This window comes from Hyphomicrobium sulfonivorans (genome assembly GCF_013306565.1).
In the GTDB taxonomy this organism is placed as follows: Bacteria; Pseudomonadota; Alphaproteobacteria; order Rhizobiales; family Hyphomicrobiaceae; genus Hyphomicrobium_A; species Hyphomicrobium_A sulfonivorans.
In genome coordinates this window covers 796,308-852,787 of record NZ_PZPO01000001.1, presented here as the reverse complement: position 1 = coordinate 852,787, position 56,480 = coordinate 796,308, and the positions used below count along the sequence as shown (strand labels likewise).

At 61.9% G+C, this 56,480-nt stretch carries 52 protein-coding genes (1 of these 52 only partly in view); 28 read left to right on the top strand and 24 right to left on the bottom strand.

What is annotated here, in order from left to right; translation table 11 throughout:
• Positions 1-63: 63 nt before the first annotated feature.
• Positions 64-564 (bottom strand): invasion associated locus B family protein, encoded by a 501-nt coding sequence (locus tag C6Y62_RS03960; RefSeq protein ID WP_068463010.1) that lies wholly within the window; start codon positions 562-564, stop codon positions 64-66.
• 130 nt (positions 565-694) lie between these two features.
• On the bottom strand, positions 695-1,234 hold the full coding sequence (locus C6Y62_RS03955; protein WP_068463008.1) for an RNA methyltransferase: 540 nt from the start codon (positions 1,232-1,234) through the stop codon (positions 695-697).
• A gap of 112 nt (positions 1,235-1,346) precedes the next feature.
• Between C6Y62_RS03955 and C6Y62_RS03950 the strand changes: the two genes are divergently transcribed.
• Together C6Y62_RS03950 and C6Y62_RS03945 are read left to right on the top strand one after the other, a co-directional pair.
• Positions 1,347-2,321: an NADPH:quinone oxidoreductase family protein gene (locus C6Y62_RS03950; protein WP_173952847.1), complete on the top strand. Its 975-nt coding sequence runs from the start codon at positions 1,347-1,349 to the stop codon at positions 2,319-2,321.
• A gap of 381 nt (positions 2,322-2,702) precedes the next feature.
• Positions 2,703-3,407, top strand: coding sequence for a DUF2865 domain-containing protein (locus tag C6Y62_RS03945; protein WP_083509749.1), 705 nt, complete (start codon positions 2,703-2,705; stop codon positions 3,405-3,407).
• A 365-nt stretch (positions 3,408-3,772) separates the two neighbouring features.
• Here the strand turns inward: C6Y62_RS03945 and C6Y62_RS03940 are convergent, their stop codons facing one another.
• Positions 3,773-4,741 (bottom strand): sterol desaturase family protein, encoded by a 969-nt coding sequence (locus C6Y62_RS03940; protein WP_068463098.1) that lies wholly within the window; start codon positions 4,739-4,741, stop codon positions 3,773-3,775.
• A gap of 120 nt (positions 4,742-4,861) precedes the next feature.
• Entirely contained in the window at positions 4,862-6,889 is a 2,028-nt protein-coding gene (locus C6Y62_RS03935; RefSeq protein ID WP_173952846.1) for a thioredoxin domain-containing protein, read from the bottom strand.
• Between the two features lie 117 nt (positions 6,890-7,006).
• Here C6Y62_RS03935 and mnmE point away from each other — a divergent pair, with 117 nt between their 5' ends.
• From mnmE to coaA, 7 genes are all read left to right on the top strand, one after another.
• Positions 7,007-8,362: a tRNA uridine-5-carboxymethylaminomethyl(34) synthesis GTPase MnmE gene (mnmE, locus tag C6Y62_RS03930; protein WP_173952845.1), complete on the top strand. Its 1,356-nt coding sequence runs from the start codon at positions 7,007-7,009 to the stop codon at positions 8,360-8,362.
• A 173-nt stretch (positions 8,363-8,535) separates the two neighbouring features.
• Positions 8,536-10,413, top strand: a complete 1,878-nt coding sequence (gene mnmG / locus C6Y62_RS03925) for a tRNA uridine-5-carboxymethylaminomethyl(34) synthesis enzyme MnmG (protein WP_173952844.1) — start codon at positions 8,536-8,538, stop codon at positions 10,411-10,413.
• The gene (rsmG, locus tag C6Y62_RS03920) at positions 10,413-11,081 is read left to right on the top strand and encodes a 16S rRNA (guanine(527)-N(7))-methyltransferase RsmG (RefSeq protein ID WP_173952843.1); all 669 of its coding nucleotides are present in this window, start codon (positions 10,413-10,415) and stop codon (positions 11,079-11,081) included. The genes mnmG and rsmG overlap by 1 nt, the downstream gene beginning before the upstream one ends.
• A gap of 5 nt (positions 11,082-11,086) precedes the next feature.
• On the top strand, positions 11,087-11,911 hold the full coding sequence (locus tag C6Y62_RS03915; RefSeq protein WP_068462993.1) for a ParA family protein: 825 nt from the start codon (positions 11,087-11,089) through the stop codon (positions 11,909-11,911).
• Positions 11,912-11,932: 21 nt separating this feature from the next.
• Complete coding sequence (locus C6Y62_RS03910) at positions 11,933-12,805, top strand: ParB/RepB/Spo0J family partition protein (protein ID WP_068462991.1); 873 nt, start codon at positions 11,933-11,935, stop codon at positions 12,803-12,805.
• Between the two features lie 127 nt (positions 12,806-12,932).
• Positions 12,933-13,253, top strand: coding sequence for a phosphoribosyl-ATP diphosphatase (locus C6Y62_RS03905; RefSeq protein WP_157066782.1), 321 nt, complete (start codon positions 12,933-12,935; stop codon positions 13,251-13,253).
• Positions 13,254-13,294: 41 nt separating this feature from the next.
• Positions 13,295-14,251, top strand: coding sequence for a type I pantothenate kinase (gene coaA, locus C6Y62_RS03900; protein WP_068462987.1), 957 nt, complete (start codon positions 13,295-13,297; stop codon positions 14,249-14,251).
• A gap of 541 nt (positions 14,252-14,792) precedes the next feature.
• Here the strand turns inward: coaA and C6Y62_RS03895 are convergent.
• From C6Y62_RS03895 to leuS, 5 genes are all read right to left on the bottom strand, one after another.
• Positions 14,793-15,215 (bottom strand): hypothetical protein, encoded by a 423-nt coding sequence (locus C6Y62_RS03895; protein WP_173952842.1) that lies wholly within the window; start codon positions 15,213-15,215, stop codon positions 14,793-14,795.
• Between the two features lie 194 nt (positions 15,216-15,409).
• Positions 15,410-16,411 carry an adenosine kinase gene (locus tag C6Y62_RS03890; RefSeq protein ID WP_173952841.1) on the bottom strand — a complete coding sequence of 334 codons (1,002 nt, stop codon included), beginning with the start codon at positions 16,409-16,411 and terminating at the stop codon, positions 15,410-15,412.
• Positions 16,412-16,495: 84 nt separating this feature from the next.
• Complete coding sequence (holA, locus tag C6Y62_RS03885) at positions 16,496-17,563, bottom strand: DNA polymerase III subunit delta (protein WP_338074470.1); 1,068 nt, start codon at positions 17,561-17,563, stop codon at positions 16,496-16,498.
• Between the two features lie 333 nt (positions 17,564-17,896).
• Positions 17,897-18,376, bottom strand: a complete 480-nt coding sequence (locus C6Y62_RS03880; RefSeq protein WP_173952840.1) for a hypothetical protein — start codon at positions 18,374-18,376, stop codon at positions 17,897-17,899.
• A gap of 103 nt (positions 18,377-18,479) precedes the next feature.
• Complete coding sequence (gene leuS, locus C6Y62_RS03875) at positions 18,480-21,104, bottom strand: leucine--tRNA ligase (RefSeq protein WP_173952839.1); 2,625 nt, start codon at positions 21,102-21,104, stop codon at positions 18,480-18,482.
• Positions 21,105-21,183: 79 nt separating this feature from the next.
• Here leuS and C6Y62_RS03870 point away from each other — a divergent pair, with 79 nt between their 5' ends.
• Positions 21,184-21,870 carry a YggS family pyridoxal phosphate-dependent enzyme gene (locus C6Y62_RS03870; RefSeq protein ID WP_173952838.1) on the top strand — a complete coding sequence of 229 codons (687 nt, stop codon included), beginning with the start codon at positions 21,184-21,186 and terminating at the stop codon, positions 21,868-21,870.
• 158 nt (positions 21,871-22,028) lie between these two features.
• On the top strand, positions 22,029-22,934 hold the full coding sequence (locus tag C6Y62_RS03865) for an LURP-one-related/scramblase family protein (protein ID WP_173952837.1): 906 nt from the start codon (positions 22,029-22,031) through the stop codon (positions 22,932-22,934).
• A gap of 243 nt (positions 22,935-23,177) precedes the next feature.
• Here the strand turns inward: C6Y62_RS03865 and C6Y62_RS03860 are convergent, their stop codons facing one another.
• The 6 genes from C6Y62_RS03860 to C6Y62_RS03835 form a co-directional block, all read right to left on the bottom strand.
• Positions 23,178-24,578, bottom strand: a complete 1,401-nt coding sequence (locus C6Y62_RS03860; protein WP_173952836.1) for a type II toxin-antitoxin system HipA family toxin — start codon at positions 24,576-24,578, stop codon at positions 23,178-23,180.
• A gap of 2 nt (positions 24,579-24,580) precedes the next feature.
• Positions 24,581-25,027 carry a helix-turn-helix domain-containing protein gene (locus C6Y62_RS03855; protein ID WP_173952835.1) on the bottom strand — a complete coding sequence of 149 codons (447 nt, stop codon included), beginning with the start codon at positions 25,025-25,027 and terminating at the stop codon, positions 24,581-24,583.
• 309 nt (positions 25,028-25,336) lie between these two features.
• Positions 25,337-25,858: a hypothetical protein gene (locus C6Y62_RS03850; protein ID WP_068462974.1), complete on the bottom strand. Its 522-nt coding sequence runs from the start codon at positions 25,856-25,858 to the stop codon at positions 25,337-25,339.
• 212 nt (positions 25,859-26,070) lie between these two features.
• Positions 26,071-26,490, bottom strand: a complete 420-nt coding sequence (locus C6Y62_RS03845; protein WP_198491310.1) for a metallopeptidase family protein — start codon at positions 26,488-26,490, stop codon at positions 26,071-26,073.
• Positions 26,487-27,287, bottom strand: a complete 801-nt coding sequence (locus C6Y62_RS03840) for a class I SAM-dependent methyltransferase (protein ID WP_173952834.1) — start codon at positions 27,285-27,287, stop codon at positions 26,487-26,489. Before C6Y62_RS03840 ends, C6Y62_RS03845 begins: the two co-directional genes overlap by 4 nt.
• A 39-nt stretch (positions 27,288-27,326) precedes the next feature.
• Complete coding sequence (locus C6Y62_RS03835) at positions 27,327-28,253, bottom strand: LysR family transcriptional regulator (protein ID WP_068462967.1); 927 nt, start codon at positions 28,251-28,253, stop codon at positions 27,327-27,329.
• 119 nt (positions 28,254-28,372) lie between these two features.
• Between C6Y62_RS03835 and C6Y62_RS03830 the strand changes: the two genes are divergently transcribed.
• Complete coding sequence (locus C6Y62_RS03830; protein WP_068462965.1) at positions 28,373-28,642, top strand: DUF1127 domain-containing protein; 270 nt, start codon at positions 28,373-28,375, stop codon at positions 28,640-28,642.
• 138 nt (positions 28,643-28,780) lie between these two features.
• On the opposite strand, the gene leuC is transcribed toward C6Y62_RS03830, so the two are convergent.
• Together leuC and C6Y62_RS03820 are read right to left on the bottom strand one after the other, a co-directional pair.
• Complete coding sequence (leuC, locus tag C6Y62_RS03825) at positions 28,781-30,187, bottom strand: 3-isopropylmalate dehydratase large subunit (RefSeq protein ID WP_173952833.1); 1,407 nt, start codon at positions 30,185-30,187, stop codon at positions 28,781-28,783.
• A gap of 249 nt (positions 30,188-30,436) precedes the next feature.
• Positions 30,437-31,327, bottom strand: coding sequence for a LysR family transcriptional regulator (locus tag C6Y62_RS03820; RefSeq protein ID WP_173952832.1), 891 nt, complete (start codon positions 31,325-31,327; stop codon positions 30,437-30,439).
• 195 nt (positions 31,328-31,522) lie between these two features.
• Between C6Y62_RS03820 and C6Y62_RS03815 the strand changes: the two genes are divergently transcribed.
• Entirely contained in the window at positions 31,523-32,389 is an 867-nt protein-coding gene (locus C6Y62_RS03815; RefSeq protein WP_173952831.1) for an SMP-30/gluconolactonase/LRE family protein, read from the top strand.
• Positions 32,390-32,550: 161 nt separating this feature from the next.
• Here the strand turns inward: C6Y62_RS03815 and trxB are convergent, their stop codons facing one another.
• Positions 32,551-33,525, bottom strand: a complete 975-nt coding sequence (trxB, locus tag C6Y62_RS03810; RefSeq protein ID WP_420844138.1) for a thioredoxin-disulfide reductase — start codon at positions 33,523-33,525, stop codon at positions 32,551-32,553.
• 229 nt (positions 33,526-33,754) lie between these two features.
• On the opposite strand from trxB, the gene C6Y62_RS03805 reads away from it, so the two are divergent.
• The 11 genes from C6Y62_RS03805 to C6Y62_RS03755 all read left to right on the top strand — a co-directional run bounded on the left by C6Y62_RS03805 (position 33,755) and on the right by C6Y62_RS03755 (position 46,080).
• On the top strand, positions 33,755-34,852 hold the full coding sequence (locus C6Y62_RS03805; protein WP_173952829.1) for a hypothetical protein: 1,098 nt from the start codon (positions 33,755-33,757) through the stop codon (positions 34,850-34,852).
• Between the two features lie 68 nt (positions 34,853-34,920).
• Positions 34,921-36,315 carry an MFS transporter gene (locus C6Y62_RS03800; protein ID WP_173952828.1) on the top strand — a complete coding sequence of 465 codons (1,395 nt, stop codon included), beginning with the start codon at positions 34,921-34,923 and terminating at the stop codon, positions 36,313-36,315.
• A 200-nt stretch (positions 36,316-36,515) separates the two neighbouring features.
• The gene (gene typA, locus C6Y62_RS03795; protein WP_068462951.1) at positions 36,516-38,342 is read left to right on the top strand and encodes a translational GTPase TypA; all 1,827 of its coding nucleotides are present in this window, start codon (positions 36,516-36,518) and stop codon (positions 38,340-38,342) included.
• A gap of 288 nt (positions 38,343-38,630) precedes the next feature.
• Positions 38,631-39,971, top strand: a complete 1,341-nt coding sequence (locus C6Y62_RS03790; protein WP_338074305.1) for an ATP-dependent DNA helicase — start codon at positions 38,631-38,633, stop codon at positions 39,969-39,971.
• A gap of 223 nt (positions 39,972-40,194) precedes the next feature.
• On the top strand, positions 40,195-40,650 hold the full coding sequence (locus C6Y62_RS03785; protein WP_068462950.1) for a phasin family protein: 456 nt from the start codon (positions 40,195-40,197) through the stop codon (positions 40,648-40,650).
• 235 nt (positions 40,651-40,885) lie between these two features.
• A complete protein-coding gene (locus C6Y62_RS03780; protein WP_338074469.1) occupies positions 40,886-41,326 on the top strand; it encodes a GNAT family N-acetyltransferase in 441 nt (146 codons plus the stop codon).
• Positions 41,327-41,495: 169 nt separating this feature from the next.
• On the top strand, positions 41,496-42,290 hold the full coding sequence (dapB, locus tag C6Y62_RS03775) for a 4-hydroxy-tetrahydrodipicolinate reductase (RefSeq protein WP_068462948.1): 795 nt from the start codon (positions 41,496-41,498) through the stop codon (positions 42,288-42,290).
• Positions 42,291-42,337: 47 nt separating this feature from the next.
• Positions 42,338-42,985 (top strand): 2,3-bisphosphoglycerate-dependent phosphoglycerate mutase, encoded by a 648-nt coding sequence (locus C6Y62_RS03770; RefSeq protein ID WP_173953072.1) that lies wholly within the window; start codon positions 42,338-42,340, stop codon positions 42,983-42,985.
• 9 nt (positions 42,986-42,994) lie between these two features.
• Positions 42,995-43,588: a DUF4337 domain-containing protein gene (locus C6Y62_RS03765; RefSeq protein ID WP_173952826.1), complete on the top strand. Its 594-nt coding sequence runs from the start codon at positions 42,995-42,997 to the stop codon at positions 43,586-43,588.
• A gap of 101 nt (positions 43,589-43,689) precedes the next feature.
• On the top strand, positions 43,690-44,802 hold the full coding sequence (gene leuB / locus C6Y62_RS03760) for a 3-isopropylmalate dehydrogenase (RefSeq protein WP_173952825.1): 1,113 nt from the start codon (positions 43,690-43,692) through the stop codon (positions 44,800-44,802).
• Positions 44,803-45,051: 249 nt separating this feature from the next.
• Entirely contained in the window at positions 45,052-46,080 is a 1,029-nt protein-coding gene (locus C6Y62_RS03755; RefSeq protein WP_173952824.1) for an aspartate-semialdehyde dehydrogenase, read from the top strand.
• Positions 46,081-46,312: 232 nt separating this feature from the next.
• On the opposite strand, the gene C6Y62_RS03750 is transcribed toward C6Y62_RS03755, so the two are convergent.
• The 6 genes from C6Y62_RS03750 to dapF all read right to left on the bottom strand — a co-directional run bounded on the left by C6Y62_RS03750 (position 46,313) and on the right by dapF (position 51,981).
• On the bottom strand, positions 46,313-46,810 hold the full coding sequence (locus C6Y62_RS03750) for a MarR family winged helix-turn-helix transcriptional regulator (RefSeq protein WP_173952823.1): 498 nt from the start codon (positions 46,808-46,810) through the stop codon (positions 46,313-46,315).
• A 244-nt stretch (positions 46,811-47,054) separates the two neighbouring features.
• On the bottom strand, positions 47,055-47,651 hold the full coding sequence (locus tag C6Y62_RS03745; protein WP_173952822.1) for a septation protein A: 597 nt from the start codon (positions 47,649-47,651) through the stop codon (positions 47,055-47,057).
• Between the two features lie 97 nt (positions 47,652-47,748).
• Entirely contained in the window at positions 47,749-48,432 is a 684-nt protein-coding gene (locus tag C6Y62_RS03740) for an inner membrane-spanning protein YciB (RefSeq protein ID WP_173952821.1), read from the bottom strand.
• 102 nt (positions 48,433-48,534) lie between these two features.
• Entirely contained in the window at positions 48,535-49,758 is a 1,224-nt protein-coding gene (gene ftsY, locus C6Y62_RS03735) for a signal recognition particle-docking protein FtsY (protein WP_173952820.1), read from the bottom strand.
• A complete protein-coding gene (gene mtaB, locus C6Y62_RS03730; RefSeq protein ID WP_173952819.1) occupies positions 49,755-51,011 on the bottom strand; it encodes a tRNA (N(6)-L-threonylcarbamoyladenosine(37)-C(2))-methylthiotransferase MtaB in 1,257 nt (418 codons plus the stop codon). The genes ftsY and mtaB overlap by 4 nt, the downstream gene beginning before the upstream one ends.
• Before the next feature lie 136 nt (positions 51,012-51,147).
• Complete coding sequence (gene dapF, locus C6Y62_RS03725; protein WP_246274269.1) at positions 51,148-51,981, bottom strand: diaminopimelate epimerase; 834 nt, start codon at positions 51,979-51,981, stop codon at positions 51,148-51,150.
• Positions 51,982-52,111: 130 nt separating this feature from the next.
• Between dapF and C6Y62_RS03720 the strand changes: the two genes are divergently transcribed.
• From C6Y62_RS03720 to rpsP, 4 genes are all read left to right on the top strand, one after another.
• Positions 52,112-53,239, top strand: coding sequence for a PQQ-dependent sugar dehydrogenase (locus C6Y62_RS03720; RefSeq protein WP_246274267.1), 1,128 nt, complete (start codon positions 52,112-52,114; stop codon positions 53,237-53,239).
• 81 nt (positions 53,240-53,320) lie between these two features.
• On the top strand, positions 53,321-53,833 hold the full coding sequence (locus tag C6Y62_RS03715) for a hypothetical protein (protein WP_173952816.1): 513 nt from the start codon (positions 53,321-53,323) through the stop codon (positions 53,831-53,833).
• A gap of 610 nt (positions 53,834-54,443) precedes the next feature.
• Positions 54,444-56,027 (top strand): signal recognition particle protein, encoded by a 1,584-nt coding sequence (gene ffh, locus C6Y62_RS03710; protein ID WP_173952815.1) that lies wholly within the window; start codon positions 54,444-54,446, stop codon positions 56,025-56,027.
• A 60-nt stretch (positions 56,028-56,087) separates the two neighbouring features.
• Positions 56,088-56,480 carry the 5' portion of a 30S ribosomal protein S16 gene (gene rpsP / locus C6Y62_RS03705; protein ID WP_068462919.1) on the top strand. It continues 3 nt past the right edge of the window, so the window shows 393 of its 396 coding nt (coding positions 1-393); it begins with the start codon at positions 56,088-56,090; its stop codon lies beyond the right edge, outside the window.

Here is a 56,480-nt window from a genome sequence, read left to right as displayed (position 1 = left end):
TTCAGATCTGGCACCGCGCTCTAAGAAGCCAATCGCCGAACACACTCAGCCGGCGCGCCAAGCTTAGCTGCTGGGGCAGGTTGCCGCCAGCTTGTCCAGCGCCGCCGTGATACCCATCAGCGAATAGGTGTCGGTGGTGTTGGTGCCGCGCGCCGAGGTCGCCTTCACCAGCGCGTTCGATCCCTTCTTCATGGTGTCCACCAGTCGCTGTTCTTCGGCAGCGTCGGAAACGAACCCGCGCTCACCTTTGACGAACAGCTTGAAGGTGTCGGACCCAACCGTCACCGACATGTCCTTGTCGGTGTTGACCGGGTAGCCGACTTTCACACTCGGTTCGGTTTTGACGCCGTCCTTGGGCCAGGCCGAGATGTAGAAAAATATCGGACCTCGATTGGCACCCAGCGGCTCAACTGCCTGCGGCTGCGATGCGATGAAGCAAACTTCTTTCGCTGCGTCGGCATAAACGCTCCACGCGCCGTGCTTTTCGACGAGGTCGACATTTTGTGCTGCGGCGGTGCCGACAAACGCAAAAATTGCGATGGCCGATGCGATAGTTGTGCGCATTGGGTCCCTTCCTCAAAAGTCGAAGCGCTTATTATAACGTCAGCATATGCATCCCGCGGTCCGGCGTCATCCGGCTGTCCCCATCTTCCCCCCGCTTCTCGACGTGAAGATGGCCTCATTGCGCGATGTTTTATTGTGATGTTTCTCTTGGGCCACCCTCACGCACCGGTCGGTCGGCAAATTTCGCCAGCGTACGCACACGGTCGTACATGACGATCGCACCTGCCATCGCGACGTTGACGCAAAAACTGGTCGGTATGCGGATCACGTAATCACATCGCTCCAGCAACGGTTCCGACAGCGAACCCTGCTCCGGCCCCAGCACGTAGGCTGCTTTCATAGGATGGCGGAAGCTGGGTAAATCAATCGCTTTATCAAGAAGTTCAATGCCGACGAGTTTGCAGCCCTGCGGCAGCACCATTTCATCCAGACCCGTCCAGTTGTAGTGCGGAAGATGCAGCTGGCTCTTGGAGGTGTCGGCAAATGCTTCCAGCGCCTTGTAGGTCGCTCCAACCGTGAACGTGAAGCTGGCGCCAAACCCGTGCGCCGAGCGCATCAGGTTGCCCAGATTGCGCGATTTCGACATCCGTTCCGCGCCGATAGCGAAATAGCCCCGCGCCTTCGGTGGCCAGTTGGTATGCGACCAGCTTGGGGCCGGCTGATTGGTCATTGGTGATTTTCCCTTGTCGCCCGCTTGCGGTGCACCGCGGGGCGTGGTCGAAAAGGCGCGCAGGGTGCACGCGCCCGAGCATTGAAATTTCTGTTTCGCCAAGAGGTTTTACATGAAAGCGGCCCTTTGTAAGAGCCTCGATGGCCCTGCTGGCGTCTCGGTGGAAGAAATTCCGACGCCGCAGCCCGCTGCGGGCGAGGTGCTGGTTCGCGTCAAAGCCGCCGCACTCAATTTCTTCGACACGCTCATCACGCGCGGCAAATACCAGTTCAAGCCCGAGCTGCCGTTCTCTCCCGCCGGCGAAATTGCAGGCGTGGTCGAGGCGCTGGGCGAAGGCGTCAGCGGCGTCGCTGTTGGTGATCGCGTCGCTGCCTATGTCGGTTGGGGCGGCGCGCGCGAGCAGGTCATCGTGCAGGCCGATCAGCTTGTTGCCATCCCTGAAGGCGTTTCCGATGAGGTCGCCGCTGGCATCGCCGTCACCTATGGCACCGCGATGCACGGCCTCAAGGATCGCGGCGACCTGCGGGCAGGCGAAACCGTCGCCGTGCTTGGCGCTGCGGGCGGCGCTGGTCTCGCAGCGGTCGAAATCGCCAAACTGATAGGGGCGCGCGTCATTGCCGTTGCGTCGTCGGAAGAAAAGCTCGCCGTAGCCCGCGCGCACGGCGCCGACGATGCGGTCGACTATGCCGGCCGTGACCTGAAAGATGGTCTCAAGGCTCTGACCGGCGGCCGTGGCGTCGACGTCGTCTATGACTGCGTGGGCGGCGACAGCGCCGAAGCTTCATTGCGCGCGATGGCCTGGCAGGGACGCTTCCTCGTCATCGGCTTTGCGTCGGGCGACATCCCCAAGATCCCGCTCAATCTGCTGCTGCTGAAGGGTTGCGATGCCATCGGCGTATTCTGGAGCGAGGCGGTGAAGCGCGATCCCGCCGGTCACCGCGAGAACATGCGTCAGGTGCTGCAATGGGTGGCTGAGGGCAGCCTGGCGCCGCGCATCCACGGCACATTCCCGCTGGCGAGCATTCGCGATGCGCTGGGCGTCATCGATCGTCGTGAGGCCGTGGGCAAGGTCGTGCTGAAAATCTGAGAAACTAGATTATCAAAACATAATATAGCATTGATTTATCGATAAAATATCGAGTCCAACCATATTGGATGTTTTCCAGCTACCGTTCCAGCTACCGTTCCAGCTACCGTTCCAGCTACCGTTCCAGCTACCGGTCGGGATTGAACCCATCAGCGGCGCGAAGCAGTTTTTGCCTGCCCCTGCCCCTGCCCCTGCCCCTGCCCCCCGGGAGGATTCCTACGCGCTCGGCGGCCGGCGCCCCACAGGGGGTGTCGCCGAGCGCAAAAAGAAGCCCCCTCCAAATTAACCTCATGCAGCAGATCGGCACCGCCATTCAGAATTTATTTGCCATATGGGGGCGATGCTGACCGCTGAGTGTTTTTGGGTGGGGCGTTGCGTTCAATGTGGGCTTTTCGTTTTGGGTTGATGGTGCTCATCGCGCTGACGGGCGCGGCTGCACTCGGTGTGCCCGCACAAGCCGAAGGCTTCTTCTCCAAGCTCCTCGGCTGGGGGCAGCGCCAGGTAGAGCGCAACATCGATCCACCCACCTATAACTTCGGCTACAGCGGCCAGGACGATCGCTATGATCGCCGCTACGACCGCTATGGCTACGGTGGCGGCAACTGGCCCACCGATAACGGGCGTTATCGCACCCTGTGCGTCCGCACCTGTGACGGCTTCTATTTCCCCATCGGCGACAGCGTCGGCCGCGAGCGGCTACATCAGGATGCACGCACGTGCGAATCCCGCTGCACCAGCGAAGCGCGCCTCTACTATTACCCTGTGCAGGGCGGCAGCCCCGAAACGATGGTTGACCTTGGCGGCCGCCCTTACGTGCAGGAGCGCACCGCGTTTCTCTATCGCAAGCAACTCGTCTCCGGCTGCACGTGCAAAGCTGCGCCCTGGTCGGCTGAATCGGCAGCGCGCCACCGCGCCTATAAGGACGACGACCGCATGATGGCGGATATGCGCCGCAGTGAGCAGCGTTATGCCGGGCCGCCCGCGGGCGCTGGCGGTGGCGGTGAAATCGAAGCCTATCTCATGCGACAGGGGCCAGACCCGCACTCGCAGCAGTCGCCGTGGGATGGTGGGGTCAGCCGCTACTGAGCGGGCGTTCTCCATTCAGACCGGCTCCGCGCCTACACGCCTCATATTGTGCTTGAACACAGCCCACTATTTCCGGAGCTGCGCGAACAATGCACCGGCGGCAAAGGCCACCCCGCTCCGCCATGGCTTCATTTTATGGTTGAACACGAAGCTCCACCGGCATGAATCATATGATGTTTCACGTGTAACAGTTTCTTCAGTTCTGCCGTTCTCGTGCCGGCGCCTTCCCCACCGCCGCTGCACTCGGCCCAACCCATCGACGAAGAGCCCAAAACAAAAAGCCCCCGCCGTTGGGCAGGGGCTTTGAGTTGTAACGACTGCGTCGGCGGATCGGTCTCACCGGAGCGATCCGCTCGCGCCATTCCTTATTCTGCGGGGTTCACCAACCGGCGTGCTTCCTGCGCCGGTGTCTCCTGAGCCGCCTTCTTGTAGCGCTCCGGTTCACCCTGCCCCGGCTTGTACACCAGCGGCAGCAGGAACTGCTCGATGTAGCTCTTCGGGAAATTCGGAATCTCGTCGACACCAAGATCGCTGGCCTTGATCTCACGCGGCGGTTTCTCGTGGAACGTGCCCAGCATCCGGTCCCAGCACGTCAGCAGCAGGCCGAAGTTGCAGTCGCCCTCGGTGCCCCAGTTCACGTGATGCAGGTGATGAATGCGGCCGATCGAGAAGTGCTTCTGAAGCGGGCCAAGTCGCGCGTCCACGTTTGAATGCTGCACGATCAGCGTGATCGAGATCGCGAAGCCAAGCAGCACGGCAACCGGAATAGGCATGCCCATGATCACCAGCGGCATGCTGCCAACGATCATATCAAGCGCCTGGTGAGCGGGATGACGCATCACACCGTTGAAGCCGTAGAGCCGCCCGACTCCGTGATGCACCGCATGCAGGCGCCACAGCACCGAAAAACGGTGGCTCAGGTAGTGCATGAACATGAACACGAAATCGGAGACCAGATAGGCCATCAGAAGCTGGGCCCACAGCGGCCACTGCGTCGGCCAGATCTCAGCATTGAATGGAAACAGCCAGACGATCAGCGGGATCAGCAGAACGCCGTTGATGCTCTGCATCTCGTAGACGATGAGATGGATGAAGTTGGTCGGAGCGTCGCCATGCGCCTCGTGATCGTTCCACTCATCGAAGAACGGCGCGGTCTTTTCCGACGCAAATGCTACGGCATAGGCAAGGCCGAGCAGCGGTGCGAGCCACAGATAAGCCCAGACGTTATCGCGGGCGATCACAAGTTCAGTAACGACCCAGTACGCAGCACCGATAAGGCCCAGCATCATGAAGGGCGCATAGCCGTATCGGACGATAGCGCGGAGTGCTGACATCATTGTCTCCGGTCAACAGGGCGAGGCAGGGCCTCTGACATAACGGAGGTAACGGACACTGGACTAGCCGGGCCTCCTTCGGTTTGCCGCCGATCAGGCAGCATCCGGGCGGATTGTTCTTTACAGACTTCGCTGCTGTTTCAGCATCGTTGCAACTTCCATAGGCTCGGTCAGCGCAGGTGAACACTGCGGGCCAAGGCACACATAAGCCGTTGCTCTTGAGTTATTGGCACTCTTGTCGCGAAGGCCGGGTAAATCCGAGCCGTCTGCGTCGCCACAAAAAGCGTACTGCATTGCGCCGGGCAAAGAAATACTTCTGATGACGTCCATCAGTTCCACGCCACCTTGGAGATGCTGGCCTGCGACAACGACTTGCTGCGGGCTGATAAGATCAAATGTGCTCGCCAGCAGCCCTGTGTGTGCAACCACGCTGCGCCCGATATCTCCTGCATATGTGGCCAGCAACGCCTCGGCGCGCTCGAAGTAGCGCTGTTCGCCGCTTATGGTTGCCAAAGCAATAAGATTGGCCAGCATGATTGCGTTGGCATTCGGTGTCGCATCATCGGTGCCGGGCTTCAGCCGCAGGATCACATCGCGCGTATCGTCGGCTGAGGTTGCATAGCCGCCCGTTTCACTGAGCCAGTAATGGCGGTCAAGCACATCGGACCATGCAGCGGCCTGATCGAAATAGCGCTTCTCGCCGGTCACCTCGAACAGGCGCAGCGCTCCCCAGATCATGTTGGCATAATCCGACGCTGTCGCCGGGGCCTTGGCGATGCCTGCGCGCCATGAGTGTTGCAACCGGCCATCGCGTTGCATGTGCGTCACGATGAAATCGAACGCCTTCTTGGCCATATCCAGCCAGAGTGGTTGATCGAACACGAACGACGCGCGGGCCAGCGCCGCGATCATCAGACCGTTCCAATCCGCCAGAACCTTGTCGTCCCAGCCGGGGCGCACGCGGCCATCGCGCGCCGCCATCAGCTTCGCGCGCAGATCCGCCAGCCGCTGCTCGTCGGCGTCGCTGCGCAGCGCCATGCTGCCAAGCCGGTTGAGGATGTTGTGGCCTTCGAAATTTCCGTCGGCCGTCACGTCGTAGGCTTCGGCAAAGAAGCGGCCGTCCTCATCGCCCAGCACGCTCAGCACTTCATCCAGCGACCAGACGTAGAATTTGCCTTCCTCGCCTTCCGAATCCGCATCGAGCGAAGCCGCGAACCCGCCGCCCTCGGCGATCATCTCGCGCTCAAGCCAGGCCACCGTTTCCGCCACCCGGGCGCGATACAGCGGCGATCCCGTCTCCCGATAGACTTCCGTCATCAGGTCGATCAGCAGCGCGTTGTCGTACAGCATCTTCTCGAAATGCGGCACCAGCCAGCGCTCATCGACCGAATAGCGCGAGAAGCCACCGCCCAGGTGATCGTAGATGCCACCCTGACAGATGTTGTCGAGCGTCAGCACCACCGCGTTGCGCGCCGGCGCGTGGTCGTAGCGAATGCCACCACGCCACAGCAGCCAGAAGATGCTCCATTGCGGAAACTTGGGCGCGCCCTGCAGGCCGCCGCGCACAGAATCGACGGCGGGCACGAGGCGCTGGGTCAGATCCCGCAGCAGGCGATCATCGATTACGGGCGCAGCGCTCGCCGGCTTCGGCTGGCCGACGGCGGCGGTCAGCGCGCGCGCGTTCTCGGCCACCTTCTCCGGCTCGTTGCGGAATACGTTGGCCACCTGACGCAGCACATCCACGAACGCCGGTCGCCCGAAACGGGCCGTGTTGGGAAAATACGTGCCGCCCCACACCGGTCGCGCGTCGCTGTCCAGAAACATCGTCAGCGGCCAGCCGCCCTGCTCGCCCAGGGCATGCAGCGCGCCCATATAGATCGCGTCGATGTCGGGGCGCTCTTCGCGGTCCACCTTGATGTTGACGAACAGCTCGTTCATCACCGCCGCCGTCGCTTCATCCTCGAAGCTCTCGTGCGCCATCACGTGGCACCAGTGGCAGGCGGCATAGCCCACCGACAGCAGGATCGGCTTGCCGGTGCGCCGCGATTCCTCCAGCGCTTCCGGGCCCCACGCCCACCAGTGGACGGGGTTGTCCTTATGCTGCAGGAGATAGGGGCTTGTCTCTTTGTTCAGGCGGTTTTCGCTCATGCGGCCCTCTTTAACCTTCAAGGGGTAGATGGGCGCTTAATCCGCCGATGCCATTCAACTCTAGGCCGGAACGGCCGCAGCCGCTGATCACAATACCGCCAGCACCACGGGTTTTGTATGCCGAAGGCCGATACCATTTTTGCACTCTCCAGCGCGCCCGGACGGGCTGGCGTGGCGGTGGTGCGCATCAGCGGTCCGGCCGCTGGTGAGGTTGTCGATCGGATGGCACCACCGCGTGGTGACACTCGTCGCGCAGTACTGCGCCACATACGTCACCATCAGAGTGGCGATGTCCTGGATGATGCCTTGGTGCTCTGGCTCCAGGGCCCGCGCACCGAGACCGGCGAAGACATGGCTGAGCTGCATTTGCACGGTAGTCCGGCCATCGTCAGCGCGGTTCTAGAGGCGCTGGGCCGCTTTCCTGGCTGCCGCATGGCCGAGGCTGGCGAGTTCACCATCCGCTCCTTCCGCAACGGCAAGATAGATCTCGCGCAGGTGGAGGGTCTGGCCGATCTCATTGCCGCCGACACTGAAGCACAGCGCAAACAGGCGCTCGCACAGGCGCAGGGCGCGCTTTCGAAGCTCTGCGAGGGCTGGCGCGGCTCACTCATCGAGGCCAGCGCGCTGGCTGAAGCCGCTATCGATTTCTCCGACGAAGCCGATGTTGCCGACGATGCCTTCGCCCGCGCCCGTGCGATTGTCGCCGAAGTTCTGCCCACCATTCTCGCCCATCTCGACGATGGCCATCGCGGTGAAATCCTGCGCGATGGCTTCCGCGTGGTGCTGGCGGGGGCGCCCAATGCGGGCAAATCCAGCCTTCTGAACGCCCTGGCGCGCCGGGATGCTGCCATCGTATCCGACGAAGCAGGCACCACCCGCGACGCCATCGAGGTGCGGCTTGATCTTAGCGGCCTGCCCGTCATCGTCACCGACACGGCGGGCATCCGGGAGGCTACCGGTGCGATTGAGCGCGAAGGCATCCGCCGCTCGCTGGAGCATGTCCGCGAGGCCGATCTCGTGCTCTGGCTTTGCGATGCCCGTGAGGCCCTGCCCCCCATGCCTGCTGAGGTTGCCAGCCGCGATCAGGCGCAAAGCCTCACCGTGGCGACCAAGATCGATCTGCTGCCCGCCGCTTCTCCCGATGCGCCGCCGCCGTTGCCTTTCGCCGCCGATCTGGCGATTTCGGTCCGCACTGGCGAAGCCCTCAACGCCCTGGTTCAGCGTATTGCCGCTATCGCCGGGCAGCGCATCGGCGATCAGTCCAGCCCGGCCCTGACCCGCGAGCGCCATCGCGAAAGCCTGAATCAATGCGCCGAGGCCCTCGCCCGCTTCCTCGCGGGCGATGCCGACCAGCACGAATTGCGCGCGGAAGACCTGCGAATGGCGGTTCAGGCGCTGGGCCGGATCACCGGCCGCGTCGATGTCGAGGACATTCTCGGCCAGATTTTTTCGCGATTCTGCATTGGCAAGTAGTTGCGTTGTTTCACGTGAAACGATTCGTTTACCATTCCGGTGCCAGCTCGGCGGGCGTTCCGCCCCTTTGACGATTCGCGCCGTCTGTGGCTTTTTCCGCTGTGCCGCCTGATCCAGAGCTGCGAATAGGTCGCCAGCCTCCGATCATCGGCCGAATATCAGGTTCAAAAGCGATGACTGACGCCAGATTCGACGTAATCGTGGTGGGCGGAGGCCATGCCGGTTGCGAAGCCGCGGCCGCCGCAGCGCGCATGGGCGCCCGCACGGCGCTGGTGACCCACCGGTTCGAGACCATCGGCGAGATGTCCTGCAATCCGGCCATCGGTGGGCTCGGCAAAGGCCATCTGGTGCGTGAGATCGATGCGCTGGACGGGCTGATGGGCCGCGTCGCGGATCAGGCTGGCATCCAGTTCCGGCTGCTGAACCGCTCCAAAGGCCCCGCAGTTCAGGGCCCGCGCACGCAGGCTGACCGCAAAATCTACCGCCAGGCCATGCAGACGGCCATCCGCGATACCGCAAACCTTGAGGTGATCGAGGGCGGCGTCGAGGATCTGATCGTCACCAATGGCCGTGTTTGCGGTGTCATCACCGGCGATGGCCGGTCGCTGGCCGCTGGCGCCGTGGTGCTTACCACCGGCACGTTCCTCAACGGCCTCATCCACCTTGGCGAGGAGCAATATCCTGCTGGGCGCGCCGGCGAAGCCCCCGCGCTCAAGCTTTCCGAGCGTCTCTATGGCTTGGGTCTGCAACTCGGACGCCTCAAAACCGGCACTCCGGCCCGTCTTTCCAAGGCTTCCATCGATTGGGATAGCCTGGAACAGCAGGCCGCCGATGATCCGCCGGTGCCGTTTTCCTTCCTGACGGAACGCATCACCACCCCGCAGGTGACGTGCGCGATTACCCGCACCACCGAGGCCACCCACGCCATTATCCGGGCCAATCTTGAGCGTTCGGCGATGTATGGCGGGCGGATTTCGTCCACGGGCCCGCGTTATTGCCCGTCGATTGAAGACAAGGTCGTCCGCTTCGCAAGCCGCGATAACCATCAGATTTTCCTGGAACCGGAGGGGCTGGACGACGACACCGTCTATCCCAACGGCATTTCCTCCTCGCTGCCGGCCGATGTGCAGGATGCCTTTATCCGCACCATGCCGGGGCTGGCCAACGTCGTTATCAAGCGCCCCGGCTACGCGATCGAATACGATTACGTCGATCCCCGCGAATTAAGCCCGGCGCTTCACGTGAAACGGCTTCCGGGCCTGTTTCTGGCGGGCCAGATCAACGGCACCACCGGATACGAGGAAGCCGGCGCGCAAGGCCTGCTGGCGGGCATAAACGCTGCACTGCTGGCTGGTGGCGGCGAGGCCGACTTCGCCATTTCCCGCGCCGACGGCTATCTCGGCGTCATGGTCGATGACCTCGTCACCCGTGGCGTCAGCGAGCCCTACCGCATGTTCACCTCCCGCGCCGAATACCGGCTGCGCCTGCGCGCCGACAACGCCGATCAGCGTCTGACACCCCTTGGCAGCGCAATCGGTTGTGTTGGTGAACCAAGACGAATCGCCTTCGAGGCCAAGTCCGCCGCTTTGGTTGAAGCAACGCAGCTTTTGCGGGAGTTGTCGCTCACGCCCAACGAGGCTGGACGCCACGGCCTCGATGTTAACCGTGATGGCCGCCGCCGCTCAGCCTTCGATCTGCTGGCCCTGCCGGATGTCGATATTCAGCGCCTTGCCGTCATCTGGCCCCAGATCGGCGAGATCGAGCCGGCCATCGCCGAGCAGGTCTACGTCGATGCCCGCTATGCATCCTATGTGAACCGCCAGGAGCAGGATGTAGCCGCCCTGCGCCGCGACGAGGCGCTCGCCATCCCTGAAGGCTTCGATTTTGCCGCCCTGCCCGGCCTTTCTGCCGAGGTGCGCCAGAAGCTGGAGCGCAATCGCCCGGCCACCATTGCTCAGGCGGCCCGCATCGACGGCATAACCCCCGCCGCGCTTCTGCTGCTGCTGGCCCAGATCAAGGCTCAGGCCGCCAAAACCCGGAAATCTGCCTGATGGGCCAGCACGCGCGAACAGAATCAGTGGCCGGGCCGCAGGATTTCGCCCGCCTTTTCGACGTTTCACGTGAAACGATTGATAAACTTTTGACCTACGAAGCCCTGCTCCGGCAGTGGCAACGGACCATCAACCTTGTCGCCCCCAGCACGCTGGATCAGGTCTGGTCGCGCCATTTCGCCGATTCCGCCCAGCTTTTCCGCTTCGCGCCTGAAAACGCCACCAAATGGCTGGATCTGGGCTCTGGAGCGGGCTTTCCGGGCATGGTTCTGGCCATCATGCTGGCCGAACGCGCCGATGCGCGGGTCACAATGGTCGAAAGTGATACCCGAAAGGCAGCATTCCTCCGCGAAGTGGGCCGTCGCTGCAGCGCACCTGTGGACATCCGCGCGGAGCGAATCGAGAAAGCCGCGACTCAATCTAAGCTTGGAGGCGTCGACGTTATCACTGCGCGCGCGCTGGCACCCTTGCCGCGCTTGCTGGAACTTGCCGCACCTGCATTCTCAGCCCACACCGTGGCGCTGTTTTTGAAGGGTCGCGAAGCTGAGGCCGAAGTAGCGGCAGCAAGAGAGCGGTGGACGTTTGACGCGACGCTGGAGCCCAGCTTGACCGATGCTGGCGGGAGAATAGTCGCAATACGGGCGTTGGAGGTCGATAGAGAGGAGTAGTGGCGATGGGCGCGACGCGACCAGGTGAGCCCCGCACATTGGCGGTAGCCAATCAGAAGGGCGGCGTCGGCAAGACGACCACGGCAATCAATCTCGGCACGGCGCTGGCCTCAATCGGCGAGCGCGTTCTCATTATAGATCTTGATCCGCAGGGCAACGCTTCCACCGGGCTTGGCATTGATGTCGATAGCCGGCCTCGGACGGCGTTCGATGTGCTTACCGGCGGTTTGGGGCTGGTCGAATGCGCGCTGGCGACAGCGGTACCCGGCCTTTATGTGGTTCCCGCAAACTCTGATCTCGTCGGCGTTGAAAGCACGCTGACCGACGCCAACCGGCCCTACAAATTGCGTGACGCTGTGGCGGCGCTTGGTGCTCGCCAGCGCAATCTGCCGCCGGATCAGCAGTTCAAATACATCCTCATCGACTGTCCGCCGTCACTTAACTTGTTGACGCTTAACGCGCTTTCAGCAGCAAATGCGGTTCTGGTGCCAGTACAATGCGAGTTCTTCGCGCTGGAAGGTATCTCCCAGCTCAAGGAATCCATCGATCAGATCCGCGCCACGCTCAATCCGTCGCTCGAAATCCAGGGAGTGGTGCTGACGATGCACGATGCGCGTACTACGCTGTCCCGGGAAGTGGCGGACAACGTCCGGGCGTTCTTCGGTCCCAAGGTCTACGAGACCATCATTCCGCGCAACACGCGGGTGGCCGAGGCGCCGTCGCACGGCAAGCCGATCCTGCTTTACGACTTCGATTGCGCGGGCAGCCAGGCTTACATCCGCCTTGCCACCGAGATCATCGAGCGCGAAGGCCGTAACAAGGCCGCTTAACCTAACCGCCTAAGAGGGATCATGAACGCCCCCCTTCCCAGCCGCCTCGGACGCGGATTAGCAGCTCTGATGAAGGAGCCGACGCCCGGCAGCGCGCCGCTTCCCCCCGAGGGGCAGCAGCGCATGGTGCCGACTGTCGATGTGCGCTCAAGCAAGCTCAACCCGCGTAAGGAATTCCGCGAGGAAGATCTTGCCGAGCTGACGGAATCTATCCGTGCCAAGGGTCTGGTGCAGCCGATCATCGTCCGCATGGCCGATGGCGGTGGCTATGAGATCGTTGCCGGTGAGCGCCGCTGGCGCGCGGCGCAGAAGGCTGGCCTGCATACCGTTCCGGTGATCGTTCGCGATCTTACCGATCAGGAAGTGCTCGAACTCGCGATCATCGAAAACGTCCAGCGCGCGGACTTGAACGCGATCGAGGAAGCCGCGGGATATCGCGAGCTGATCGAGCGCTTCGCCTACAGTCAGGAGAAGCTGTCCGAAATCATCGGCAAGTCGCGCAGCCACGTCGCCAACACGCTGCGCCTGCTGAAGCTGCCGGATGGCGTCCAGACCATGGTGCAGGATGGCCGCCTCACGGCCGGGCATGCGCGCGCTCTGATCGGTCGCGACGACGCCGAAGGTCTGGCGCAGCGCATCGTCGAGCAGAACCTCAACGTTCGTGAGGTTGAGGCGCTGGTGCAGGGTGGTGGCGAAGCCCCGCCCGCTGGTGCTGCCCCGCGTGTTCCCCGTGAAAAAGACCCCGACACCAAAGCTTTCGAGCGGGATCTTTCCAACGCTCTTGGCCTCAAGGTTGAGATCAAGCGCGGCTCGGGTGAAAGCGGCAACCTCATCATCAAGTTCGGTAATTTCGACCAGCTCGACTACATCCGGCAGCGCCTCGGTGGTGCCTGAGGGGTTAGCTGGAGCCGACAGGCTTTGACAAAAGGGCGCGAACCACTTGACGTGGCCGCGCCCTTATTGCATTTCGCCGACAGGATAACCCATTGCGTCCGTTGAGGATTGCCCCATGAGCGGCTCAATGAGCGATGTGCTGCAGCAACTTGCAGCAACGATCAGCGCCCGCCGCTCTGCGGATTCGGGCAGTTCCTACACGCGCCAGCTTCTGGACGCGGGGCCGCAGCGGTGCGCCAAAAAGCTTGGCGAGGAAGCGGTTGAGGTCGTCATTGCGGCCACGTCGGAATCCGACGATGCGCTGAAAGGCGAAGCCGCCGACCTGCTTTATCATCTGCTGGTTCTGCTTGAATCCCGCAACGTCGCAATTGCCGACGTGCTTGCCGTTCTGGCCAACCGTCAGGGCATTTCTGGCCTCCAGGAGAAGGCGGGACGAGCAAGTAGCTGAGCGCTCGCATCAGTCGCTTGCGCGCGTGCCGAACCCAGCCCATGCACAACGCCGGCAAAATCGAATTCTCACCCTACCGCGTGTTCAATCGCGAGGAGTGGGCGCGCCTGCGTGCCGATACGCCGATGACGCTGAAGGAGAGCGAGCTGGAGCAGCTCTCCGGTCTGATCGAAGAGCTGTCCGTCGAAGAGGTCGAGCAGATCTATCTGCCGCTGTCGCGCCTGCTGAACCTTTACGTCGCCGCCTCGCAGCAGCTCGATGCCGTCTCGTCCAAGTTTCTCGGCCGCACCACTGACGGCAAAGCGCCATTCATCATCGGCGTCAGCGGATCGGTTGCAGTCGGCAAAAGCACCACCGCGCGTGTGCTTAAGGCATTGCTGGCCCGTTGGCCGGATCATCGTCGCGTCGAGCAGATCACCACCGACGGCTTTCTTCTGCCCAACGCGGAGCTGGAGCGGCGCGGCCTGATGGACCGCAAGGGCTTCCCGGAAAGTTTCGACAGCGCGCGCCTTTTGAACTTCCTCGCCAGCGTGAAGGCGGGTGTGAGGTATGTCGAGGCTCCGGTCTATTCGCACTTTCATTATGACATCCTGCCCGATCAGAAGGTCGTCATCGAAAGCCCCGACATTCTGATCGTCGAGGGGCTGAATGTTCTGCAGCCCGCACGCCTGCCGCGCGGCGGCGAGGCCATTCCGTTCGTCTCGGATTTCTTCGACTTCTCGATCTACATCGATGCCGATCCGGCGATAATCGGTGAATGGTATGCCGCGCGCTTCATGCGTCTGCGCAGCACGGCTTTCCGCGATCCCGGCGCCTATTTCCATAAGTACGCCAGCCTTACGCCGGAAGCCGCGCTTGAGCGCGCCAATCAGATCTGGCGCAGCATCAATCTGAAAAACCTGGAAGAAAACATTCTGCCCACGCGCCAGCGCGCGCGTCTCATTCTGCGCAAGGCGGCTGACCACCACGTCGAGTCGGTCGCGCTGCGCAAGCTGTGATGCAACGCTGTTGTCGCCTGCGCTAGGTTCAGGCCGCGTTGGCTCGGACAATCACCTCATCGAGCCCCATCCCGCGCATCCGATACCCCATAAAAAAAGGACCGCCTGGGGAGACGGTCCTAAAGGTAACGCTCTATTCGCTCTAAGTGCAGGGAATGCCGCTCAATGCTGATGCGGCGGTTGCGGTTCTCGCAGCGTCGATGCCGCGATGTTCGAAGCCCAGGAGGCGCTGAATGCGGGCTGGGTATTTTGAACCGCCTGTTGTTGCGGACGAAGTGGGCTCAACACTGTCCGCGGGTCTATCGCCATTTGAAATGCTCTGGGTCCGGTCACCTGGCCAGATGCACGGCCAAAGGTGTGGTGCGTTGCTGACAGCGGCGGCCGCAGCAACCCCGGAGCAGCTCGGGTGGCGATAGTCTCATCGGGCAGCGTGCTCGACGCCGCCTGAAGCTTGTTGCGCAGGATTTCAAACCGGCGCGCGCGACGATGCAGGGCCGCACGGGAAATCGTGCGCCGGCATGCATCGAGGAATGTTCTGTTGTCAGGGATGATCTGGTTCAGTGGGATCGGCCGTAGCGCCGTCTGCCCGTCGCCGGTGCTGCGCTGAATTCCGTTCCACGTGCCTGCTGCTGGCAAGCTGCCCGCCGTGCGCGTGAAACACTTCTGCATTGTCAGCTTGCAATCGGTCATATCGATTTTGATCGACCCATATCGCCCGGAACGAATCTCTTTTGCGATAATGCTGGAAAGTCAGAGGATTGCCAGAACGAATGAAACCAGACTGGAAAGAATGAGACGCAATCGGCTGCAATTGTGGCGCAAATGCCAACACGCATTGTATGTCGCGCCGCACTTTTAGGTAGCGCTGGCGACTGTGCTCCGCCCAGCCGGCCGCCAGCGCTGATTGGTGCGTGCTGCCCCGCTCGCCTCCCGCACCGTCATCCCGCCGCAGGTCGGGATTCACGCCAGCTTCTTATAGCGCTCGGCGACTGCCCTCCGGGCAGCCGGCCGCCGAGCGCTTGTTGTCTCGCGCCAGCGGCCAGCAGCGAAAACGAAAACGGCGCCCACCGTTATGATGGACGCCGCTGATGTCATGTTCGATGGATGGGATCGCCCTCGTGGGCATGGGCCAATGCAGGCCCCTGCCCTCAATCATCCTCAGTCGGCGATCAGGCCTTCCTGCTTTGCGATCACGGAAAGCGCACGCTCCGGCCGGGCGCCGATATGGCTGATCACTTCCGATGCCGCGAGGCTGCCCAGACGCCCGCAGTCCGATAGCTTCAGCCCGCGCGTGTAGCCATAGAGGAAGCCCGCCGCGTAGAGGTCGCCGGCGCCGGTGGCATCCACCACCTTCTCAACCTTCATCGGCCGCACTTCCACGGTGTCGGAGCCGGTCACGATCAACGAACCCGCTTCCGAGCGCGTCAACACCGCGATCTCGCATTCGCCGCGCACCGCAGCCACCGCTTCATCGAAGCTATTCACTTCGTAGAGGGCGGTAATCTCGGTCTCGTTGGCGAACAGGATGTCGATGCCGTCCCTCACCAGGCGGCGGAAATCGGCGCGATGGCGATCGACGCAGAACGCGTCCGACAGCGACAGCGCGGTCTTGCGGCCCGCCTTCGCGGCAATTTCCGAAGCCTTGTAAAAGGCTTCCTTCGCCTCCGGCTTATCGAACAGATAGCCCTCAAGATAGGTTACCTTCGCGGCTTCGATCATGGCTGGATCGACTTCAGCCGCGCTTAGCTCGGTGCTGGCGCCCAGGAAGGTGTTCATCGTGCGCTCGCCATCCGGCGTCACCAGAATGAGGCACACGGCAGTTGGCAGTCCGCTGACAGCGGGGCCGGTTTCAAAGGCAACGCCAGCGGAACGGACATCGTGCCAGAACACCTTGCCGAACTGATCATCTGCAACCCGGCCGATGAACGCCGCGCGACCGCCAAACGAGGCCAGGCCTGCAACCGTGTTCGCCGCCGAGCCACCGGAGCGTTCAATCGACGGTCCCATCAGCGCATAGAGTCGATCGGCTTCATGGGCATCGATGAGCCGCATGAAACCCTTGGCCAGATCCTGCTTTGACAGAAAATCGTCGTCACAGCGTCCGATGATGTCGACAATAGCATTGCCGATGCCGACAACGTCGTAGCGTGTCTCTTGCATGCGTCCCCCAAGTGTCTGGATCGGGCGCACTATAGGGCCGTGGCCGCGTCCGACAAGCCGTAGCGGCAACTTGACCGAAAAAGTTTAGTGTCGATGGGCAGTTAAGGGTCGTGTCGGCGCTCCGGGACGCGCCGTGGCGGCGAGATACAGCAGCAGTTCCTCTGCTATCGCTTCTTCCAGCGACGAGGAAAGCCGCGCTGATCTGGCGGTCTTGGCGGTGCGGGCGAGTGCTGCCGTCAGCCGTTCGGAGTTCCACAGCCGGCATTGCAGTCCAAGCGCGCCCTTCTGCTTGAAATGCACCGGCGGACGCTGCTGGCGAATAGCGTCGTCGAAGCTGGCGCCGGCATCAATCTGCGTGCGAATGCGATGAAGCCGCTGCAGATGGCGTTGCACGGCCAGAATGATCATCTGCGCGCTTTCGCCAGCCGCCATCGCCCGCGAAAACTCCGCCATGGCACTGGCGGCGTCGCCGGAAACAGCAGCGTTCAGTGTCCGGTCGATAGCCATTTCCGAGGCATCGCCTACCACCGCTTCGATATCAGCGGCCTGGATTTCCCCTCGGCCTGCAGCATAAAGCGCCAGCTTCTCTATCTCGCCACGGGAAAGCGCGCGGTCGGCACCCATGCGGGCCAGCAGCATGTCGCGCGCGTCCGGGGTGATGGCCAGGCCGTGCGCTTTCAGCGTTTCACGGATCAGACCTTCCAGATCGGCCGCTTCGTCGCCGTAGCAGGCAACAGCGGCCGCGTGCGGCGACTTCTCGAACATGGCCCGCATCGCGTCGGTGGGCTTCAGGTTGCCTGCTTCCACGATGAGATTGGCAGCCAGCGCGCCTTCAGCCAGCAACGGTTGCAGGCTTGCGGCGTTGATGCGCCGGCCCGCAGTGGCCCGCACAACCTTGGAGCCGCCGAACATCGGAATGGTCTGTAGCTCAACAATCAGCCGATCGGGATCGTTGTCGAGATCGGCGTCGTCCAGCCGGATGATTTCGCCCTGATCGCGCTTGGCAAACAGCTTTGCAAGCTGCGCCGCGCGTTCTGAAACAAGTCCTGCGTCCGTGCCATAGAACAGCACAGCCGGAACCTTGGGCCCTGGCGGATTGAGGAAGGACTGAGCTTGATGGGCCTTGATGGCGACCATGGGCACCGCACTCACGGTTTGCGTCTGGACGACGTATTCCGGACTTCAAAAGCCATTCTAGCGCATTTCAATGTTTGATTGAACGCATCGTCAGCTGGCGAGCCATCTTGTCGGCGACGGATTCCCACGCGCTCGGCGGCCGGCTCTCCGCAGGAGAGCCGCCGAGCGCCAACTAAAGCCGGCGTGGTTCCCGACCTACGTCGGGATGACGGCGCGGGAGGTAACGCGGTGCAGCGCGTACCAATCAGCGCTGGCGGCCGGCTGTGCGGAGCGTAATTCCAGCGCTACCTACGCGCTCGGCGGCCGGCTCCGCGCAGCGGAGTCGCCGAGCGCCAATAAAAAGTCTCGTCAGGCTTTGCCGGACAGGAAGGCAGCGACACGGCCCTTCAGCTCATCACCAACGGTCTTGGCGGCGCGATTTTCAGCATCGACGCGTGCGCGGGTGTTGGCGAACACGCTCTCGAAGCGCTGGAATGCAGCACGGCCGAAGCTCTGTCCCTGCAGTGCCACCGAATTGTCGGCAAGCCGGACAAGACGGAATGTCGTGTTGAGATTGTAGACGCTGCCCGACGAGTTGCCGTCCACCTGCACCAGCGTGGGCGTGATCGATTCCTGGATCACGACTTCAAGCCGATAAACCGGCTGGGCCTGATGACCACCGCCGGTCGACTGATAGATCAGTTCGTTGCGCAGGCGCTGACCAACGCGCCCCGGAATGGGCGCGATCTCAAGTTCAGCAAGTCTCTCGTTGACTTCCGGGCCGCCGGTGATGGCGCTGGAAGCGTACATCGGACGGAATCCGGTATCGCCGCAGGCTGTCAGCAGCATGGATGCCGCTGCACACGCCAACGCAACCCGGATCATCCCTCGGTGGCTAGCGGCCCACATCGCCCGCCCCTCGCGCTACGGCGTCAGTCGACAAAATTAGGCATCAGCCGACGACATTTACAATTTTCTGCGGCACAACGATGACCTTCTTGACCGGACGGCCTTCGAGCGCGCGCTGCACCGTCTCCAACTGGAGAGCCGCAGCCTCGATCTCAGCCTTGTCGGCCGTTCTGGCAATCGCAAGTTCGTCCCGCCGCTTGCCATTCACCTGTACGGCAATGACGATCGTATCGTCAACGAGCAACGCCGGGTCGGCCTCGGGCCACGCCTTATTGGCCAGCAGTGTGTTGTATCCAAGTCGCGCCCAGCTTTCCTCCGCCAGATGCGGCATCATCGGACCGATCATCTGCACCATAAATTCCAGCGCCTCGCGCTGCGCCCAGGCCATGTCGGCACCGGTTTTTGTCAGCGCAGAACCGAGAACGTTCGCGAATTCATAGATTTGAGCGACGGCCACATTGAAGCGTAGGCCCTCGATGGAGCTGGCAACCTGCGTCAGCGCCTTGTGGCTTGCCCGGCGCAGGGCCACTGCGTCAGCACCCATTTCAGCCGGTTGCGGCGTACCCTTTTCCGCAACCTTGTCGGCACCCTGATCGACCAGGCGCCAGATGCGCTGCACGAACCGGCGGGCACCATCGACGCCCACATCGGTATAGGTGACATCGCGTTCCGGTGGGCTGTCCGACAGCACGAACCAGCGCGCTACGTCGGCACCATAACGGGTGACGAACTCGTCGAGGTCGATGGTGTTCTTGCGCGACTTCGACATCTTCTCGATCGGGCCGATCGTAACCGGCTCGCCGGTCGCGATCTCGACCGCCTTGCGGGCCGAACCTTCGCCATCGATCCGCACCTGGCCGGGCTGCAGCCAGCCGCCGTGGCGAGACTTGTAGGTCTCGTGCGTGACCATGCCCTGCGTGAACAGAGCGGCGAACGGCTCGCGCGTGTTGTCCGCCAGCTTCAGATGGCCGGTGTCGCAAAGTGCGCGAGTGAAGAAGCGCGAATACAGCAGATGCAGGATCGCATGCTCGATGCCGCCGATGTACTGATCGACCGACATCCAGTAGGCCGCTGCGTCCTTGTCGACCGGCGTCTTGGCGTGCGGAGCTGTGAAGCGCACGAAATACCACGATGAATCGACGAACGTGTCCATCGTGTCGGTTTCGCGCCGCGCCTTGCCACCGCACGAGGGGCAGGTCGTGTGCTTCCAGGTCGGGTGGCGGTCCAGCGGATTGCCCGGCTTGTCGAAGGTTGCATCCTTCGGCAGCTCGACCGGCAGATCCTTGTCCGGCACCGGAACGATGCCGCAGGTCTCGCAATGGACGACCGGGATCGGACAGCCCCAATAGCGCTGGCGCGAAACACCCCAGTCGCGCAGACGGTAGTTCACCTTGCGCGTGCCCGTGGGCTTGCCGGTCAGCTTGGCCTGCTCCAGCCGCTTGGCCACTTCGGCAAATGCTTCATCTGTCGTCATGCCGTCGAGGAACGATGAATTGATCATCGTGCCGTCTTCGTCATAGGCCTTGTCGGTGATCTCGAACGTCGCTGCATCCTTGCCTGGCGGCAGGATCACCGGCTTGACCGGAAGATTATATTTGCGAGCGAAATCAAGGTCGCGCTGGTCGCCGGAGGGGCAGCCGAAGATCGCGCCCGTGCCGTATTCCATCAGCACGAAGTTGGCGACGTAGATCGGCAGCGTCCAGCTGTCATCCAGCGGATGCACGGCGCGGATGCCGGTGTCGAAGCCCTGCTTCTCCGCCGTTTCGAGATCCGCCACCGATGTGCCCATGCGGCGGCATTCCTCGCAGAACTCCGCCAGCTTTGGATTGTTGGCTGCTGCGGCCTTGGCCAGCGGATGATCCGCCGATACCGCCAGGAACGAAGCGCCGAACAGGGTGTCGGGCCGCGTGGTGTAAACTTCAACTTCGCCGTGGTTCTCAGGCGCCGTTGCCCCATCCAGCGCAAACCGCACCAGCATGCCTTCTGAACGGCCGATCCAGTTCGCCTGCATCAGGCGCACCTTCTCCGGCCATTTGTCGAGTGCGTTCAGCGCATCGAGCAGTTCGTCGGCGTAGGCGGTGATCTTGAAGAACCACTGCGTCAGCTCGCGCTGTTCAACCAGCGCGCCGGAGCGCCAGCCGCGGCCATCGATCACCTGCTCGTTGGCCAGCACGGTGTGGTCTACCGGATCCCAGTTCACCTTCGAGGACTTGCGATACGCCAAGCCCTTCTTGAGCATGTCGAGGAACAGCTTCTGCTGATGCTGGTAGTAATCCGGCGAGCAGGTCGCGATCTCGCGTGACCAGTCCAGCGAAAAGCCCATCGACTTCAGCTGCCGGCGCATCGTGGCGATGTTCTCGTAGGTCCACTCAGCCGGATGCACCTTGCGTTCCATGGCGGCGTTTTCGGCCGGCATGCCGAATGCGTCCCAGCCCATGGGGTGCAGCACATTGAAGCCCTTCGCGCGCTTGTAGCGTGCGAACACGTCGCCCATGGTGTAATTGCGCGAGTGGCCAACATGGATGCGCCCCGAAGGATAGGGGAACATCTCAAGCACGTAGCACTTGGGCTGGCCTTCCTTTTCGGAGGCGCGGAAGATGCCTTCCTTGTCCCAGGCTTCCTGCCAGTGTTTCTCACGCGCGGGCGCGTCGTAGCTCTGATTGGCCATACGGCATCAAACTTTCAGGATTTAGCAGCTTTGAGCGGCGTAATGAGCCTTAAAGCATCATTGGGGTCAAGGCGGTCGGATGACACCAGCGGCTGAAATACAAAAAGGACCGGTCGCAAGGCTGGCGGAAATCGAGGCGGAAATCGCCGTCGCGGCTGAGGAAGCAGGCCGAAAGCCTGCGGATGTGCAGCTTATCGCGGTGTCGAAAACGTTCGACGGACCGCAGATCACCCCCGTTCTGGAGGCCGGTCAGCGCCGCTTTGGCGAAAACCGGGTGCAGGAGGCGGCTGGCAAATGGCCGGCCCTGCGGCAGCAGTTTGCCGAAGTGGAGCTGCATCTCATCGGTCCGCTGCAGTCCAATAAAACCCGTGAGGCGGTCGAGCTGTTCGATGCGATCCATTCCATCGACCGGCCCAAGATCGCACGCGCCATCGCCGAGGAAATGGCGAAGCAGGGCCGCAAGCTGAAGCTGTTCGTGCAGGTGAACACCGGCGAGGAAGCCCAGAAGGCTGGCGTGCTCCCGCGTGAGCTGCCGGCTCTGTTGGCGCTGTGCCGCGGCGAACTGGGGCTCACCATTGACGGCCTGATGTGCATTCCTCCCGTCGATGAGGAACCGGCCATCCACTTTGCCTTCCTCGCCAAACTTGCGGCCGAGAATGACATCGCGGGCCTTTCGATGGGTATGAGCGACGACTTCGCCACTGCCGTAGCTTTCGGCGCCACCCATGTGCGCGTCGGCAGCGCCATTTTCGGCGGGCGCAGCTGAAGTTCGCTGTACGGCCGAATCGGGCGACGCGCCATCCGCTGCGCGTCGCCATCGCGACTTCCAGAGTTTTCCATAGCGTTTTCAGCGCACGCGCCGCGGCCATGCATATCCAATGCTAGGCTGCTGCAACCTGATTCGCATGAAGCCGGAGGCCGATGATGACCGCAGCCGCAGCCCGCGCAGAGGCTCGCGCCAATACCGCCGCCGCTAACGCCGCAGCAGCGGATGCAGCGGCTGACGCCCGCGCGGAAGTCGTGACGAAAGTGCCAGGCGTCTCCAAGGCAACGGCCGCCAAGGCGACACGCAACGGCTACTATCACTTCATGGTCGATGTCTGGATCACGAACTTCAATGCCATCGAGTTCGGCATCTACAAGCGCACGCGCAACCGCGCCAAGTCGCGCCAGTTCACCACCGACATGGACATCTTCGCCGAGGTGACCGAGGGCGGGGAACGCACCGGCCTGATCGGCTATCGCGAAGAGACCTGGAAGAAAGCTCAGACCAAAGACAAGCGTCTCGTGTTCAAGATGTTCACCGACACGCTGAACTGGCGCGCGACGATGGATCTGATGCTCGGGCGTTCGATGCAGCAGACGATTGCGGCGCGTGGAACGCCGGTGATGGTCTATGCCATCAACACCGATCGCGATGATTTCGTTGTCTATCTGGAGCGGTCAGCCAACAAGTGGCCGTTCATGCCCGAGCACTTCGGCTTCTTTATTCCGGGGCCTGACGGTCAGCCGGTGTTCTATCGCCTGAAGCGCCACTTAATCAATTTGGGCGGCGACTACACGCTCTACGATGAGCACGACAACAAGGTTGGAAACATCGACGGACGGGTGTTTTCAATCGGCGGCAAATGGAAGTGCAAGGTGCGTATCGAGCATGCCGATCGCCGTCTTCTGACGGTGTTGCAGATGTTCGCCGCCATGCAGGTTTTCAATGGCGAAAGCCGCCGCTACCTGCGCCGACTGTGGCGCATGGTGCGCCGTGGCAAGACCGCTATCGTGCTCGATCCGCAGGAGCTCGATCTCTACAAAAACCCGCGCCGGCTGCGATAGCTTTGTTTGGCGCTCGGCGACTGCCCTGCGGGCAGCCCGGCCGTGGTTGCTTGTTTGCGCTGGCGACTCTCCTCCGGAGAGCCGGCCGCCAGCGCTGATTGGTGCGCATTGCTCCGCGTAGGTCGGGATTCACGCCAGCTTCCGCATATGCGCCTGGTGTAGTCGGGCAGGGCGGCTGCAGCCAAACTTGCCCGAAACAGAAGCAGTTATATCGCACATCGATATTTAGAGAGTAGGCGTGGGTTATGCGCGCGCCACTTTTGCTTTTGATGCGCGGCGTGGCTTGGCCGCCGTCGTTTGCTTTTTCGGCGCAGCCTTTTTCTTAGCCTTGGTTGCTGGCGCAGATTTCGGTTTCGCCGCTGCGGCCTCTGGCTCGGCGCCAGTCCCATCCGCCAACCCGTGCAGCAAAGCGCGTGCACGGCCTTCAATCGACTCAGTAACCTGCGTCATCAGCGGATGCGCACCCGCTGGCATTGCTGCGACATCAGCCGCTGCATTGCGCGTTTCGGCCAGCGCTCCGCGCGCCAGTGCTTCAACGCGCGCCAGTAGGCGAGGCGCGTTCAAACCAACATCGGCTGCAAACCGCTGCCAGTGGCGCCGCTTCAGATGTTCGCCGCGATTTTTACCGGCAATCTTCTGCGCCATGTTGCGCGTCACGTGATCCCACGCCAGCGCGCACATCACGTCGTAAATCGGCGCCAGTTTGAAACCACGTCCGGAAATCATCATCGAATAGTTCTTGGCGTGTGCATCGGTGTTGCATGCCAGCACGTTGAAGATCACGTAATCGAGCAGATTGATGATGTCCGGCGCTTGCATCGCATTACGAGTCGTCGCGAACATTTCAGCCAGCGTCGGGCCGGGTATGCCGGTCTGGTTCGATTCATATTTCGCTGACGGAGGTTTGCCGAGCGCCTGGCAAAAATCCTCCTGATGCAGTCGACGCCAGCGGCCCTGCTGCTCGACGCGGTCGTAGCGCTTGACCAACAGATAAGTGCGCCGCCCTGCCGTGCCGGTGGTTATTTCCGGTGCGTTGAGGCCAAGACGCTTCGCCAGCGCAAGACACAGCGCTTCGTTTTGTACGCCACCGTAAAGCCGCTCTGCGTCAGGTTTCATGATCCAGGTGGAAGGCGCACCGTTGATCGGTATGCAGATGCGGCCGTCGGCATCGATGGCGACACCGATCTTCGTCTGCACGCCGGCGAGTGACATGGAGACGCCGTCCTCGCCCACCAGAAATGGTTTCGAAGGTAGCTCGTCGAGAATTTTCTCAAGCTCTGCTTCGCTCCCAATCGGCTTCCAGTCGTGCGTGCTGCGCGTGCCGGGCTGGCCGATTGAAAGCGCGCCTGCTGTGTCGCGTCCAAGCTCGGCCAGAATGCCGATCACGTCTTCAGGTGCAGCACCCAGTTGCAGACCGATTGCGCGCAGCTGCGATGACTCAGGCAACAGATTAGCAGCCCACGGCAGAAAGCGCCGAGGCGGCACCGGGCGCGGTGTCAGCGGCATCAGCAGCGACACCGGAAAGGCGCCGCGCGTGGTCAGCCATTCGGGTGCGTAACTGAAGCTCGGCCCGTCTGCGTGCACCGAGATGGTGCCGACCACGCGGCTCTCATAATAGACGTTGAGTTCGTGCACGCTTGCCATCCTCAAGGCTCCGGCAGGTCGTCAATGTCGTCAGGCAGGAACGGCGTTTCGTCGTCTGCAATCACGCCCATCAGGTCGAAGGGGCGCAAGCCCACGGCGGCAGCAACAACGAGCGAACGGCCGAGCTGGCACGAGGCCTTGCCCGCTTCCAGTTCGAGAATGAAGCGCCTGCCCACGCCGGTCGCCAATGCCAGATCGTCCTGCCGCATCCGCAGCGCCTCGCGCCGTTCGCGCACCATGGCGCCGAAACGCCGGGCCTGTTCGCCGGCAGCATTTTCGATTTCGGAGCGGGGCGTTGAATCGGTGGCGGCCTCGTGCGGCTCGTAGGACCGCTGCGGCGCTTCATGGAGAGCTGGCGCCGACGCTGCGGCAGTGGGTGGCCCATCGGAGGCCGCCGAAGCTGCTGGCCGTCGGCGCGACGACCGCGCGGAGTTTGTTGTTCTGGCCATGGCGGTCATCCTCAAAGCAAATGTTCCCGATCGGGAAGTTATTGCGGGAATCGCGCGCTACATCACACCTACGTTCCCGAACGGGAACATATGGTCTAATCCAACCCATTTCAAGCGTAATATTCCCGATCGGGAACATGAAGGGCGCAAATGGCTGGTTTCAGCCGCAAAGTACCCGATCGGTAACATTTGCACGATCTGCGGCCCGAGTAGTCAAAATGTGCGCGCTCGGGAACATGGCGCGTAAACGGCCATGAACGATGCGTTGACGGTCCGGAAACCGCGCTTGCCGATCGGATCAAGGCTGGATCAGCGGATGCCGAACTCGGAGAAGCACTGGCGCATGTATTCGCAGCGGTGCGAGCCGGAAAAATGCATGGCGTCGCCCTTGGCCGGCGAGATGAACGAGCAGATTTCCTCAACGCCACCGGGCGACAGCCAGCCCATGCGGCGGCCGCGCTGCACGGCGAAGCAATCAGCGGTTTCCTCATCCGGGCCGCGGAACTGGTGGCCGCATTCGTGCGAGTAGATCCATAGTTTCACCGGCGTTGAAACGCGCGCCAGCAGCCGCATGTTCATGATGAGAAAGCCGGGATATGCGGCGCCGTAATCGTCGAGGTTGTTGTCGATGACGGTCGGTCTGCGGCCGCAGTAAAGCTTGATACCATCCAGCACGAATTCGCCGGACGGAACGATGGTCGCCTGCCCGCCTGTGTGCGCGACGTATTCTTCAGGCGTCGGCGTGCGCGGATCAGCGAAGGCCAGCGACGGTATCGTCGCGAGCGCAACCAAGCCCCAAGCCAGACGGCGCAAGCCGTGGCGGATCAACATCGGCAAACTCGTTAATGTTCCAGCCTCGAATAAGCTCAACATGGCGGTGTTTAGTCGGCGACACAAGTGCGCGCGTTGAGCACCGCTAAATGTGGTTGCGGATCAGTTCGCGGCAATCAGGGCGCGTGATCAACAATGAATACACCTGAACGTACAAGCCCGCCGGACATAACGGCTGCGTGTCGGCAGCCGCCTCCACATTCGCAATCGAATTACGAGCCGCCCGCTGCGGCTTCGATGCGGGCCATGTCGTCATCGGAAAAACCGAAGTGATGGCCAACTTCATGCACCAGAACGTGGGTGATGAGATCGCCTAGTGTCTCGCCGGATTCGGCCCACTCATCGAGCAAAGGACGGCGATAGAGAAATACCATGTCCGGCTGTGATGGCACGTCCAGCACACTTTTACGGTCGAGGCTCACGCCGTGATAAAGGCCCAGCAAACCAAGCGGATCGTCGATGCCCAAGGCGTCGAGCACTTCGTCGCTCGGATAATCTTCGATGCGAATGATGAGATCGCCAGCGCGCGAACGGAAGGCGTCCGGCAGGCGGTCCCAGGCAATGGCAGCCATCTCTTCGAATTCCGCCAGCCCAGGCGCCACTGCGTATCGCCAATCCATCGCGAACGTCATGCCGGTTCAGGCTTGCGTGCGACGATGATTGCCTCCTGCAGCGTGAACAGGCGCTCGTCGTTTTCTGTTCTGGGCCGTAGGAAATCTATCAGCAGATTGTTTTCGAGCATGGCCTCAAGCTCGTCGACCGTATCGACATCGCAGCGCATACGCTTGATCCACGGTTCGAACACGATGTCTTGATCCAGCACCTCAAAGCGCGGCTGATCAAAGCCCGTTTCAGTCAGCACAGACAACCATTCGTTGAGACCAAAGCAACGGACGTGACTGGGATCACGCAGCTTCTCATAGGCGTTATAGATCTCCGCCATCTCGGCAATCTGCTCGGCTGATCTGTCAGGCAGCAGGAGAGCATCCGGGCCGACATTATCGGCGATTGCCAGTACGCCGCCGGGCTTCAGCACGCGCCAGGCCTCACGTACGAACTGCGGGATGTCGTCAAAATGATGCGCGGCCAGCCGACAGGTGACGAGATCGAACGCGTCGTCATCGAACGGGAGCGTTGCGGCGTCGGCTCTGGTGGTGGCGACGTTCAGCAGGGCGCGCGCGGCCGCCAGCTTGCGCGTCTCGGCCAGCATCTCATCGGTGATATCCGATGCAAACACCTGCGCCACGAGTGGGGCAAATGCCAATGCCGTATGACCGGCCCCGGTCGCGACGTCCAAAGCCTTCCAGTTCGGCATCGGCGACGTGAGAGCAACCAGTCGCGCCAGACTTGCTCCGCTAGCATGAACGGAGGAGGTGGCGTAGCTGGCAGCAGAGGCCCCAAATTGGGTTTCAACGAGCGATTTCGTCATGCGCGATCCCGGTTCTACCGGTTTCACCTAGCATCGCTGTTAGGGGGGCGTCGACCCATCATTGCCATCATTCTGTGCTGCGGCGGTGACGATCTGGCGCCGGTTGCCGTATCTGCTCTCGAATTCCTGCCGCACGAACGCTGCAAATTCATTGGCGACGGGCAAGCGTCCGCTTCGGCGCATATGCATGTTGATGCAGAATGGTGGCAACGGCGGCAGCCCTTCGCCGGTTTCATAGACTGCCAGTCCGGGCGGCACGGTCGATAACAGCATCGGCGCAATCGCGACGTCGGCGAACAGCGTCGCCTTGATTGCGTCGAGCACGGTTGCTTCGCACACGGGACGCCAGTCGCGTCCAACTGTGGCGAGCGCGGCAACGGCCGAAGCGCGGAATGCGCAACTTGGGCTGCCGAACGAAACCGGCAGCGGCGTGCGAAAGCGAGCCTGCCCGCCCGGTGCGCCGATCCACACCAGCGGATCGCACAGCAACAGTTCGGCGTCCGATGGCACGTCCGGCTCAGTCGACAGCGCGATATCGAGTTCGCCATCCTTCAGCGAAGCCAGCAAGTCGGCGGTAATGCCGGCAATGAGGGTGACGCGCACGCGTGGCCAGGCGCGATCGAAGCGGCGCAGAACAGGCGGGATGTTGGGCTCGACCACATCGTGGGGCACGCCGACGCGCACTTCACCTTCATAGTGAGGCTTGCTCATCATGCCCCACAGCGTGTCGTTCATGGTCAGCATCGCTTGCGCGCTGGAGAGCAGGCGTTCGCCGGCCGCACTGGTGCGCAGGGTGCGGTTGGAGCGGTCGAACAGCTCCACTCCGAACAGCTCTTCAAGCCGTTTTATCTGCTGGCTGACGGCCGCCTGGGTGAGATTCAAAAGGTTGGCGGCGCGGGTCACACTTCTGGTTTCGACCACCGCGACGAAGGCGCGGAGCAGTCCGACATCGATATTGCGCGACATGGCCGGCCTCATAATGGATCGTGATGTGATCCATCATAAACATTCGTTTTGTTTATGGAAGGTCAATGCCTACATTCGAGGGCAGATGCACTTGGCTCTTTTTGGGAGGAGAGCGACAAATGGCTGAAAAAGGAGAGGAAGCATTGAGCGAAAACGCAGCCGGCACTCGAACCGTACCGCGCCGGACGGCCTCGGGCTTTGCCAAGCTGCTTGCGTTTATCGAACGGGCCAATCGGGTAGCCCGGGAGCGCAGAGCTTTGATGCGCCTCGACGATAACGCCCTGAAAGACTTTGGCGCATCGCGAGCCGATGCATGGCACGAGGGCGAAAGGCCCTGGTGGGATCTCCCCCGCAACGGAGCGAGATCGCGAGGCGGCCTAGTCGAATAATGGGCGCCGGAGCCTGACTAAAGGAGCAGGTCAGACTCCGGAATATAACAGGCCAGTGTGCAGTCGATGGCTTCGGACCACCTCACGGTCCGAAGCCATTTTTCGTTGCGCGCGGCTTCGTCAGCGGCGTCTCCGCGATCACAGATTCCAGTCGCGCACGTCTACGAAGTGGCCTTCGATGGCTGCTGCAGCGGCCATGGTGGGCGACAGCAGATGCGTGCGTCCAAGGCGGCCCTGACGGCCCTCGAAGTTGCGGTTTGAGGTCGACGCGCAGCGCTGGCCCGGTTTGAGCTGATCCGGGTTCATGCCCAGGCACATGGAGCAACCCGGCTCGCGCCACTCAAATCCGGCGTCCAGGAAGATCTTGTCCAGCCCCTCGGCTTCAGCCTGCGCTTTCACCAGACCGGAACCGGGCACGATCATCGCATAGGCGAGCCGCTCGGAGATTTTCTTGCCCTCGACGATGCGGGCAACCGCGCGCAGGTCTTCGATGCGGCCGTTGGTGCACGAACCGATCCACACCACGTCGAGCGGGATGTCGGTCATCCGGGTGCCTGGCTTCAGACCCATGTAGTCCAGCGCGCGCTGCATGGAAGCACGCTTGTTTTCGTTATCGACCTTGGCCGGATCGGGAACGAGACCGGCAACCGAGATCACGTCTTCCGGGCTGGTGCCCCAGGTGACGATGGGCGGCAGCTTGTTGGCGTCGAGCTTGATCTCGGCGTCGAAATACGCGCCCTCATCGGAGTGCAGCGTTTCCCAGTAACGCAGCGCCATGTCCCAGGCAGCGCCTTTCGGAGCTTTCGGGCGGCCCTTAATGAAGTCGTAGGTCGTCTGGTCCGGCGCGATCATGCCCGCACGCGCACCGCCCTCGATCGACATATTGCAGATCGTCATGCGGCCTTCCATCGACAGCGAACGGACAGCTTCGCCCGCATACTCGATGACATGGCCGGTGCCGCCGGCAGTGCCGATCTCACCGATGATGGCGAGGATGATGTCCTTGGCGGTCACGCCGGCGGGCAGCTTGCCGTCGACGGAAACGCGCATGTTCTTGGCCTTGCGCTGGATCAGCGTCTGGGTTGCCAGAACGTGTTCGACCTCGGACGTGCCGATGCCGTGCGCCAGCGCGCCGAATGCGCCGTGCGTGGAGGTGTGGCTGTCGCCGCAAACAATGGTGGTGCCCGGCAGCGTGAAGCCCTGCTCCGGCCCGACCACGTGCACGATGCCCTGACGCACATCGAGCTCGTTGTAATACTCGATGCCGAAGTCACGCGCGTTGGAAGCCAGCGTTTCAACCTGAACGCGGCTGTCCTCGTCGTCGATGCCCTTGCTGCGATCCGAGGTCGGCACGTTGTGATCGACAACCGCCAGCGTCTTCTCCGGTGCGTGCACCTTGCGGCCGGACATGCGCAGGCCTTCGAATGCCTGTGGGCTTGTCACCTCGTGAACAAGGTGGCGGTCGATATAAAGGAGGCACGTGCCGTCATCCTGGCGCTCGACCACGTGATCGTCGAAGATCTTGTCGTAGAGTGTCTTTGCCATGCCAACTTCCGTCGCGTTTGTGGGGCCTCTAGAGCCAATCAGCGCCAGCAAAGCAGCCGGCGCGGCGCCAAAATCCACCGTTGGCCTTGCCCTTCGCCATGCGGAAGAGCCGAGCCTGAGGATGGATGGGTGCTTCTTAGCCGCCGATATCCAAGAAACTGTCCCGTTTAGATAGCTTCTAGCCTTGGAGACTGCAATCGCCTCCTCGTCGCGGCTTTCGTAGAATTCCAGCTAGCTCGGTCGATCGCCCTAGGATCGCGACTGCCGCGCCTGCCCGACCAGAAAGTCCCGCAGCACCTGCACTTTTTTGGACGCCTTCAGTTCCTCGGGGTAAACAAACAGGATCGGCAGGGTCGGGGGCTCAATCTCGGTCAGCACCGGCACCAGATCGCCGCCCTCCTCGGACATGTAATCCGGGATCATGCCGACGCCGAGCCCGGCTCGAATGGCTTCGCGCAGGGCCACGACGCTGTTGGCGCGGAAGGCGGGCTCGCGCGGCTCGCGATTGCCGCGACCGGCCGTTTCGATCCACGAGATGGCGGCCAGATGCTGCGCCGGCTGGCCGCTGTATGAGACGATGTCGTGCTCGTCCAGCTCTTCCAGGGTTTTCGGCGCACCGAAGCGCTGTACATATTGCGCCGATGCGAACGCCCGCACCCGGCTGGTGAACAGCATGCGACGGATAAGGTCCGATTGAGGCGGTTCACGCGTCCAGATGGCGACGTCGGCGGCGCGCATGCCGATGTCGACCTGGTCGTCGTTTAGATGCAACTCGATGCGGATCTCGGGATAGTGATCGCGGAATTCGCGCAGCCGCTGCGTCAGCCAGATGGTGCCGAAGCCGACCGGGGCGGTGATGCGCAGCTCGCCCGAGGGTTTGGAGGTTGTGTCCGACAGCAGCGTCTCGGCCGTGTGGAGCCGGTTGACGACCTCGGATGTCGTCTGGTGCAGCAGCTCGCCCTGCTCCGTCAGTACAAGGCCGCGCGCATGGCGATGGAATAGCGTCACTTTCAGGTCGCGCTCGAGCGCGGACACCTGGCGGCTAACGGCTGACTGGCTCATGTGCAACGCTTCGCCGGCGTGCGTGAAGCTGCCAGCTTCGGCCGCGGCGTGGAAAATCCTGAGCTTGTCCCAATCCATTTCGACAGGGCCCCGTTGTGCTGCCTGAATTGGCGCTGAATCTATCGCGACACGTCACAGTGAAAAGGTATTGTAACCCGCTGCGCATGGTGTTGCAGCGCAACTTAGACGACTACTCGCGCGAAGGGTAGGGTGACGGGCAATCACCGCCTATATATGGCTCGGACCGATAAAAAAGCATGTTGGAGGATGACGATGAGATCAGGCGCACCGGCGTTGGCTGCTTTGGCCGCAACGGCCTTTTTCGCGGCGGCGCAGGCCGAACCGACGTTGCTGTGGGAGACCAAGGGTTTCTCGACACCGGAATCCGTGTTGGCCGTGCCCGCAGAAGGCTTCGCCTACGTCAGCAACGTCGCCGGCAATCCGCTGGACAAGGACGGCAACGGCTTCATCTCCAAGGTGTCGCTTGCTGACGGCAAAATCATTGCGCGCAAATGGGCCGAAGGGCTGAACGGGCCGAAGGGCATGGCGCTATCGAACGGTAAGCTGTTCGTTTCGGACGTCGACAAGCTGGTTGAGATTGATCCGGCCACCGGCAAGATCACGGCTTCGCATGAAGTTGCCGACCCGGGCTTCCTGAATGATGTCGCCGCCGACGCTAACGGCAATGTCTACATGACGGACAGCAACACCAGCAGCATCTGGCGCCTCGCGGACGGCAAGCTCGAAAAGTGGGTTGATGGCGCTGAGCTGAAATACCCCAACGGCGTCTTCGTCGAGGGTGACAGCATCATCGTTGCGCCGTGGGGGCCTCCTGGCACCACCGGCAAGCCCGCCGAACCGGCTGGGCTGCTGAAGCTTTCAATCGCCGACAAGAAGATCGAAGCGCTGGGTGACGGCACGCCGGTAGGCAATCTCGACGGCATCGAAGCCGATGGCGACGACTACCTCGTTTCGGATTGGGTTGCGGGCAAGGTGTTCCGCATCGCGAAGTCCGGCAAGGCCGAGCTGCTGCTCGATCTGGGTCAAGGTGCGGCCGACATCGGCTACGATCCGGCCAGCAAGACGCTGCTGGTGCCAATGATGAAGGATGATCTGGTGCGCGCCTATAAGGTGCAGTGAACTGATTGTCGAAGGGTTGGGCATGCGCAATTTGCGTGTGCCCTCCCGCCGCTCTCCAGCTTTAGAAACGCAAAACGCGGCTCGCCTTTCTGGTGAGCCGCGTTTTTTACTGGCGCTCGGCGGCCCCGCTGCGCGGAGCCGGCCGCCGAGCGCGTGAAGCGTCAGGCCACCGCCTCTGAAGCAGCTTCGATTTCCAGCGTCGCCAGATAACGCTCCGTTTCCAGAGCAGCCATGCAGCCCATCGCGGCAGCGGTTACGGCCTGCCGGTAAACTTCGTCCTTGACGTCGCCGGCTGCATAAACGCCCGAAATGCTGGTGGCGGTGGAATCCGGCCGGGTGATGATGTAGCCCGATCGGGTCAGGTCCAACTGGCCCTTGAACAGTTCCGTCGCCGGAGCGTGGCCGATGGCAATGAACACGCCATCGGCGGGGCGCTCGGTGATTTTGCCGGTGTGCACATTCTTCAGCTTCACGCCGGTGACCGACTTGGGATCGAGCGTGCCGGTGATCTCTTCCAGCTCATGGTCCCAGACAACTTCGATCTTGGGATTTTTCGCCAGCCGCTCCTGCAAGATCTTCTCGGCGCGGAAGTGATCGCGGCGGTGCACCACCGTCACGCGCTTGGCGAAGTTGGTGAGGAAGATCGCCTCTTCGACAGCGGTGTTGCCGCCGCCGACCACCACCACTTCCTTGTCGCGATAGAAGAAGCCGTCGCAGGTGGCGCAGGCCGAAACGCCGTAGCCCTGGAATGTCTGCTCGGATTCAATGCCAAGCCAGCGCGCCTGTGCACCGGTGCAGATGATGAGCACGTCGCAGGTGTAGTTCTCGCCGGAATCGCCTTCGAGGAAGAACGGCCGCACGTTCAGATCGACCTTGACGATCTGGTCCATGATGATTTCGGTGCCGACGTGCTCCGCCTGGGCGCGCATCTGCTCCATCAGCCAGGGGCCCTGGATGACATCGGCGAAGCCGGGATAGTTCTCGACGTCCGTGGTGATGGTGAGCTGGCCGCCCGGCTGCGAGCCTTCGATCAGCAGGGGCTTCAGCATGGCGCGGGAAGCATAGATCGCGGCCGTGTAGCCGGCTGGTCCCGAACCTAGGATCAGCACTTTTGTGTGCCTGGCGTTGGCCATCATACCCTCCTGCACCCGGAGCGTTCTGCCGGGGTCCGTTAAGATTGGGCTGGAGATAGCCCCCTGCAAGGCGGCAGGTCAATGTGTTCCAGACGCATCGCTCGGTCGCCATAATGCGCTGTTGCAACACGGATTAGCCGTTCCGGGTAAAGTTCGTTTCGCACTTGTGTTGTCGGCCTGTGCTCAGCTGCGATAGCTTCGCGCCGGGAAGCTGGCCGGCTAAGGTGGGATTATGCGTGCGATTTGGGGACGAGTGACGGGCGCGGTGTTTGGCGCGTTCGATAAGGCATGGACCAGCATCTGCTGGCCGCTGATCGGGTTTCTAAATCTGATCTTCCGCCCCAATCCGCAAACCGGCGATGTTTCCGGCTGGAAGGTGCTGCTGTGGCTGATCGCGAATGGCGCCGTGCTAAGCGCCGCCGTGCTCGATCTTGGTGACCGGCCATTGTTCTGGACGCTCATTTTCTTTCTCGGCGTCCACATCCTCATCATCATGTCCAGCCTGCGCATCATGCAAGAAGAGCGTCGCGTGATGGAAGGTTCGCTCGCTGCCGACAAGATGACGTTCTCGGCGCTCGATGCGGTCAACAACGTGTCGATCCTCGCTTCGTCGACCGCGTTTTACATCTTCGGGCTGGCGGCGCTGATCCAGACCGTTGAGCGCGCCGGGCTGGCACAAATCCTGCGCAGCCGTCCGACGTTACCGAATGAATACAGCGAATATCTCGCCTGCATTCTCAACGAGATCCCGATCGTCAACACGTTGCTGAACGCGTGGGCGAACCTCGCCAAGTTCTCCGACAATCTCAGCGCGCAGATCGTCTACAACGGGATGACTGGAAATGCGGTGCGCGTGTTCATCGTCGTGACGCTGTCCATCATCGTCATTCGCGCGTTTCTGTTGCGCTTCCAGCAGTGGAGCCATGAGGTCTCCATGGCCCATGCGCTGGAAAACGGCACCGTCAGTCCGGATGCGGTGAGGACGCGTCTCGTGCGTGTTCCGACAACGCTGAACAGCCATCTGATGAAGGCTGCGCTCACGCATCCCGATACGGCGGTGCGCCGCCGCGCTCTCTCGGCCATGGCGCGGCTTGAGGTGCCGAACTTCGCGCGCGATTTCATCGACAAGCTTGGCAATCACATTGAGCGCGATCTGGGGCTGGCGCACATCCGCGAAACACTCGCGTCGATGAATACAAGCGCGCGTGAGAGCATGGCGGGTGAGCTGACGGCTTCGATCGAGAAGCAGCTGTCGACCATCAAGGACGCCATCGATATGCAGACGCGGCAGCGGCTGGAGGAATTGCGCTCCATGCTGCGCCGGGCGTGATGCGATTGCGCGCGGATTTGCGCTACGCAGACTGATTGAAAACGCGACGGACAAAACGGGGGTGATGGATGGGCAGTCAGGCGGATGGAAGCAACGGGCCACCGCTTGAGGCGCATTCAACCCGGCAATCCGCCGCCGACGTTGAAACCGGCGGCGATTGTGCTGCGGCAGAGCCAACCGGCCTTGCCGATACCGCGAGGCGGCTAAAGGCCATCTTTGTCGGTTCGGCGGGCAATCTCGTCGAATGGTTCGACTTCTACGCCTATTCGGCATTCGCACTCTATTTCGCCAAGTCGTTCTTTCCTGATGAAAGCCAGACGGCGCAGCTGCTGAACGCCGCCGCGATTTTCGCAGTTGGCTTCCTGATGCGGCCCGTTGGCGGCTGGCTGTTCGGCCATGTGGCCGACAGGCACGGACGCCGACTAGCGCTGACCGTGTCGGTGATGATGATGTGCTTCGGTTCGCTCATCATTGCCATCACACCGACCTACGAGACCATCGGCGTTGCCGCGCCGATCATACTGCTGTTGGCGCGATTGATTCAGGGCCTCAGCCTCGGCGGCGAATACGGCACCAGCGCAACCTATCTTTCCGAGATGGCGCACCCGGATCATCGCGGCTTCTACTCCAGCTTCCAGTACGTGACGCTGATTGGCGGCCAGTTGCTGGCGATGCTGGTGCTGCTGACACTGCAGAAACTGGTGCTGACGCCGGAGCAGCTTGAAGCGTGGGGCTGGCGCATCCCGTTCGCCATTGGCGCGCTGCTGGCGGTGGTGGTGTATTTCATGCGCCGCGACATGCACGAAAGCGATGCCTACCTTGCGGCCCGCGCTGCCGGGGTGAAGGAAAGCCCGCTGCGGGGGCTGATGCAGCACCCGCGCGAGGTGGCGATCGTTATCGGTCTGACGCTGGGCGGCACGGTCGCGTTCTATACGTACACGACGTATATGCAGAAGTTTCTGGTCAACTCGGTCGGGCTTTCGAAGGACACCTCAACCGTCATCGCGGCTTCGACGCTGTTCCTCTATATGTGCCTGCAGCCGGTGGTGGGCGCGATTTCCGACATCGTGGGGCGCAGGGCGGTGCTGCTGACTTTCGGTGTGCTTGGCACTTTGCTGACCGTGCCCATCCTGACCGCGCTGGAAAACACCCACAGCGCCTGGACCGCGTTTTTCCTCATCATGGCGGCGCTCGTCATCGTCAGCGGCTACACGGCAATTAACGCCGTGGTTAAGGCGGAGTTATTTCCGACCCGGGTGCGCGCGATGGGCGTTGGCCTGCCCTATGCGATCACGGTCGCGCTGTTCGGCGGCACGGCGGAATATGTGGCGCTCTATTTGAAGAGCATCGGCCATGAATCGGCGTTTTATTGGTACGTTTCGGCCTGTATCGGGGTGTCGCTGCTGGTCTACGCGGGAATGCGCGATACGCGGCGCCATTCCGCCATGGATCGGCACATTTGATGTCGCCGCTTGGCGAATGTCGCTGAGGTGCGGCGGCCGTTTATCATGGCTGACTGCCAAGTTGTCGCGCGTTTTGGCCAATAATGACGCCTGTTGGGCCATGACATCTGCCTGAGAATTAGGCGTGACTACTACGTCTCTGGCGGTGGAACTCGCGATATGCTAGTTGGCGCCCACCTATTGCAGCGCAAAAAGCCCAGATGAACCTTAGAAACATTGCGATTATCGCCCACGTTGACCACGGCAAGACGACGCTCGTGGATGAACTATTGAAGCAGTCCGGCTCTTTTCGTGAGGGCCAGCGCGTTTCCGAGCGCGCGATGGACTCAGGAGACATTGAGCGCGAACGCGGCATCACCATTCTCGCCAAGTGCACCTCCGTGATCTGGAAAGATACGCGGATAAACATCGTCGACACGCCAGGCCACGCCGATTTCGGCGGCGAGGTTGAGCGCATCATGAACATGGTCGACGGCGTTGTGGTGCTGGTGGACGCTTCCGAAGGCCCGCTGCCGCAGACCAAGTTCGTGGTCTCGAAGGCGCTGAAGCGCGGTCTGCGCCCTATCGTGGCCATCAACAAGATCGACCGCCCGGACGAGCGCCATCAGGACGTGCTGAACGAGGTGTTCGACCTGTTCGCCAACCTCGACGCCACCGACGAGCAGCTCGACTTCCCGGTGCTTTACGGCTCGGGCCGCAACGGTTGGATGGCGCTGGACCCTTCCGGTCCGCAGGAAAACATGGCGCCGATGTTCGACCTCGTGGTGTCGCATGTGCCGCCGCCGACGGTTGATACCGGTCCGGTGCGCGTACTGGCTACCACGCTGGACGCCGATCCGTTCCTTGGCCGAATTCTCACCGGCCGCATCACGTCGGGCGTGCTGAAGACCGGCATGCCGCTGAAGGCTCTGAACCACGAAGGCAAGCTGGTTGAGAACTTCCGCGTGCAGAAGGTGCTGGCCTTCCGCGGTCTGGAGCGCGTTCCCGTCGATCAGGCGGAAGCTGGCGAAATCGTCTCCATCGCCGGCATGACCGACGCGACTGTGGCCGACACGCTGTGCGATCCTTCGGTGCAGGAGCCGCTGCCCGCGCAGCCGGTCGATCCGCCGACGCTGTCGATGACCTTCCGCATCAATGACGGCCCGTTTGCCGGTCAGGAAGGCGACAAGGTGCAGAGCCGCGTCATCCATGATCGCCTGCGCAAGGAAGCTGAGACCAACATCGCCATCAAGGTCACGCAGTCGGACGATAAGGACTCGTTTGATGTTGCAGGCCGCGGTGAATTGCAGCTCGGCATTCTGATCGAGAACATGCGCCGCGAGGGCTTCGAACTCACCGTGTCGCGGCCTAAGGTCGTGATGAAGACCGATGAAGAGACCGGCGCACGTCTTGAGCCGATCGAGGAAGTCATCGTTGACGTCGATGAAGAGTTCACCGGCGTCGTGGTGCAGAAGCTGTCGGAGCGCAAGGGCGAGCTGCTGGAAATGCGCCCGTCCGGTGCTGGCCGTCAGCGCATGGTGTTCCTGGTGCCGACGCGCGGTCTGATCGGCTATCAGAACGAGCTGTTGTCCGATACGCGCGGCACGGCGGTGATGAACAAGCTGTTCCACAGCTATGCGCCGCATAAGGGCGACATTTCCGGACGCCGCACCGGCGTGCTGATCTCCAACGCGAACGGTGAAGCCGCTGCCTATGCGATCTTCAACCTGCAGGATCGTGGCCCGTTCCTCATCGGCGCCCAGACACGCGTTTACGAGGGCATGATCGTGGGTGAGCACACCCGCGACAACGACCTCGAAGTAAACGTGGTCAAGGGCAAGAAGCTCACCAACATGCGTGCGTCCGGCAAGGACGAGAACGTGTTGCTGACGCCGCCGATGAAGCTGCCGCTCGAGCGGGCGCTGAGCTACATCAACGACGACGAGCTGGTTGAGGTGACGCCGCAGAACATCCGTCTGCGCAAGCGCTGGCTTGATCCCAACGAGCGCAAGAAGATGGACCGCGCACGCGATAAGGACGTCGCCTGAGGTGCTTCCGGAAAAGTAGGAACCGGTTTTCCGATAAGAAGCACATTACAACAGACATCCAGGAGCCTTTCTGCGATTCAACGAAACGCTGAATGGCTCTGATCGGCCTGTTGCCATCGCTTCGGCGCAACGCTGTGCGCGCAAATCCGGGCTTTAGGCTCGTCGGGGCAGCGCAGCGCCGCAGTTTTGGGTAAGAATCACTGCGCCGGCCGTTTTCCAGCGGCCGGCGTTAGTGTTTTTAAAGGCGCTTAGGCAACCCGGCGCCAAGCCCCAACGCAGCGAGATGAAGTGACCAGCAACCCACTGACGCGCCCGAACGAGACGACCACACTGGCTCCGATCAATTGGCCGGCAGGTGTAACGCCCCCGCCGGAATTCTTGAACGCGCTGGAGTTCGTTCGCTCCGATACCGGGCACCTGTTCGTCACCGGGCGCGCGGGCACCGGCAAATCCACGCTGCTGCGGGCCCTGCGCGATCATCTGGTTGATGAGCACATCGTGCTGGCGCCAACGGGCCTTGCAGCGGTCAACGTCGGCGGCCAGACGATTCATTCGTTTTTCGGTTTTCCGCCTCGCCTCATTCGTTCCGATGACATCAAGCGCAGCCGCAACGGCCGCCTGATGCGCAAGCTGAAGGTCATCATCATCGATGAGGTGTCGATGGTGCGCTCCGATCTGATGTGGGCCATCGATATGTCGTTGCGCATCAACCGGTCCAAGCCACGCGAGCCGTTCGGCGGCGTTCGGCTGATATTGTTCGGCGATTTGCATCAGCTTCCGCCGGTGGTGCAGGGCGATGTCGCGCAGCACCTGCACAGCGAGTTCGGCGGGCCGTTTTTCTTTCAGGTGCCGTCGCTGAATGAAGGCGCTGGCATGAATGTGCTGGAACTGGATCAGGTGTTCCGCCAGAGCGATGAAACCTTCCTGACCGTGCTCAATCGCATTCGCGATGGTGAGGCAACCGAGGAAGACATGGCGGTGCTGAACGAGCGCGCGCATCCCATCCGCACGCTGGGCGAAGGCGACCCCTATGTGATCCTGACGCCAACCAACGCTGCGGCGCAGCGGATCAACATGGCCTATCTCAACGCCCTGCCGGCGGCCGAGAGCGTCTATGAGGCAGGCATCACGGGTGAATACAACGATTCATCCCACCCCACGGATGCCAACCTGCTGCTGAAGGAAGGTGCGAAGGTCATCCTGCTGCGCAACGATCCCGACAGGCGCTGGGTCAACGGCACGATCGCACGCGTCGCCAAGCTGGAAGACAAGCGCGTCTGGATTGAGCTGGACGGAAAGATCCACGAGGTAGAGCAGGTTGCGTGGGAAGCGCGCCGCTATGCCTATGACCAGGCGTCCGAAAAGATCGTCGAGAACGTCACCGGCACGTTCCGCCAGTTCCCGTTGCGGTTGGCGTGGGCCCTGACGATCCATAAATCCCAGGGCCTGACGCTGGATAAGGTCTACATCGACCTTGGGCGCGGAACCTTCGCGCATGGCCAGGCATATGTCGCCCTATCGCGCTGCCGGTCGCTGGAGGGGTTGGCGCTGGCCCGGCCGCTCCGCCCTTCTGACATCATGTTCGACGATTCCGCTATGGGGTACCGCGACAGATTTGCACGCCTATAGCCGGGAAATCCGCGTGCAGATGTATTTCGCAGTTGCGAGAAGGAGTTAGGCTGGACGGCCAATAACTGGCGATATTTCGCACCGCAGCAAGATTAATATTGCAGCGCACAATAACCTGAGGTAGTGTCTGTCTCGTCAGGCCCCCATTGGGGCATGCAGCTTATTTTGCCCCCGCATGAGCGCCGCGATGGTCGGTTGCTCCAACGAGATACGGAGTTTTCCAATGAACGATCAGTTCGCCCGGCAAGCCCAGGACATGCTGGCGGCTGCCAAGGATGCCCGCATTCCCGAGAACGTTAAGGTTTTCGCGGAAGAGAGCGTCGCCAAGAGCCGCGATGCCTATGCCAAGCTCAGCGCTGCCACCCAGGACAACGTCAAGGCAGTCGAAGAGATCGTCCAGACCGCGCAGGCCGGCGCCAAGACCTTCAGCGAGAAGGTGATGCAGGCTGCCGCTGTTAATGTTGAAGCTGCCTTCGATGCAGCTGAGGCTATCGCCCGCGCCAAGACGCTGCCGGAAATCGCCCGTCTTCAGGCTGACTATCTGAAGCAGCAGTTCGCCGCCGCTTCTTCGCAGACGAAAGAGTTTTTCGAGCTGTCGAACAAAATCAGCCGTCAGACGCTTGAGAGCATGAACGCCGCCGCCACGAAGAGCTTTGAGCAGATCCGCAAGGTCGGCTGAAGCTGGTTTTTCGCCAGGTTTTCGGTTGTGCGTCAGACATCGTATTAAGGCCGCGGGAACAACTCGCGGCCTTTTTTCGTGCCAGCCAGCCTCACTTTTGGCAAAACGCTCACCTAGCGTCGTGAATTGATGTAAGATCGCGTGGGTAAACAAAAAATAGTGCGTCATGTTGGGTGAGAGTTCACACTGTACCATCCGTCCCGGGATGCCCTCGGACGCGAAAGCCCTGAGCGAGGTGTTCAGCTCCAGCTGGAGCAATGCCTACCTCGGCATCATCCCCCATTTCCATCTCGACGGCATGATCCGTCGGCGTAATCCGGAGTGGTGGAGCGCAGCTATTCAGTCTGGAGCGCAGCTTCTGGTGTTGCAGGTCGCCAGCGTGATCGCGGGCTATGCGACGCTTGGGCCAGCCCGGGCCCGCAGCAATTTCGAAGGCGAAATTTTCGAGCTGTATCTGGCGCCGGAGTATCAGGGGCTGGGGTTTGGCGAGCGTCTGTTCGAAGCCTGTCGCCATGAGCTCGATATCGGCAGTCTGAACGGACTGATCGTCTGGGCGCTGGCTGACAATGCGGCCGCCACCGATTTTTACTGGCGTCGCGGCGGTCGGCCGGTCGGCAATGCGTTCGAGCGTTACGGACGGTCAAAGCTTAAAAAGATCGCTTTCGCCTGGGATTAGGCGCTGTCCCGCCTGCCTGCTCCGCTGGCTTTTATTCGCCGCTGGGCGATTTTTCCCGGCCTAGCGGCAATCCACCCGAGGGGCAAACGTCTACGCAGCCTTCCTCATCCGGGTTTGTGTTGCTATACCGCAGCGCATTCATAGCCGATTGAATGTCGAGGTTCCGATAATGAAAGTCGCCGTTATGGGCGTTGCGGGACGCATGGGCCAGGAGCTTGTGCGTGCAGCGCACGCGGCTGGATGCACCATCGTCGCCGGCTTGGAGCGTGAAGGCTCGCCGGCAATCGGTGCTGATGTCGGCACGCTTGCGGGTCTGGAGCCGCTGGGTGTGGCCGTTTCCTCCGACGCGCTGGAGGGCATTGCCCGTTGCGAGGGCATTCTCGATTTCACATCGCCAAAATCCAGCGCCGAATTTGCAGGTCTGGCCGCCAATGCCCGTGCGGTGCATGTGATCGGCACGACAGGCTTCACGGCTGAGGAAGAAGCGCAGATCGCAGCAGCGGCGCGCCATGCACCAATTATCAAGGCCGGCAACATGAGCCTTGGTGTAAATCTCCTGGTGGCGTTGACGCGACGCGTGGCCGAAGCGCTGGACGAGGACTTCGACATCGAAATCATTGAGATGCACCACCGTCATAAGGTCGACGCGCCTTCCGGCACCGCGCTGATGCTCGGTCAGGCAGCCGCGGATGGACGCAACGTCGATTTGCAGGAAACTGCGGTGAAGTCTCGTGATGGGCACACGGGTGCCCGCCGTCCGGGCGACATCGGTTTCGCCACTTTGCGTGGCGGCAGTGTAATCGGTGAGCACAAGGTTATATTCGCCGGCGCGGGCGAGCGTATCGAACTCGGTCATATCGCGACGGACCGTTCGATCTTCGCGCGCGGCGCCGTGAAGGCGCTGCAGTGGGGCCGCGGTAAATCGCCGGGTCTTTATTCCATGTCGGATGTGTTGGGGCTGTGATCGTGGAAGTCAGTGCTCCGGAAGCCGCCGCCGATCAACGCACGGGCATGCTGGTGCTGGTGCGCCATGGTGAGAGTGAGTGGAACCGGCGAAATCTGTTCACGGGCTGGTGCAACCCGGACCTGACGGAGAAGGGCCTGATTGAAGCCCTTGTGGCGGGCCGGTTGCTGCGCGCCGAGGGGCTGAAGTTCGACGTTTGCTACACTAGCCGATTGCGGCGTGCACAGCGCACACTGGATCTCATCCTTTCCGAAATGGGCGAGACCGATCTGCCGATCCATTTCGAGGAAGCCTTGAACGAGCGCCACTACGGCGACCTGTGCGGCTTGAACAAGGACGAAGCCAAAGAGCGCTGGGGCGAAGAGCAGGTGCGCATCTGGCGGCGGAGCTATGACATTCCTCCGCCCGGCGGCGAGAGCCTGAAAGACACTGAAGACCGGGTGATGCCATATTATCAGGATCACGTCTGGCCGGATCTGAAGTCCGGCAAATCGGTGCTGCTGGTCGCGCACGGTAACTCGTTGCGGGCGCTGATCATGAACCTAGAGAATCTCTCGGGCGAAGAGATCCTGCGCCGCGAGCTGGCGACAGCCGCGCCCATCGTTTACCGGCTTGGTGCCGATGGCGTGCCGCTGGAACGCAAGGATCTGCTGCCGACGCGCAGCATGGATGCCCATCCGGAAGACATTCTCTGAGGCGCGCCGATGGCACTGCAGGAAATAGCCGACGCCGTCGAGGACAGCGCTAAGAAGGGCCGTGATCGCTGGATCGCGGTTTACATCGGCGTGCTTGCCGTTCTGCTGGCCGTTGCCGGTGTTGGCTCAGGCAACGCGATGAAAGACGCGATGGCCCGCAATATCGAGGCGTCGAATACTTGGGCGTTCTTCCAGGCCAAGAATATCCGTCGCCATGAACTGCGTTTGCAGGTGGCCGAATTCGAAGCGATGCTTGCGGTGCAGCCGGATATGCCTGCCGCCGCCCGTTCGATGATTACAGAAAAGATCGCCACCTATCGCCAGGACGATCAGCACCTGACCAGCGATCCCGCTCGCGGTGAAGGCCTCGACGAGCTGTTCGTCAAGGGCAAGCAGCTTGAAGAGGAACGCGACGTCGCCATGCAGCGCGATCCGTTCTTCGACTACGGGCAGGCGCTGCTGCAGATTGCCATCGTACTGGCTTCGGTGGCGATCATTGCCGGCGGCAGCTCGCTTTTGGTCCTCAGCGGCGTCATTGCTGTGTTGGGCGCGGCCGCAACGCTCAATGGCTTCCTGCTGTTCTGGGTGCCTGCGTTCCTGTAACGCGCGGTCTCCAGTCCAAGCCCTTCGCCCTTGCCGCTTGGGGTGCAAGCGGATAGCACTACGCCACTTTTCTTCCCACCTCTCGCGGGGCTCAATCTCCCATGGCCACTTTCAATCTGCTGCTTCTTCCCGGTGACGGCATCGGCGTCGAGACGATGGTCGAAGTTGAACGCATCATCGACTTCTTCAATCGCTCCGGGCGCGCCACGTTCAACACCCAATCCGATCTCGTTGGCGGTGCTGCCTATGATGCCCACGGCGTGGCGATCACCGACGCCGCAATGGACAAAGCGCAGAAGGCCGACGCGGTAATTTTCGGCTCTGTTGGCGGGCCGACGTGGGCGGACGTGCCCTATGCGGTGCGTCCGGAGGCAGGCCTGCTGCGACTGCGCAAGGATCTGGGTCTGTTCGCCAACCTGCGCCCCGCGATCTGCTATCCGGCGCTGGCCGATGCTTCGTCGCTGAAGCGCGAGCTGGTCGAAGGCCTCGACATCATGATCGTGCGCGAGCTGACCGGCGGAGTTTACTTCTGCGAACCGAAGGAAATCGTCACGCTGGAGAACGGCGAGAAGCGCGCCACCGATACGCAGACCTACACGACCAGCGAGATCGAGCGCATCGCCAAGGCGGCTTTCGATCTGGCCCGCAAACGCGGCAACAAGGTGCATTCGGCCGAGAAGCACAACGTGATGCGCTCTGGCGTGCTGTGGAAGGAAGTGGTCACGGAGGTGCACCGTTCGTATGCGCCGGACGTGCAGCTTGAGCACATTCTGGCCGACAACTGCGCCATGCAACTTGTGCGTAACCCGAAGCAGTTCGACGTCATCGTGACCGACAACCTGTTCGGCGATGTGCTGTCGGATGAAGCGGCGATGGCTACCGGATCGCTCGGCATGCTTCCGTCGGCGTCGCTGGGTGCGGTTGATGCCGCCACCGGCAAGCGCAAGGCGCTGTATGAGCCGGTGCACGGCTCGGCGCCGGACATCGCGGGCAAGGGGCTTGCGAACCCGATCGCCACCATTGCCTCGTTCGGCATGGCGCTGCGTTACTCGTGCGACATGGGCGCGGAGGCCGATCTCGTCGATCAGGCCATTGCGGGCGTGCTGGCAGCGGGCTATCGCACCGGCGACATCATGCAGTCTGGCATGAAGCAGGTCGGCACGGCGGAAATGGGCGGCGCCATCCTGGATGAGCTGAAGAAGCTCGCGGGCTGATCTGCCGAGGTTGACGGCTTGGCCAAACAATATAGGCGGCGTGGTGCCCGTGCTCCGCGCCGCTTTTCTTTTGGCTTTGCGTGTTGCCGGACAGCAGAGCAAGACGGCCGATCAGCCGCGCGAAAGCCCTGCAACTACGCGGTTTAAGCGCGCTCCGACGGGAGTACCCCTTGCGCGCGAGGCCGTGCGCGCGTAAGTGACCCGCACACGCGGCATGTTCCGCGGGCTGCTTGAAAATCGGGTCAGAAAATGGGTTACAAGGTCGCCGTAGTTGGCGCCACGGGCAACGTGGGCCGCGAAATGATGAACGTACTCGCCGAGCGCGAGTTTCCGGCGGACGAAGTGTACGCCGTTGCCTCTCGCCGCTCGCTCGGCACCGAGGTATCGTTCGGCGATAGAACCCTGAAATGCCATGACATTGAGCAGTTCGATTTTTCGAAGGCCGATTTCTGTTTGATGTCAGCCGGCTCCACTGTTGCGAAGGAGTGGGGTCCCAGGATTGCGGCTACGGGCTGCATCGTCATCGATAACTCGTCGTACTGGCGTTACGATCAGGACGTGCCGCTGATCGTGCCCGAGGTGAACGCGGACGCGGTTGCCGGCTACACGAAGAAGAACATCATCGCCAATCCGAACTGCTCCACCGCTCAGCTCGTGGTGGCGCTGAAGCCGCTGCACGATGCAGCCACCATCAAGCGCGTTGTCGTTTCGACCTACCAGTCGGTTTCCGGCGCGGGCAAGGAGGCGATGGACGAGCTGTGGCAGCAGACCAAGGGCATGTATGTGCCGGGCGCTGAGGTCGAGGCCAAGAAGTTCACCAAGCAGATCGCCTTCAACTGCATTCCTCACATCGACGTCTTCATGGAAGACGGCTACACGAAAGAGGAATGGAAGATGCTGGCCGAGACGAAAAAGATTCTCGACCCGAAGATCAAGCTGACCGCCACCTGCGTGCGCGTGCCGGTTTTCGTCGGCCATTCCGAAGCCGTGACGATCGAGTTCGAAAAGCCGATCTCGGCTGAGGAAGCCCGCGCCATTCTGCGCGACGCACCGGGCATCATGGTTGTCGACAAGCGCGAGCCTGGCGGTTACGTGACGCCGGTTGAGGCGGCAGGTGAGTTTGCAACCTACGTGTCGCGCATCCGCGAGGACGCAACGGTCGAGAACGGCCTGCAGCTCTGGATCGTTTCGGACAATCTGCTGAAGGGCGCGGCACTCAACACGGTGCAGATCGCCGAAACGATCATCAATCGTCGTCTGCTGCCGAACGCGGCTTAAAGCTGGCTCCCGATCGCTGATCGATTGAGGACCGCAGAAAATTGAAAGCTCGCTTCCTGTTCGGAGGCGAGCTTTTTTGACGTCTGGTGTTCGTACGGCGCGACAGCAAATGACCTCAGGCTCTGAGCGCGAGTCTTTTTTGGCTGTTCCGTTTGCCTCGCAGGCCCGAGCGCACTGCGGCGTTGTAATGCGCGCTGGCGGCAGAGAGGGCTTGGCCGTTGCGCGGCTCAGCTTACTTCTTTGCGCGCCGCTTGGCTGGCGCAGGCTTGGCGGCTGCTACGGGCTGCTGCTCTTCTTCTTCGCCCGTCAGCGCGGCAACGATCTGGCTGAGATCCTGCAGGAAGCGATCACGCTGGGCTGCGGGCAGTACGGCCAGCAGTTTGTCGTCAGCGCGCTTGGCCAAGGGATCGGTGCCCTTGAGGGCCTTCCAACCGGCGTCGGTCAGCTTGACAGCGTATGCCCGCGCATCTTCGCGCGTGCGCCGGCGCTGTAACAGCCCCTTCTTGAGCATGCGCCGGACGATGTCAGCGAGCGTGGAACGATCAACGCCAGTCTTCTCGACGAGAAGGGTCTGGCTGACGCCTTCGTTCTGCGAGACCGCGACGAGCACAGCGTACTGACGTGGTGTCAGATCGCTTTCGCCGATCTCTTCCTGGAATATGTCGCTAGCGCATTGACCGGCGCGATGTAGCAAATGAATAGGAGATCGCTCCAGCCGTACCACTGCCATGTCGTGCCCCACCGAATTTTATGTGTTTGGCCAAAGCTGAGCACTTGTGAGGTGGCCCCCATTGGGCAGCCACTTCACCCCCCTCGCTCGCCTTTGCCTTTGAGGAATAGGTTGCGGTTCGAAAAGGAGAAAATACCAGAATGTCGCGCGCGTCCAGAGCAAAAGACGGGGCTAGGGCAAACATAAATCAAGAAATCATCAGGCAGCAGATAGTCATCATGCAGAATATCGGTTGGCGGCCACACTAGTTCGATGGTGCCTCATGTGCCTTCAACAGGCCCAGTTGCGCGACTGCGAAGATCATTGTTAGCGGCATAATTGCGAACACTTTGAAGCTGACCCATGTGTCCGTGGAAACAGTGCGCCAGACAATTTCGTTGAGCAGGGCGAGGCATGTGAAGAAACACGCCCAGCGAAAGGTCAGCTTGCGCCAGCCTTCTTCGGTGAGGCGAAATACCTCGCCAAATACGATCTTGAGCAAGGAGTGACCGGCAAGCAGGCCGCCGAACAACGCGGCCGCGAACAGGCCATTCACGATCGTCGGCTTCAGTTTGATGAAGTGATCGTCTTGCAGCCAGACGGTCAGACCGCCGAAAACCAGAATGAACGCACCTGAGATAAGTGGCATCGGCGGGATGCGTCCGAACAGAACGCGGGATGCAATCAGCGAGATGATAGTGGCGCCCATGAAGAGGCCCGTGCCCCAGTAAATACCTGCGCGGGCATTTACGAGGAAGAACACGGCCAACGGGCCGACCTCGACGATCAGCTTCAAAAGCTGTCCGCGCAGATCAGGCGTCGGTTCGCCGGCCTCTGTCTTGGATGCTGCTTCGTCGGCCATGCCACCACCACTCCCAGAATGCATTCGCTCGCCAATCAAGCGGCAGATTTATAGTTGCGCAATTGTACGCCGGATCATCACGTATTGCTCAGCACGATCAATTGCCGCTCGCGGCACGTTTGACGGCATTGCTTGACGGTTCAGCCGGTGCGGAAGCACCAACATGATCGTCGGGCAGCCGGAAGCGTTGCATCACGCGCGTCAGATACCAGGCATAAAGCCCGGACAGCGGCATGATGATCGCCACCTTGAAGGCGATCCAGATGCCAACGCCGTCCATCTGCAGCCCGAGAAAATTGTAAATTTGGTGATCATGGAACGACAGCCGCACGGCTTCGTTGGCGAGCGCGGTGAACACAAAGAACCAGGCGAAGCTCCAGGTGAAGCGGTTCCAGCCTTCCTCTGTGTAGTGGAATGTCTTCTCGAACACGTATTTGAAGAAATTCCGGTTGAGCCACAACCCGCCGAACAGGAACACCGCAAACATCAGGTTGAAGATCGTCACCTTGATCTGCACCCACATGGCATCGCCGGTGATGATGGTCAGCGCGCCAAACACCATCGTTACCGATGAGGCAATCAGGGGAAAGATCGGCAGGCGGCGCAGCACGATCAGCATCGCCGCGATGGCGACGACGGTGGAGATGATCAGCGCCCACGTGCCGGCAGTGATGCCGTACATCGCGTTGACGACAAACATCAGGACCAGCGGGCCGAACTCGCTGAGGATGTTCACCGTCTGCTCGGCGTTGAAAGGCATCAGTCGCTTAAGCGCGCTCATGTAGCCAGCGTCATCCTTGTTGCTTGAGATAATGGTGCGCCCAATTCCAGGCCAGTTATCTAGGTTGTGAGACCCGGCGAAGCCAGTGCTCCAGCCCAGGGTTTAATCGTTTCCTGCAATCGCCCGGGCGAATTCACCGGCATCGAAGGGTTGGAGATCGTTAACACCCTCGCCCACACCGATGGCGTGGACCGGCAGCGCATGCTTGGCGGAGATTGCGACCAGAATGCCGCCGCGCGCGGTTCCGTCCAGCTTGGTCATGATAAGGCCTGTCACTCCTGCCCGTTGCCGGAAAACGTCCACCTGCGACATGGCGTTTTGTCCCGTAGTGGCGTCCAGCACGAGCAGAACATCGTGCGGCGCGCTATCGTCGAGCTTGCGGACGACGCGAACGACTTTGGACAATTCGTCCATAAGTCCTTCCTTGTTCTGGAGGCGGCCGGCGGTGTCGACCAGCAGAACGTCGACGCCCTCCTGCTTGGCCCGGGCCAACGCGTCATAAACAAGCCCGGCGGCATCGGCGCCGACCGCGCCGGATATCACCGTAGTGCCTGTGCGTTCGCCCCAGACTTTGAGCTGGTCGATTGCTGCGGCGCGGAATGTGTCGGCTGCAGCCAGCATCACGGATTTGCCCTCAGCGCGGAACTTCGATGACAGCTTGCCGATGGTGGTGGTCTTGCCGGTGCCGTTCACGCCCACCATCAGCACCACATGCGGCTTATGCGTGGCATCGATCACCAGCGGCTTTGCAACCGGCGTCAGAACCCGCGCAACTTCAGCCTGGAGCACGGATCGGACATCGTCAGCGCTGATGCCCTTTTCATAGCGGCCCTTGCGCAGGGTCTCGATGATGTTCTCAGCGGTGCCGACGCCGAGATCGGCCTCGATCAGCACGTCTTCCAGCTCTTCAAGCGTCGCCGCTTCCAGCTTCTTGCGCGTGAAGATGCCGGTGATGCCGTCGGAAAGCTTGGCCGAGGTTTTGCCCAGGCCCTGCTTCAGGCGCGAGAACCAACCGCCCTTCGCAGGGGCTTCGTCGATCTCGGCCTGCGGTTCGGATGATGAGACGGCAGGCTGAACAGGCTCCGCAGCTATCGGAGCGTCGACCGCGGATGCAGGAGCCGCAATTTCGCTAGCTGCCGTTTCTTCCAACGGCGCAGCGACCTGCTCAGCGCTCGGCGGCGTGCTGCTGCTGGGCGGCGGCTGCTCATGGGCCGCGTCCGTTTCCTGCTGGCGTGCGCTGTCTTCTGCCGCGTCCTCAGACGCAGCAGGCTCGTCGGAGCGCTTGCCCCACAGCCGACCAAATACGCCGCGTGTCTTGCCGCTCACGCCATCACCTCGCCGGAAAGCCTTTGTCCATCGTTGCCGGTAACCCGGGCACGCACCAGCGTGCCGGCATCCAGCGTTGGCGGCGTGCGCATCTCTGCGAACTGGCGCGTGCGCCCGATGCCGCCATTTTCAACCAACAGTTCCACTTCCCTGCCCGCCTGACTATCGAGGAATTGCGACAGTGCTGCGCTGCCCTTGCGGCGCAGCCTTGCGGCGCGATCCTTCACCTCAGCGCGCGCTACCTGGGGCATACGCGCCGCCGGGGTGCCATTGCGCGGCGAGAAGGGGAACACGTGCAGGTACGTTAGTCCGCAGTCGTCCACCACGCTCAGCGAGTTGGCGAACATGTCCTCGGTTTCGGTGGGAAAGCCCGCAATCAGATCAGCACCGAAAACGGTTTCGGGCCGCAGGCGGCGCACCTCAGAGCAAAATTTCACGGCGTCGGCGCGCGAATGACGGCGCTTCATGCGCTTCAGGATCATGTCGTCGCCCGCCTGCATGGAAAGGTGCAGGTGCGGCATCAACCGTTCTTCTTCGGCGATGGCGCGTACCAGCTGCTCGTCGGCTTCGACCTGATCGATCGAGGACAGCCGCAGGCGATCGAGCTCCGGCACCAGCTTCAGGATCTGGCGCACCAGCGCGCCGAGCGTGGGTTTGCCGGGAAGGTCGGCGCCGTAGGATGTGATGTCCACCCCGGTCAGCACAACTTCGCGGCAACCGCCGTCCACCAGCCTGCGGATGCGGGGCACAATCTCACCCGCCGCGACAGAGCGCGAAGGCCCACGCCCGAAAGGAATGATGCAGAACGTGCAGCGATGATCGCAGCCGTTCTGCACCTGTACATAGGAGCGGGTGCGGGTGCCGAAGCCGTCGATCAGATGGCCTGCGGTTTCCCGCACGCTCATGATGTCGTCCACCTGCACGCGTTCGGTGGTGCCGGTTGAAAAGCCGGCGAATGTTTCCGGCTTCAGCTTTTCGGCATTGCCGATGACATGATCGACTTCGTCCAGTTCGGCGAAGCGTTCCGGTTCCACCTGCGCGGCGCAGCCGGTGACGATGATGCGCGCCTGCGGGTGTTCGCGGCGCAGCCGGCGGATGGTCTGCCGTGCCTGACGCACAGCCTCGCCCGTCACCGCGCATGTGTTGACGATGATCGCGTTGTCCAGATCAGCAGCGACGGCGTTGCGGCGCATGATCTCTGACTCGTACGCGTTGAGCCGACAGCCGAGCGTTATGATCAGGGGTTCGGCCATTACCTGGTCAGCAAGCCTCGAAAAACGGATAACGCGCGGGGCGGGGAAAGCCGATCCGCGCGTTCACAGCTTGGCGCCAACGGGATGTCCGGCCGGTTAATCGAAAATCGGTCATAACGGACAACTTTGACGTTCGCTAGGCGGGATTTCGCGACAGGGTATCTGCCGCCAATGTGCCAGCAAACTCCTGTTCTGCGGGCCCACTCATGAGAATGTGATCGTTGGGCGCCCATTCGATAACCAGCGTGCCGCCGGGCAGCTCGACGTCGACGCGCCGGTCGGTCAGATCCTTTCGCGCCGCACAGATGGCAGCGGCACATGCGGCGGTGCCGCAAGCGCGGGTGAGGCCGGCGCCCCGCTCCCAGGTGCGCAGCTTCAGGCTGTTGCGCGACGTGATCTGCGCCAGCGAGATGTTGGCCCGCTCCGGAAAGATCGGATGGTTTTCCAGCAGCGGCCCGAAGCGGCCGAGATCGTGGGCGTCAACGTCATCAACCCAGAAAATCGCATGCGGATTGCCGACATTCACAACCGACGGCGTGTGCAGCACGGGCTCGTCCACTGGGCCGATCTGCAATTCGATGCCGGTGGTGTCGTGGAATGGCTCCGCAAGCGGGATGTCTTCCCAGCCGAAACGGGGCTTGCCCATGTCGATGGTGATGTTGTCGGCGTCAGCAACCTTCGCCTTCAGCAGCCCGGCACGGGTTTCGACCGTGACCTCCGGGCGCCCAAGCTCCTCCGCCGCGACGAGCGCGATGCAGCGGGTGGCATTGCCACAGGCGCTGACTTCCGAGCCATCGGCGTTGAAGATGCGCATGAAGACATCGGCGGTCTTCGACGGCTCCATCACGATCACTTGATCGCAACCCAGCTCGCCTTTGCGATCGCCTAAGGTCTGCGCCTGCGTTTGGCCAATGGTGATCGGCCGTGCCCGAGCATCGAGCACGACGAAATCATTTCCAAGACCGTTCATTTTCCGAAAAGGGATGCTGGTAGCGTCCGTCATGAGCGCATATATGGCCCGCAGGGACATTAAACACAATCGAGCGGAGAGAAGCCCGATGATGCAGAAGACCCTACGCCGACTAGCCCTTGGATCCGCAATGCTGATAGGGGCCGGCGCTCCGGTCGTCTGGGCTGCTCAAACCGATGCGCCTGCTCCAGCAAAATCGAGCAATATCAAGGTTTCGGCGTTCGCTTCAGGTCTGGAGAACCCCTGGGGCATGCAATTCCTGCCCGATGGCCGCCTGCTGGTGACGGAGCGCCCGGGCCGCCTGCGGTATATTGCCAAGGATGGTCGTCTGTCGGCGCCGATCGCCGGAGTGCCGGATGTGGCCGCCGTTAATCAGGGCGGTTTGCTGGATGTGCTGCTGGCCCCGGACTTCGAGAAGACCGGCACGATCTATCTCTCCTATGGCGAGCCGCGTGAGGACGGCACCAATTCCACCGCCGTTGCCCGCGCCAGGCTGGTGGCCGATGGCGACACGGGCCGCCTTGAAGATCTCAAGGTCATCTTCCGCCAGGAGCCCTCGGCCGATAGCGGTCACCATTTCGGCTCCCGCCTCGTCTGGGGCAAGGACGGCACGCTCTTTATAACTACGGGTGACCGCAACAAGCTGCGCCCCGAAGCTCAGAACCCCGCCAACACGGTGGGCAAGATCGTGCGCATCAATGCTGATGGCTCTATTCCCGCCGACAACCCGAAGCTGCCGGGATGGGCGCCGGAAGTCTGGTCCATCGGCCATCGCAGCGTGCAGGGCGCTGCCATTCGCCCGGAGAACGGCAAGCTCTATACGCTGGAACACGGTCCGCGCGGCGGCGATGAGCTGAACCATCCGGAAGCCGGCAAGAATTATGGCTGGCCGATCATCACCTACGGCAAGGAATATATTGGCGGCAGCATCGGCGAAGGCACGGCCAAGGAAGGGCTGGAGCAGCCTATCTATTATTGGGTGCCGTCGATCGCGGTCTCCAACCTGGCTTTCTATGACGGCGACCTGTTCCCGGAGTGGAAGGGCAATGCGCTGGTGGGCGGTCTGGCCGGCACACGCGTGGAGCGCCTGGTGCTGAACGGCGATGATGTGGTTGCGGCCGAGGTGCTGCTGGAGGATCAGGGCAAGCGTATCCGCGATGTGCGGCAGGGGCCGGATGGTGCAATCTGGCTGCTGGCGGATGACACCGGCGAGGTGCTGCGCGTAACGCCGGCGGAATCAGCGCCAAAACCGGAATAATCCCAGCCGGAGTAATCCGGCTCAACCGGTCCGGCGGCACATGCCGAACGCATATTGCACGTAACGATATTTGGAACGCGCATGGAAAAGGTGGCGAAGCAGGCGATCACGGCCGCTTTAGTGTGGTGGGCGGTTGTGATTGTCGCCCACTTCGGCATGGAGAGCTTTGGTTACGAGTGGGGCCCCCGGCACGGGGCTTCGTTCTGGGTGTTGTTCCTGTTGCCGCCGCTGATCCTTCCCCTGATGCTAGCCAGGTGGCAGGGCGCGAACGATAAGGACGGTGATCAGCCTAACCCTTGGCTAAGCATCAGCAAAATCACCGTCGCCCTGGCTGGGTTGGGATTGTTTGGCGGGTTGGTTTTTGACGCTGTCATCCGATATCAGCATCAGATGCAGCAGAAGGCCGAGTTTCGCGCTGAAACCATTGAATGCATGCGAAACAAGCAGCAGTTGTTGGATGGTCTGGCCAACTCTGACGCCAATGTATCGCGCTCGAACAATTCTGATTGGTGGAAGCTGAAGCTCTGCCAGCGCCTGGGAATTGTGACCAATGATGAAATCCGTAAAGCACAAGCTAGGCGCGGCAACCAATAGGCTGATTGCGTTGTTATCTGGCAGAGGGAGCGCGCCTCCGTTCAGTTCTGCGAGTGACCAGCCCATGCAACCTAGCCAATCTCAAGAGCCTTCTGCCCAAACCCAAACAACGCCTGCTGCTGGCCCCCGTCTTGGCAATGTGCCCGGAATGTCCCGCGCCAGCCGCAGGCTGCTGCAACTTTCCTTCGTCACGCCAAGGCCCTGCCGATGCTGTGGCGGCTGTATCTGTCTGACGCGGGCGGAGCGCAAAAGTTTACGCCGGGTAACCAAGATCGCGCGGCAATGGCGCAAGCAGGTCCGCCGTCAGGTGCGGGAGGAGGCCCGCAGACGCGCCGAAGCTCGCGATCTGGGTGGAGACGTCGGCTCCCCGCCAAATCCTTAAGTTCCGGGCAACAGTTGACATCCGCCCCCCGCTGGAGGCATTGTCCGCCCAAATTCCGATGGCCCTGATTTCAGAGCCGCCGCCCTGTCCGTTCGTCACGCCATCTTAGCTGGCATGGATGGATTGAGTCAGGGGGGTCAACATCCGCCAGCGCGTTGCGCCCGCGGATGCGATTTTCGTTTGCCGCATCCGGGTTTCGGTCCGCTGCGGCGTGGGTGAAGGACGCACATGTTCCAATCGCTGTCAGATCGCCTGTCAGGCATTCTCGACAAGCTGACGCGCCGTGGCGCGCTCACCGAGAGCGACGTCAACGAAGCGATGCGCGAAGTGCGTCGCGCGCTGCTTGAGGCGGATGTCGCGCTGGATGTGGTGCGCGACTTCATCGAGAAGGTGAAGGCGAAGGCGATCGGGCAGGAGGTACTGCGCTCCGTAACGCCCGGCCAGATGGTCATCAAGATCGTCAACGACGAGCTGGTCGCCATGCTCGGTTCGGACACTTCGACGATCGATCTCAACGCCACGCCGCCGGTCGCCATCATGATGGTGGGCCTGCAGGGCTCCGGTAAAACCACCACCACTGCCAAGATCGCCCGCCGCCTTACCGAGCGCGACCGCAAAAAAGTGCTGATGGCCTCGCTCGACGTGCGCCGTCCCGCTGCGCAGGAACAGCTGCGCGTGCTGGGCGAGCAGACGGGTGTGGCGACGCTGCCCATCGTGGCCGGTCAGAACCCGCAGCAGATCGCCCGTCGCGCGCTCGAAGCGGCGAAGCTCGGTGGCTACGATGTCGTCATCCTCGACACCGCCGGCCGCATCCACATCGACGAAGAACTGATGCAGGAATCGGTGGAGGTGCGGGATATCGCGCATCCGCACGAGACGCTGCTGGTCGCCGACAGCCTCACCGGTCAGGACGCCGTCAACGTCGCCAAGTCGTTCGACGATCGCATCGGCATCACCGGCATCGTGCTGACCAGAGCCGATGGCGATGCGCGTGGCGGTGCAGCGCTTTCGATGCGCGCCGTCACCGGCAAGCCCATCAAGCTGCTGGGTGTTGGCGAGCGCTGGGATCAGCTCGAAGACTTCCACCCCGATCGCGTTGCTTCGCGCATTCTCGGCATGGGCGACGTCGTCAGCCTGGTTGAGAAAGCCGCGCAGACCATCGACGCCGAGAAGGCGACGAAGATCGCCGAGAAGATGAAGAAGGGCATCTTCGATCTCGACGACATGGCCGAGCAGATCAAGCAGATGCAACGCATCGGCGGCATGTCCGGTGTGCTCGGCATGATGCCCGGCATGGGCAAGATCAAGTCGCAGGTAGCCGAAGCCAATCTCGACGATTCCATCCTCAAGCGGCAGCACGCGATCATCACTTCGATGACGCCGAAGGAGCGCCGCAACCCGAAGCTGCTGGATGCCAAGCGCAAGCGCCGCATCGCTGCCGGTTCCGGCACCAAGGTCGAGGACGTCAACAAGCTCGTGAAGATGCACCGCCAGATGGCGGACATGATGAAATCGCTGGGCCGCAACAAGGGCATGCTGAACCGTCTTGTCGGCGGTGGACGCGGCGCCGGTCCGAGCGAAGACGAAATGGCCGCGATGCAGCAGGAGCTGTCGCAGCTTGATCCGAAGGCTTTCGATCAGCTCCCCGCCGAACTCAAGGATGCCTTGCCGGGCGGAGTTGCCGGCTCTGGCAAAAGTCTTCCCGGTCTCGCCGGTGGCATGCCCAAGCTCCCCGGCCTGGGCGGTGGCCTGCCCGGCCTCGGTGGCGGGATGCCCAGGTTCCCCGGTCTTCCGGGAAAAAAGAAGAAGTAGCACTCAACTGAATTTCACAATCGCAATCACACCAACACAACACCTGAAGGAAGAATACCAATGGCAGTGAAGATCCGTCTCGCCCGCGGCGGCGCCAAGAAGCGTCCCTACTATTACATCGTCGTAGCCCAGGCGACCGCGCCGCGCGACGGCCGCTACATCGAGCAGGTCGGCACCTTCAATCCGATGCTCAAGAAGGACGACGAAAACCGCGTGAAGCTCGACCTGGACCGTTGCAAGCACTGGCTTGCTTCCGGTGCACAGCCGACCGACCGCGTCGCTCGCTTCCTCGACACCGCTGGCCTGATGAAGCGTACGCCGTCGAACAACCCGAACAAGGCGAAGCCGGGCAAGAAGCGTCTGGAGCGCGAAGCTGCCGAAGCTGAGAAGGCCGCCAAGGCCGCTGAAGCTGCAGCCGCCGCTGCTGCTGCGGCGGCTGAGCCCGCCGCCGAG

What these genes read in the sequence shown, in the direction of transcription:
- C6Y62_RS03770 (WP_173953072.1), top strand. Translation starts at nt 42,338, where the DNA reads ATGCTGGTGCTGGTGCGCCATGGTGAGAGTGAGTGGAACCGGCGAAAT.
- ffh (WP_173952815.1), top strand. Translation starts at nt 54,444, where the DNA reads ATGTTCCAATCGCTGTCAGATCGCCTGTCAGGCATTCTCGACAAGCTG.
- C6Y62_RS03800 (WP_173952828.1), top strand. Translation starts at nt 34,921, where the DNA reads ATGGGCAGTCAGGCGGATGGAAGCAACGGGCCACCGCTTGAGGCGCAT.
- leuS (WP_173952839.1), bottom strand. Translation starts at nt 21,104, where the DNA reads ATGGCCAATCAGAGCTACGACGCGCCCGCGCGTGAGAAACACTGGCAG.
- C6Y62_RS03915 (WP_068462993.1), top strand. Translation starts at nt 11,087, where the DNA reads ATGGGCGCGACGCGACCAGGTGAGCCCCGCACATTGGCGGTAGCCAAT.
- C6Y62_RS03830 (WP_068462965.1), top strand. Translation starts at nt 28,373, where the DNA reads ATGGCTGAAAAAGGAGAGGAAGCATTGAGCGAAAACGCAGCCGGCACT.
- dapF (WP_246274269.1), bottom strand. Translation starts at nt 51,981, where the DNA reads ATGAACGGTCTTGGAAATGATTTCGTCGTGCTCGATGCTCGGGCACGG.
- C6Y62_RS03850 (WP_068462974.1), bottom strand. Translation starts at nt 25,858, where the DNA reads ATGTTGATCCGCCACGGCTTGCGCCGTCTGGCTTGGGGCTTGGTTGCG.
- C6Y62_RS03910 (WP_068462991.1), top strand. Translation starts at nt 11,933, where the DNA reads ATGAACGCCCCCCTTCCCAGCCGCCTCGGACGCGGATTAGCAGCTCTG.
- C6Y62_RS03880 (WP_173952840.1), bottom strand. Translation starts at nt 18,376, where the DNA reads ATGCTGCTGACAGCCTGCGGCGATACCGGATTCCGTCCGATGTACGCT.
- C6Y62_RS03750 (WP_173952823.1), bottom strand. Translation starts at nt 46,810, where the DNA reads ATGGCAGTGGTACGGCTGGAGCGATCTCCTATTCATTTGCTACATCGC.
- C6Y62_RS03870 (WP_173952838.1), top strand. Translation starts at nt 21,184, where the DNA reads ATGACACCAGCGGCTGAAATACAAAAAGGACCGGTCGCAAGGCTGGCG.
- C6Y62_RS03940 (WP_068463098.1), bottom strand. Translation starts at nt 4,741, where the DNA reads ATGTCAGCACTCCGCGCTATCGTCCGATACGGCTATGCGCCCTTCATG.
- mnmG (WP_173952844.1), top strand. Translation starts at nt 8,536, where the DNA reads ATGACTGACGCCAGATTCGACGTAATCGTGGTGGGCGGAGGCCATGCC.
- C6Y62_RS03815 (WP_173952831.1), top strand. Translation starts at nt 31,523, where the DNA reads ATGAGATCAGGCGCACCGGCGTTGGCTGCTTTGGCCGCAACGGCCTTT.
- C6Y62_RS03860 (WP_173952836.1), bottom strand. Translation starts at nt 24,578, where the DNA reads ATGGCAAGCGTGCACGAACTCAACGTCTATTATGAGAGCCGCGTGGTC.
- leuC (WP_173952833.1), bottom strand. Translation starts at nt 30,187, where the DNA reads ATGGCAAAGACACTCTACGACAAGATCTTCGACGATCACGTGGTCGAG.
- C6Y62_RS03905 (WP_157066782.1), top strand. Translation starts at nt 12,933, where the DNA reads ATGAGCGATGTGCTGCAGCAACTTGCAGCAACGATCAGCGCCCGCCGC.
- leuB (WP_173952825.1), top strand. Translation starts at nt 43,690, where the DNA reads ATGGCCACTTTCAATCTGCTGCTTCTTCCCGGTGACGGCATCGGCGTC.
- rsmG (WP_173952843.1), top strand. Translation starts at nt 10,413, where the DNA reads ATGGGCCAGCACGCGCGAACAGAATCAGTGGCCGGGCCGCAGGATTTC.
- C6Y62_RS03855 (WP_173952835.1), bottom strand. Translation starts at nt 25,027, where the DNA reads ATGGCCAGAACAACAAACTCCGCGCGGTCGTCGCGCCGACGGCCAGCA.
- C6Y62_RS03765 (WP_173952826.1), top strand. Translation starts at nt 42,995, where the DNA reads ATGGCACTGCAGGAAATAGCCGACGCCGTCGAGGACAGCGCTAAGAAG.
- C6Y62_RS03960 (WP_068463010.1), bottom strand. Translation starts at nt 564, where the DNA reads ATGCGCACAACTATCGCATCGGCCATCGCAATTTTTGCGTTTGTCGGC.
- C6Y62_RS03745 (WP_173952822.1), bottom strand. Translation starts at nt 47,651, where the DNA reads ATGGCCGACGAAGCAGCATCCAAGACAGAGGCCGGCGAACCGACGCCT.
- C6Y62_RS03950 (WP_173952847.1), top strand. Translation starts at nt 1,347, where the DNA reads ATGAAAGCGGCCCTTTGTAAGAGCCTCGATGGCCCTGCTGGCGTCTCG.
- C6Y62_RS03820 (WP_173952832.1), bottom strand. Translation starts at nt 31,327, where the DNA reads ATGGATTGGGACAAGCTCAGGATTTTCCACGCCGCGGCCGAAGCTGGC.
- C6Y62_RS03865 (WP_173952837.1), top strand. Translation starts at nt 22,029, where the DNA reads ATGACCGCAGCCGCAGCCCGCGCAGAGGCTCGCGCCAATACCGCCGCC.
- C6Y62_RS03935 (WP_173952846.1), bottom strand. Translation starts at nt 6,889, where the DNA reads ATGAGCGAAAACCGCCTGAACAAAGAGACAAGCCCCTATCTCCTGCAG.
- typA (WP_068462951.1), top strand. Translation starts at nt 36,516, where the DNA reads ATGAACCTTAGAAACATTGCGATTATCGCCCACGTTGACCACGGCAAG.
- C6Y62_RS03955 (WP_068463008.1), bottom strand. Translation starts at nt 1,234, where the DNA reads ATGACCAATCAGCCGGCCCCAAGCTGGTCGCATACCAACTGGCCACCG.
- C6Y62_RS03845 (WP_198491310.1), bottom strand. Translation starts at nt 26,490, where the DNA reads ATGACGTTCGCGATGGATTGGCGATACGCAGTGGCGCCTGGGCTGGCG.
- C6Y62_RS03715 (WP_173952816.1), top strand. Translation starts at nt 53,321, where the DNA reads ATGGAAAAGGTGGCGAAGCAGGCGATCACGGCCGCTTTAGTGTGGTGG.
- C6Y62_RS03945 (WP_083509749.1), top strand. Translation starts at nt 2,703, where the DNA reads ATGTGGGCTTTTCGTTTTGGGTTGATGGTGCTCATCGCGCTGACGGGC.
- C6Y62_RS03740 (WP_173952821.1), bottom strand. Translation starts at nt 48,432, where the DNA reads ATGAGCGCGCTTAAGCGACTGATGCCTTTCAACGCCGAGCAGACGGTG.
- C6Y62_RS03890 (WP_173952841.1), bottom strand. Translation starts at nt 16,411, where the DNA reads ATGCAAGAGACACGCTACGACGTTGTCGGCATCGGCAATGCTATTGTC.
- trxB (WP_420844138.1), bottom strand. Translation starts at nt 33,525, where the DNA reads ATGATGGCCAACGCCAGGCACACAAAAGTGCTGATCCTAGGTTCGGGA.
- C6Y62_RS03840 (WP_173952834.1), bottom strand. Translation starts at nt 27,287, where the DNA reads ATGACGAAATCGCTCGTTGAAACCCAATTTGGGGCCTCTGCTGCCAGC.
- coaA (WP_068462987.1), top strand. Translation starts at nt 13,295, where the DNA reads ATGCACAACGCCGGCAAAATCGAATTCTCACCCTACCGCGTGTTCAAT.
- C6Y62_RS03835 (WP_068462967.1), bottom strand. Translation starts at nt 28,253, where the DNA reads ATGTCGCGCAATATCGATGTCGGACTGCTCCGCGCCTTCGTCGCGGTG.
- C6Y62_RS03755 (WP_173952824.1), top strand. Translation starts at nt 45,052, where the DNA reads ATGGGTTACAAGGTCGCCGTAGTTGGCGCCACGGGCAACGTGGGCCGC.
- dapB (WP_068462948.1), top strand. Translation starts at nt 41,496, where the DNA reads ATGAAAGTCGCCGTTATGGGCGTTGCGGGACGCATGGGCCAGGAGCTT.
- C6Y62_RS03720 (WP_246274267.1), top strand. Translation starts at nt 52,112, where the DNA reads ATGCTGATAGGGGCCGGCGCTCCGGTCGTCTGGGCTGCTCAAACCGAT.
- C6Y62_RS03785 (WP_068462950.1), top strand. Translation starts at nt 40,195, where the DNA reads ATGAACGATCAGTTCGCCCGGCAAGCCCAGGACATGCTGGCGGCTGCC.
- mtaB (WP_173952819.1), bottom strand. Translation starts at nt 51,011, where the DNA reads ATGGCCGAACCCCTGATCATAACGCTCGGCTGTCGGCTCAACGCGTAC.
- mnmE (WP_173952845.1), top strand. Translation starts at nt 7,007, where the DNA reads ATGCCGAAGGCCGATACCATTTTTGCACTCTCCAGCGCGCCCGGACGG.
- C6Y62_RS03805 (WP_173952829.1), top strand. Translation starts at nt 33,755, where the DNA reads ATGCGTGCGATTTGGGGACGAGTGACGGGCGCGGTGTTTGGCGCGTTC.